Raw genomic sequence first — 54,503 nt, forward strand, 5'->3', positions numbered from 1 at the left:
GGCAGGGTCCACTTCTGGTTGGGGCCGGTGTGGCAGGTCCACAGGTGGACCGGCGTGCGGTCGTTCCACGTACCGCCCGAGGCGTCCAGGCACTTGCCCGACCGAGGATTACGGACCGTGCCGTCCGACTGCGCCGACCACACCTGCGCGGCAGTCCCGTTGCACGTCCACAACTGCACCCTCGTCCCGTCCGCACTCCCCCCACCGGACACGTCCAGACACTTCCCCAACGCCCGCAACGTCCCGTCACCCGGCACCGTCCACCGCTGCGCCGCCGACCCGTTGCAGGCGTAGATCTGCACCTGCGTCCCGTCCGCCGTCCCCGCGTCGTCCACGTCCAGACACTTGGCGTTCACGCCCCTCACCTCACCGGCACGGGTGTTGCCCGCCGTGGTGTCGAAGGAGAACTCGTCGATGTCGAACAGGGCTCCGGCGCCGCCCTTGAAGACGAGGTGAAGGGTGGTGGAGGCGGCGGGCTGGCCGCTCAGGCCGGTCGTGACGTCCTGGAAGACGTCCCAGCCTCCGGTGACCGGCACGGTGACCGTGCCGAGGAGGGTGCCGGTCGGGGAACCGGCGCGCACCTCGACCGTGCCGCCGCTGCCCGCCGAGGAGACGCGTGCGGTGAAGCGGGAGACGTTGTCGAGGCTGTACGGGGTGAAGGAGATCCAGTCGCCGTTGTGGATCTCGCCGACGGTCTTCCCGCCGTGCGCCGCCGGCTTGTCGATGATCTGCACGCCGGCGGAGTCGCCGTGGTGCTCGGCCTGCCGGTGGCTGGGCTGGGTGACGTGCTGGTCATGGGCGGTCAGCGAGGGCTGACCGTTCGCGCCCCTGTCGGTGTACTCGGCGTCGATGACGCCGAAGATGTTGGCGTTGGGGTCGTGTTCGCCGTCGGCCAGGGTCTGCAGTGTGCCGGTGCAGCCGGTGGCGGAGGTCTGCGGGTGGCCGTGGCTGTCGTGGCCGATGACGAAGGTGACCTTGACCCGGGTGCAGTCGACGGTGCCGTCCTCCGGGTCGGTGACGGTCACCTTGAAGGGGATGGCGGCACCGAAGTCGTAGATCCGGCCGTCGGCGGGGGTGTCGATGCGCACGGTCGGTGCGGTGTTGCCGACGGTGATCAGCACGGACGCCGTGGCGGACCTGCCGGACGGGTCGGTGACCTTCACGGTCGCGGTGTACTGGCCGTTCGCCGTGTAGGTGTGGGACGGGTGGGCGGCGGTGGAGGTGGCGCCGTCGCCGAAGGTCCAGGAGTAGGTGAGCGGGTCGCCGTCGGGGTCGGAGGTGCCGGCCGAGGAGAAGGTGACCGCGAGGGGTGCGGTGCCCGAGGTGGTGTTCGCGGCGGCCTGGGCGACCGGGGCGCGTCCGCCGGTGACGTGCTCGATGCGGTAGAGGGCGGAGTTGTGGTCGCCGTTGAAGTAGCCGGTGCCGTAGTCGAGGACGTAGAGGGCACCGTCCGGGCCGAAGGCCATGTCCATCACCTGGGTGCCGCTCCAGGGGAAGGGGTTGATCGACTGCACGGTGCCGTCACCGGTGGTCTCGACGCGTTTGATCCAGCGGCGTCCGAACTCACCGGCGAAGAAGTCGCCGTCGTACTCCTCGGGGAACTTCACGTCGGAGGTGGAGGCGGCGTCGTAACGGTAGACGGGTCCGCCCATGGGGGATTCCGAGCCGGTGCCGAACTCCGGGACGGAGCCGCCGTCGTAGGGAATCCAGGCGGGCTGGGCCGGGGGCAGGTCGGTCAGTCCGGTGTTGCGGGGCGAGGTGTTCTTCGGTGCGGCGCAGTCGAAGCGTGCGCCGGACGAGCCGGAGGCGAAGTCGTGGTCGACGTAGGCGTCGTTCCTGCCGGTGCAGTAGGGCCAGCCGTAGTTGCCCGCCTTGGTGATCCGGTTGAACTCGACCTGTCCGGCGGGACCCCGGGAGGGACTGGCGGTCCCGGCGTCCGGTCCGTAGTCGCCGACGTAGACCGTTCCGGTGGCCTTGTCGACGCTCATCCGGAACGGGTTGCGGAAGCCCATCGCGTAGATCTCGGGGCGGGTACGGGCGGTGCCGGGTGCGAAGAGATTTCCGGACGGGATGCCGTACGTGCCGTCGGCGTTGACTTTGATGCGCAGGATCTTGCCGCGCAGGTCGTTGGTGTTGCCGGACGAACGCTGGGCGTCGTAGGCGGGGTTGCGGGAGGCGCGCTCGTCGAGGGGGGTGTAGCCGTCGGAGGCGAAGGGGTTGGTGTCGTCGCCGGTCGACAGGTAGAGGTTGCCGGCCGCGTCGAAGTCGATGTCACCGCCGACGTGGCAGCACAGGCCACGGGAGGCGGGCACGTCGAGGATCGCCTTCTCGCTTCCCGTGTCCAGGGTGCCGTCGGGCCGCAGCACGAAGCGGGACAACCGGTTGACGCCGTCGAAGGGGGTGAAATCGGAGGACGATCCGTCGCTCGGGGCGTCCCCGTTCGGGGTGTTCAGCTTCGGGGCGTAGTACAGGTAGACGAACCGGTTGGTGGCGAAGCCGGGGTCGACCGCGACGCCCTGCAGGCCCTCCTCGTCGTGGCTGTAGACGTCGAGCCTGCCGGCCACGGTGGTGGTGCCGGCTGCGTCGGTGCGGCGCAGGGCGCCGTCGCGTGAGGTGTGCAGCACCGAGCGGTCGGGGAGCACGGCCAGGGTCATGGGCTCGCCGGTCTCGGCCACGCCTTTGGCGAGGGTGACCTGCTGGAAGTCCCCGGCCGCGGCGGCGCGGGCCGCGACGGGGGAGGCGGCCGGGGCGGTGCCCGGTCCGGCGGGGGCGGCGGGGGCGGAGGTGCCCGCGGCGGGCCCGATCGGCAGGGCCAGGGCCGTGGCACAGGCCAGGGCGGTCAGCAGCGTGCGGACACGTCTGTGTCCGAGCGGATTCGTGCGCACGGAGTTCTCCAGGCGGGTGGGGGGGTGGAGCGGCAGGCCCCGGGCAGGGGTCTGCCGTGAAGGAGCACAGGCGCGCGCCGTCGCGCCGCGGAGCGCCGGCCGGGTCGACCCACGGGCCTCATGTCCGGCCGGTTTCAAGGAAGTTAGCGGGCCGGACGCGAACGCGTAACCCCTTTCGCACACCGTCCCGCTTCTTCTTCCTCCGGTGGGACAAAGTGCCGGAGCCATGGATGCGCCGGGCATCCCGCCGTGTGCGGGGCGATGTCGCGTTGCGGGGGTCAGGGGGGTGTCCGAGACTGACCGGGGGGCGGTGGCCGTCCCGGAGAGGGCCGGAGCATGGGCGACTACGCGGACCTTGCTGGGGTCAGGACGTGGTACGAGACCGAGGGGTCCGGTGACCCGCTGGTCCTGCTGCACGGCGGCTTCTGCACCAACGACACCTGGGGCGCCCAGCGCGCCGACCTCGCCGCGGCGCACCGTCTGTACCTCCCCGAGCGGCGGGCGCACGGGCACACCCCCGACGTCGAGGGACCGCTGACCTACTCCGACATGGCGCACGACACGGTGGCGTTCCTGGAGGGCGTGGTGGGCGGGCCCGCGCATCTGGTGGGCTGGAGCGACGGCGGCGTCGTCGCCCTGCTCGTCGCCCTGGCCCGGCCCGACCTGGTGCGCCGCACGGTGGTGATCGGTGCCAACTTCCGCCCGGCGCCCGAGTCCTTCGTCGTGCCCGAGATGCTCGACGCGATGACGCCCGACGGCGTCGAACTCGCCTTCTTCCGCGAGCTGTACGAGGCCGTCAGCCCGGACGGTCCCGCCCACTGGCCGGCCGTGACGGCACGGGTGATCGACATGTGGCGGACCCAGCCGGCGATCGACCCCGAGGACCTGGCCGGGGTCCGCTCCCCCACGCTCGTCGTCTCCGGCGACGACGACCTGGTGACCCTGGAGCACACCGCGGCGCTGTACCGCGCCCTGCCCGACGCCCGGCTCGCGGTCGTCCCGGGCGCGTCGCACCTGGTGCCGCTGGAGAAGCCCGCCGAGGTCAACCGCATGATCCTGGAACACCTCGCCGGGGGCGAGGTCGAGACGATGATGCCGGTGCTGCGCGCACCGGCGCGCCGGCCGTCCGGCGGGGACACGGTCGCCTGACACCTGCCGCGCCACCTTTGGATGCCTCCGGTACGGATTCGGCGTAGTGTCCGGATATGGGTGATGTCCGGGCGGAGGCGGCCGACGGGCCGGTCCCGCCCCCGCCGGGGCGGGCGGGTGACTGATGGACACCGCGATGGCCGACGTGGTGCGGGAGACCCGGGCCTCCGGTGCGCTGCTCTACGCTCTCGCCCCCGACCACAAGGCCCTGTGGCTGATCCTGGTGTCGGGCGCCCCGCACGAGGTCGTGGCCCCCTGGAGCAGGGTGGCGGTGAGCGACCCGATGCCGGTGGCCGACGCGGTACGCGAAGAGCGCCTGGTGTGGGTGAACGGGCAGGAGGAGATGGCCCGCCGCTACCCCCGGCCGGCGGTGGTGCTTCCCTACGACTTCGCCCTGGCGGCCGCGCCGGTGCCGTCGGACACCGGGGTGCGGGGCGGGCTGGTGCTGCTGTGGCCCAGCGGCCACGCGCCGCAGCTCAGCCCCGCCGAGCACGAGGCCGTACGGGTGGGCTGCCGCCGGCTCGGTGACCGGCTGCGCCAGGCCGCCGAGCGGGGCGAGGAGCTGCTGCCCGCCGGGCGGCCGCGCATCCTGCCGTCGGAGCCGGGGCGCGCCCCGACACCCGCGGAGGCGTCGGCCGGCACGGCGCTCCTCGACCGCCTCCCCGGCGGGTACGTCGCCATGGACCTGAACGGCCGCATCACCCTCGTCACTCCGGCCGCCGCCGACCTCGTCGGTGCCGACCCGGACCGGCTGATGGGTTCCCTGCCCTGGGAGGCCCTGCCCTGGATGGACGTCCCCCATGTCGAGGACAGGTACCGCGCGGCCCTGATCAGCCGGCGGCCGCAGGCCTTCCGGGTGCTGCGCCCGCCCGGCACCTGGCTGTCCTTCGAGCTGTATCCGGACCGCTCCGGCATCAGCGTCCGTATCGACCGCGCCGACGAGGACGAGGACACCCGCACGCTCGCGGCGAACGCGCAGGGCCCCGGCCGCGCCACCGTGCTCTACCACCTGATGCACCTGGCGACCACGCTGACCGAGGCCGTCGGCGTGCAGGACGTGGCCGACCAGACCGCCGACCAGCTGCTGCCCGCCCTCGGTGCCCAGGGCATGGTGCTGATGACCGGGGAGGACGGCCGGCTCCGGATCCTGGGCCAGCGCGGGTACAGCAGCGAGCTGATGGAACGCTTCGACAGCGTGCCGCTGAGCCGGGACATCCCCGGAGCGGCGGTGCTGGCCACCGGGGAGCCGGGCTTCTTTCCCTCCTTCGCGCACATGCGGCGCGCCTACCCGGCCACGACGCACGAGGACGGGATGGCCGCGTGGGCGATCCTGCCGCTCATCGCGTCCGGCCGGCCCATCGCTTCCCTGCTGATCTCCTACGACCGGCCGCACGCCTTCCCGCCGGGCGAGCGCGCGATCCTCACCTCCCTGGCCGGGCTGGTCGGACAGGCGCTGGACCGGGCACGCCTCTACGACAGCAAGGACCACCTCGCCCACCGGCTGCAGTCCGCCCTGCTGCCCCACAGCCTGCCCCGCATCCCCGGTCTGCGGGTCGCCGCCCGCTATCTGCCGGCCGCCCGCGGTCTGGGCATCGGCGGCGACTTCTACGACCTCATCCGCCTGGACGAGCACACGGCGGCGGCCACCATCGGGGACGTCCAGGGGCACAACGTGGACGCCGCCGCCCTCATGGGGCAGGTCCGCACCGCCGTCCACGCCCACGCCACCGTCGGCGCGCCCCCGGACCACGTCCTGACCGGCACCAACCGCCTGCTCACCGACCTGGACCCCGGTCTGTTCAGCAGCTGCCTGTACGCGCACCTGGACCTGGGACGGGGACGGGCCTGCCTGGCCACCGCCGGGCATCCGCCGCCTTTGATGCGCCACGGCGACGGGCGCACCGAGCTGCTGGACATCCCGCCCGGCCTGCTCCTGGGGATCGACCCCACATCCCGTTACCCCTCGTTGGAGTGCGCCCTGCCGCCCGGCTGTGTGCTCGTGCTCTACACCGACGGACTCGTCGAGGCACCGGGTGTGGACCTCGACGACGCGACCGCCGCCCTGGCCGGCCTGGTGGAGCAGGGTGATCCGTGCGACCTGGACGCCATGGCCGACACGCTCGTCCAGCACGCCCCCTCCCCCGGCGACGACATCGCGCTGCTGCTGCTCAGTCCCGATCCGGAGGCGCGCTGACGGTCACCGGCGTCCGGGTCACCCGAGCGCGTTGACGACCGCGCCGAACAGGCGAGGCAGGCGCGCCGCCACCGGCACGATGCGCGGTCCGAGGGCGGGCTGCTGGCGTGCCCGGACCAGCAGTTCCGTCAGGAGCCGGTAGCGGCGGGTGGCCCGGTTCCAGTCGGCGTCGTAGCGTCCGGGCGTGCCCCGGCACAGGTTGGCGACCAGGGCGCGGGCCCCGGTGAGGGCCAGGCAGACGCCCTCGCCGGTGAGCGCGTCGACGTACCCGGCGGCGTCGCCGACGAACAGGACCCGGCCGTGCACGCGGGTGCGGGAGCGCTGGCGCAGCGGTCCGGCGCCGCGCACCGGGGTGACGGCCGCGTGCGGCGGGAGGCGGGCCGCCAGGTCGGGAAAGTCCGCCAACTGGGTGTCGTACGGGGCCCGCCGGGTGGTCAGCAGGGCCACGCCGACCAGTTGGGGGCCGAGCGGGGTGACGTAGGCCTCCGTGTCCGGGCCCCAGTGCACCTCGACGTGTGCCGACCAGGGCGGCACGGCGTAGTGGCGGCGCAGCCCGTAGCGGGGCGCCGTGCGGGTCCCGCTGCCCAGGCCGAGGGCGCGGCGCACGGGTGAGTGCAGGCCGTCGGCGGCGACCAGCCAGCGGGCGCGCAGTCCCGCGCCCGGCACGGTCACCCCGGTCGCGTCCTGCCGAACGTCGTCCACGCGCAGCGGCAGGACCGGCACGCCCGCGTCCAGCACCGCCCGGTGCAGTAGCTGGTGCAGGTCGGTGCGGCGGACGCCGAGGCCCTGTTCGTGCCGGAACTCCGCCTGGACCCTGCGGTGGCCCTGGACGTAGCGGATGCCGGTGAGGGGGTGACCGGGGACGTGCAGGCCGAGGGCGGTCAGGGCGCGGACCGCGCCGGGCATCAGGCCTTCTCCGCACGCCTTGTCGACGGGCGCGGGGCGCGGCTCCGCGACGACGGTGTCGAGCCCGGCGCGGGCGGCGTGCAGGGCGGTGGCGAGGCCCGCGGGCCCGCCCCCGACGACGAGGAGGTCGGGGTGGGTCACGCGGGCACCGCCCGGGTGAGCGCGGTGTTCTCGCAGCGGATGCGCACGGTCAGCAGCACCGCGTTGGCCAGGGTGAACAGGGTCGCCGTGATCCACGCCGAGTGCACCAGGGGCAGGGCGACGCCCTCGACGACGACGGCGACGTAGTTGGGGTGGCGGAGGAAGCGGTAGGGACCGCGGCCTACCAGGCGTGCGCCGGGGACGACGATGACGCGGGTGTTCCAGTAGGGGCCCAGGGAGGTGATGCACCACCACCGCAAGGCCTGGGCGAGGAGGGCGAGCACCAGCGCGGGCCAGCCGAGGGCGGGCAGGAACGGGCGCTCCGTGAGCAGGGGTTCGAGCAGGCAGCCCGCCAGCAGGCCGGTGTGCAGGACGACCATGACCGGGTAGTGGCCGCGGCCGTGCTCCACCCCGGCCCGGGCGCGGGTCCACGCCGCGTTGCGGCGTGCCACGACGAGTTCGGCGAGGCGTTCGACGGCCACGGCGAGGACGAGAAGCGTGTACCAGGGCACGGCGGACACCTCACCAGCGCAGCAGGACGAGTTCGGAACAGAAGCCGGGGCCCATCGCCATGAGCAGACCCCAGCTCCCGGGTTCGGGGCTCCGGGTCTCGGTGACGCCCTGGAGGATGTGCAGGACCGAGGCGGAGGACATGTTGCCCACCGCGGCGAGCGAGTGCCGCGCCGGATCGAGGGCGTCGTCGGGCAGGTGGAGCGCGTCGGTCACGGCGTCCAGCACCTTGGGGCCTCCGGGATGGCACACCCAGGTGCCGATGTCCCCGGTGGTCAGGCCGTGTTCGGCGAGGAAGCCGCGCACCTGGCCGCCCAGGTCGCGGCGGACCAGGGCGGGGACGGCGGGGTCGATCACGACGCGGAAGCCGCCGGCGCCGACGTCCCAGCCCAGGAGGTGCTCGGTGCCCGGGTACAGGTGGCTGCGGGTGGCGATCACCGCGGGACCGGCCGGCGCCGCACCGTTGTCGCCGTGGCCGTCGTCGGGGCGGGCGCCGCGGGCGACGAGCGCTGCCGCGCCGTCGCCGAACAGGGCGCCGGCGACCAGGTTGGCGCGGGAGTCGTCGCCCTTCTGGAGCGTCAGCGAGCACAGTTCGACGCAAAGCAGGACGGCGGTGCCGCCGGGATGGCCGCGCAGGTAGTCGTGGACCCGGGCGAGACCGGCGGCGCCGGCGACGCAGCCCAGGCCGAACACCGGCAGCCGCTTCACGTCGGGCCGCAGGCCGACGCGCCCGGCCAGCCGGGCGTCGAGCGACGGGGCGGCCACCCCGGTGATGGACGCGCACACCAGCAGGTCGACGTCGGCCGGGGCGAGGCCCGCCCGTGCCAGCGCGCCGGTGAGCGCACGCTCGGCCAGGCCGAGGCCGGTCGTGAGCCACGCCTCGTTGCTCTCGCGGAAGTCCCGGAGTGCGGCGTACCGCTCGATGGGCAGGGCGAGGTGGCGGGTGCGCACACCGGCCGACGCGTGCACCCGGCGGAGCACGGCGCGGTCGGCCGCCGGGACCAGGCACAGGTCGCCGATGGGCTCGGTGAGGTCTTCCTGGCGGTAGCGGTGGGGCGGCAGCGCGGTGTGCACGGCCGCGATCGTCGTCACCGCCGGGACGCCCGGGTGGGTCGTCCCGGCGGGCCGCGGGGAGGACGGTGGGTCGGCGATGAGAGGGACACGCATGTCGGTAATGACTTCCACACTGACGGCGCCCGGCTACCTTGCACCCGTGTCCCACCACCCGTCTGGGGTTCTCCCGCATACGACACCGCGCCGTGTCCCGGCGCTGCTGCGCTCCTGTCATCCCGAGCCGGCGCTGGCCGTCACGCTGTTCGTGACCGCGCTGGCGGTGACGGCGGGCCGGGGGGTCGCGGGATCGGCGGCGGTGGCGGCGGCGGTGCTGGCCGGTCAGCTGTCGGTGGGGTGGAGCAACGACGCGGTGGACGCGCGGCGCGACACGGCGTGCGGGCGCAGGGACAAGCCGGTGGCGGCGGGCCGGCTGCCGGCGCGGACGGTGGCCGTGGCGGCCTGGACGGCCCTGGGGCTGTGCGTGCCGTTGTCGCTGCTCAGCGGGGTGGCCGCGGGGCTGGCGCATCTGGCGGGCGTGGCCGCGGGCTGGAGCTACAACCTGCGGCTCAAGCACTCGGGGCTGTCGCCGCTGCCCTACGCGGTGGGCTTCGCGTCCCTGCCGGTGTTCGTCACCCTCGGTCTGCCGTCGCCCGCCTGGCCCGCCTGGTGGGCCGTGGCGGCGGGGGCGCTGCTGGGGGTGGGGGCGCATCTCGCGAACGTCCTCCCGGACATCGAGGACGATCTGGCGACGGGGGTGCGGGGGTTGCCGCAGCGGCTGGGCCGAACGGCCTGCCGGTGGCTGGCGCCGCTGGTGATGCTGACGGCCGTCTGGGTGGTCGTCGCGGGGCCGCCCGGGGCGGCCGGCCGCGGGGGGCTGCTCCTGGCCGTCGTGGCAGGGGCCGTGGCCGTGGCGGGTACGGCGCTGGCGGCGGGGCGGCACAGCCGGTGGCCGTTCCGGGCGGCGATGGTGGTGGCCGCCATGGCGGTGTCGCGACTGCTGCTGCACGGTACGGACCTGACGTGACCCTGAGCCCCCACGCCCCACGGCTCACTCCCCCGACGCCCCGGGTCCTACGCCCACGCCCCGGCTTCACGCCACCCCTGCGCAACGGGCTCAGCGGACGCGCCCCGCAACTCGCCGGCGCGGCCCCCATGAACGCGGCCCACGCTCTCCTCCGGCCACGCCTCGGCCCCCCAGAAGCGATCCGCGCGCATGAATCCCCGGGCGCGAGGCGCTGGGCTGCCGCGACCCGCGCCGTACGCCTCCCGCGCGACGGACCCTGGTCGGGTGACCCGCACCGCGACCCGACCCGCAGGCGTGACCGCGCTTCTCCCCGGCGCCCCACTCTCGGCAGACGCGCCCTGGCTCCCCGCGCGCGACGGGGGTGTAGGACGCCTCGGCCGGATCACCCGGTTCGTGCTCGGGACGCCGTAGGCGGCGGAGGGAGTTCCTCGTGCAGCGCACACCGCCCGTGGGCACCGTGGAGGTGCACTTCATCGGCAACGCCACCCTGCTGATCCGCTACGGCGGCCTCACCCTGCTGACCGACCCGAACTTCCTGCACCGCGGCCAGCGGGCGCACCTCGGCTACGGGCTCGTGTCGCGCCGGCTGACCGAACCCGCCGTCGACGTCGCCGACCTCCCGCACGCGGACCTGGACGCGGTGGTGCTGTCCCATCTGCACGGCGACCACTTCGACCGGGTGGCCCGGCGCCACCTGGACCGGGGGCTGCCCTTCGTGACCACCCCGCACGCCTCACGCGTCCTGCAGGGGCTGTTCGGCTTCCACCGCGCCGTGGGCCTGCGCACCTGGCAGAGCCACACCCTGCTGCGCGGTGACTCGCTGGTCCGCGTCACCGCGCTGCCCGGCCGCCACGCTCCGGGTCCGGCCCGCCGGCTGCTGCCGCCGGTGATGGGGAGTCTGCTGGAGTTCGGTGACCGCTCCGGAGAGATCCGCCTGATCCTCTACATCTCCGGCGACACCCTGATGTTCGACGGCCTGCGGGAGATCGCCCGCCGCCACCCCGACATCCATCTGGCGGTGCTGCACCTGGGCGGGACCACCCTGCCCGGCGGCATGGTCGTCACCATGGACGCCGAACAGGGAGCCGACCTGCTGGACATGATCCGTCCGCACCGGGCGCTCCCCGTCCACTACGACGACTACGGCGTCTTCCGCTCGCCGCTCTCCGACTTCCTCGCCGAGGCCGGGCGGCGCGGGCACGGCCGGCGAATCCTGCGCTGCGCCCCGGGCGAGCGGGTGACGGTCGGCGGGGACACCCGCCGCTGAGCCGGACGTCACCCGAACGGGCCGGACACGCCTCCGGAAGGGCGTACGGCGGGGCGTGGGACCGCCGTCGGCGGGGGCCGCCGGGCGGGGCGAAGTGGCGGGCCCGGTCGCGCACGCCGGATGATGGGCGCGGAGAGCGGAACAGATGCCGTGCGGCGCCCCGGTCCGCCCCCGGTACGGGGCCGAGACGGTCCGATCGCGCCGCGGGTGACGTCGCGGCGTGTGCCCGAGCAGGCGAAGGAGGGGCACCGTGAGGCGGTTCCTCGGCGTGCTCCGGAAGGTCTACAGGTGGCTCGGTGCCCACACCCTCGTGGCGCGGGGCCGTGAGCTGGAGCTGATGCACCGGGCCACCGGGTTCGCCACCATGGCGCTGGTGACCCTGGCGCCGCTGCTGATCGTGGTCGCCGCCGCGGACCCGCTGGCGAAGGGCGGTTTCGCGGCGTGGCTCGCGGACGGCATGGGGGTGACCGGGGAGTCCGCGCGGGTGCTGACGGAGATCATCAGTCCCCCGCGCAAGGTGGTCGGCACCACGAGCGTCTGGGGCGGACTGGCTCTCGCCGTGTTCGGCGTCGCCCTGGGCGGCAGCGTCCAGAACGGCTACGAGCGGGTGTGGCAGCTGCCTCCGGGCCCCTGGCACCGGGTGTGGCGCCAGGCGCTGTGGCTGGCCGTGCTGACCGCGTACCTCTACCAGGAGGTGCAGACGCGTACGACGCTGTACGGGCCCGAGCGGATCGCGCTGACGACGACGACCGGGGTGCTGTTCTTCTGGTGGGGTCAGCGCTTCCTCCTCGGCGCCCAGGTCAGATGGCGGGACCTGCTGCCGGGCGCCGTCGCCACCATGGTGGGGCTGGTCGGCCTGCGGATCTTCTCGTACTACGTCTTCACGCCGCTGATCGTGGAGAACGCGATCAGCTACGGCACGGTCGGCGTGGTCCTCGTGGTGGAGTCCTGGCTGATCGGCGTGGGATTCGTCGTGTACGGCGGCGCCCTGTTCGGGCACTGGCTGCTCAGTCACCACGGCCACTGGCACCCGGGGCATCTGCACCGGCACCGGATGCGCAATTCCGGCCGGGAGCAGGCCGACACCGAGTGAGGCCGCGCCGACGGCTGCTCATGCCCCGCGGGTGGACGGTCCGGCCGTCCGGTGTGCCAGGGCCGCCGCGCGTGCCAGGACGTCGGCCCGGAAGAGCGAGGACCCGGTCCCCGTCCGTTCCGCGGGGGGCTCGTTCGCGAGCCGGTGCAGGACGCGCAGGAGTGAGGGTCCGTCGGCGGTGGCATCGGAGAGGCCGAGGTCCGCCATCCGGCGCACACCGTCGGCGCCGTGACCGGGCAGCGGGCGGTGGCCGACCACGGGCAGCCCGGCCGCGAGGGCCTGCACGGCGGTCTGGCCGGCGGCGTTGTCCACGAGCGCGCGGACCGCGCGCAGCAGGCCGGGCATGTCGTCGACCCAGTCCAGCGCGAGCGCGCCCGGGACACGGGCCGTGCGGGTCCTGAGCGCCTGGTTGCGGCCGCACAGCACCACGGGCAGGTAGCCGGCCCCGGCCAGCAGCCGGGCGGTCTCGCCGAGCCCCGCCGCGGCGCCCCAGGCGCCCGCGGACAGCAGCACGGCCGGCCGGCCAGGGGCGAAACGTTCGAAGCGGTCCCGCCAGTCGGCGGCCCCGGGGGCGGGGGCGAAGAACTCGGGCGCCACCACCGGACCCGTCGTCTCGACATGCGCCGGGACGGAACGGCGGACGTCGTCCGCGGCCTGGTCGGTGAGGCAGAAGTAGGCGTCGTTGCCCGGGTGGAGCCACTGCCGGTGGACGGCGAAGTCGAGGACGAAGACGCCGCTCGGGACACTCAGCCGGCCCCGCGCCCTGAGGTGACCGGTCAGCTGGGCGGCCAGGTGGAAGACGGGGACGACGACGTCCGCGCCGGTGTGCGCCACGAGCCGGACCAGCCCGTCGCCCGCGAACCGGGCGAGCGGGACACCGCTCGGGCGGGCACCGTCGCCGGGGCGCAGGAACGCCCGGTAGAGGCCGTCGTACACCCAGGGCGCGTGCCGCACCGACGTCCGGTAGAAGGTGCGCAGCCCGGAGCCCATCCCGAACGGCAGGAGCCGCATCAGGTCGACGGTCTCCGCCTCGTGGCCCTGCTCGCGGGCGCGGCGGGCGAGTTCCCGGGCCACCGTGTCGTGGCCGGCGCCCATGCTGGCGCTGAGCAGCAGCAACCGGCGGGCGTCACCCGCCCGTGCGGTGCCTCGGTGCGGGACCGGTAGGGACGAAAGCACGTCTGGTGAGTCACCCTTTCCCGCGCCGCCGAAACGCCCGGCCCGCGGGCCGGTGAAACGCCCGGCGCGCGTTTCGGCGGTCCCTGACCTGGATACTCCGGGGCTCACGCCCTCCCGGACGACGGGAGTGGTCACAGTCGGCCGCTTCTGGTGTCCGCCCAGCAGCCGAGGTCAGCCCATGCCCCACGCACCCTCCCACGCCGGTACGGCCGGCGCCTCCGACACCCGGACACCGGCCGCCCTCCCCGACGACGCGCGGGCCCACCCCGGCGGCGCGCCGGCTCGACGCCCCGGGACGGCGCTGGTGACCGGGGCCTCCTCCGGCATCGGCGCCGCCGTGGCACGCCGGCTGTCCGCCGAGGGATGGCGTCTGGTGCTCAACGGCCGGGACGCCGGCCGCCTGGGCGAGGTCGCGGCGGGGGCCCCCGCGGCGGTCTTCCCCGGGGACCTCACCCGGCCGGCCGCCGAGCGGCGGCTGACCGGTTTCGCGCTGGAGCAGATGGGCCGGCTGGATCTGCTGGTCGCGTGCGCCGGGGTCGGCTGGGCCGGTGACTTCACCACCATGACCCGCCGCTCCTTCGACGAGGTGATCGACGTCAATCTGGTGACCACGCTGCGCCTGGTCCGGCAGGTGCTCCCCCACATGGTGGAGGCGGGTACCGGCCGGGTGGTGCTCGTCGGTTCCCTGGCGGGCTCCGTCGGGGTACGGGGCGAGGCCGTCTACTCGGCGTCCAAGGCGGCGGTCGCCGCGTTCGCCGACGCCCTGCGGTACGAACTGAGCGGCACCGGCGTGGGGGTGAGCCTGGTCGTGCCGGGGGTGGTCGACACGCCGTTCTTCGACCACAGGGGCACGCCGTATCCGCGGAACCGGCCCCGGCCGGTACCGCCCGAGCGGGTCGCGGACGCCGTGTGGCGCGCCGTCTCCCGCGGCCGGGACGAGATCTACGTCCCCGGGTGGCTGCGCCTGCCGGCCAGGGTGCGCGGCGCGGCGCCCGGCCTGTACCGGCGGCTGGCCGCCACGTTCGGCTGAGGGCATCCCCGGCGTGCTCACGGTCGTCCTGGCTCTCCTCGCGGCGCTGGCCAACGCCGCGGCCTCCGTGCTGCAGCGGCGGGCCGCGGCGGACGAGCCGGAGGGGGGCGCGGGGCTGCGGCAGGCCGTGCGCTGGCTGGTCCACGTGCTGCGGCGGCCGCACTGGGTGGTGGGCGCGGGGATGCTCGCCCTGTCCACGGTGCTGCAGGCGGCGGCTCTCGGCGTGGGCAGTCTGGCGCTGGTGCAGCCGCTGATGGCCGCCGAGCTGCTGTTCACCCTGGCGGTAGGGAGTCTGGTCTTCCACCGTCGCCCCGACCTGAGAACCTGGCTGGCGTTCGTCGCGCTGGCGTTGGGCCTGTCCCTGTTCCTGACCTCGGCGGCGCCCACGTCCGGCCGGTCCACGTCCGTACCGGGGCACTGGTGGCCCGTCGGGGCGGCCCTGCTGGCCGCGGTGGTGCTCCTGGTGGCGGTGTCCCGGAGCGTGCGGGGCGCGCCGCGCGCCGCGCTGCTGGGCCTGGCGTCCGCGGTGTCGTTCTCCGCGACCGCCGCGCTGCTCAAGGACGTCACCGGTCTGATCCCGGACGGGCCGGGCGCCGTCCTGACGACGTGGCCGCTATACGCCACCGCCGTGGTCGGGGTGATCGCGTTCCTGCTGTTGCAGGCCGCGTTCCGGGCGGGGACGCTGGCGGCGTCCCAGCCAGCCCTGACCCTCGGGGACGCGCTGACCAGCGTGGCGCTGGGCTGGGCCCTGTTCGGGGAGCAGATCACGCTCGGCGCGCGGGTGGCGCCTGAGGTGATCGGCATCGCGCTCATGGGCGCGGGCAGCGTCGGCCTGGCGCGCGCTCCCTCGGTCGGCGGCGGCTGGGACGGGGCGAGGGCACGGGACGGCCCTGACTCCGAGGCGCGAGATGCGTCCCACCCACCGTGAGCGGTGTGGAAGCCGCCGCACGACCAGGAGGCACTGCGATGTCCGGTCCTCTCCCCCCGTCCGCCGGGCGGCGGGCCGCGGCCGTGGGGCTTCCCCTGGCCGCCGTCGCCGCGGCGCACATCGGCCCGGCGGTCACCTGGCTGCCCGCCGTACGCTGGCGCCTGTTCCCCGGCCTGGCCGGGACCGGTCACCCCCGCCACGTCGCCCTGACCTTCGACGACGGGCCCGATCCCGTGTCCACGCCCCGCTTCCTCGACGCGCTGGACGCCCTCGGGGTGCGGGCGACCTTCTTCGTGCTGGGCGACGCGGTCGTACGCCATCCGGCGGTGGTGCGGGAGACCGTGCGCCGGGGGCACGAGGTGGCCGTGCACGGCTGGAGCCACGACCGTCCGTGGCTGCCCACCCCGGCGGGTGACGTCCTGGCGCTGCGCCGGGCGGCGGACGCCGTACGGGACGTCACGGGGAGCGATCCGCGGTGGTACCGGCCGCCGTACGGGATCCTGACCTCCGGCCGCTGGGCCGCCGCCCGTGCGGCGGAGCTGCGGCCGGTCCTGTGGAGCGCCTGGGGCCGGGACTGGACGGCGCGGGCCACCTCCGCCTCGGTGCGCCGGACGGTGGAGGCCGATGTTCGCGGCGGCGGCACCGTCCTGCTGCACGACACCGACCGGATGGCGGCGCCGGGCTGTTGGCGGGCCGCACTGGGCGCGCTGCCCGAGCTGGTGGCCGGCTGGCGCGCCGCCGGCCTGACCGTGGGAACGCTGACCGAGCACGGCACGGCGGCAGTGCGCGCCACGGTTCCCAGGGCGGCGAGCGCGGCGGCCGGCGCGCGCGAAGCTCTCCGGTAACCGGGTGTCCGGGACGGGAGCACTCGGGCAGTCGTCCGCCGCCGGGGGGCCGCACCGCCCCCGCCGGCCCGACGGGTCAGCTCTCCTTGACCTCCGTGACGACGGGGGTGCCGAGCTCGACGGTGCGGCTGACCGTGCACAGGCGGTCGTGGGACGTCTTCACGGCGCGAGGGAGGATCGCGCGGGCGCGGTCCGCGCCCTCCTCGTCCGGGAAGGCGACGCTGAAGGTGACCCGCAGGTTCGTCATGCGGTTGCCCTGGTCATCGCTGATCTTGTCGCCGGTCACCGCGACGGAGAACTCGGCGGGCTCGGCGTGCCGGCTCGTGGCGACGTCGACGTCGGCCGCCGAGCAGCCCCCGATGGCCGCGAGCAGCAGTTCGACCGGGGTGAACTCGGCGCCCCCGTCGGTGCTGAACGTGATCGTCCCACCCCGCGGGTTGGTGGCGACGTAGTGACCGCTGCTCGTCCGCTCGACGACGACGGAACGCTGGGAATCTTGGCTCATGCCTCGACAGTAGTGCGCCGGATGACGGGGCCGCCGACCGCTCAGGCGGTCACCGGGCCCGTCTCGGGGAGCCTGGCTCCCAGCAGGGCCAGGCAGTTCTGCCACAGCGCCTCGAGCGGGGCGGTGTTGTTGTAGAGCTTCGCGAACAGCACCTGCCCCTCCAGCTGTGCCACCACGGAGCGGGCGGCGGCGCGGGAGTCGGCCACCGCGGCGTCGCCACGCTCGCGTGCTTCGGAGATGACCTCCTCGACCATGTCGACCTGGGCGTCGAAGATCTGCTGCAGCCGCTCCCGGATCGCTTCGGTCTGGTTGCTCATCTCGAGGGTGAGGTTGCCGAACATGCAGCCGGAGACCGTCCCGCAGTCGGCCTGGCCCGCGCGCTGAGCCGCCTCGGTCCGCTCGAAGAGCGCGCGGAGCCGGAGCAGGGGCTCCTGGTCGCCCTCCAGGGCGCTCGCCCAGTCACGCCGCTGGGCGGACCAGTGTTCGTCCAGCACGGCCAGCGCGAGGGCCTCCTTGGACTCGAAGAAGTAGTAGAAACTCCCCTTAGGCACCCCTGCCGCCTTGCAGATCTCGGCCACGCCCAGAGCCGAATAGCCGCGCACTTCGATCAGAGACTGGGCAGCGGTGAGGATCTTGTTCCTGGCGTCGCTCGTTCGTCCCATGATGGAAGTATACGACCATTCGACTAGTGGACGTGGTGAGAAGGGCCACCGCCCCCAGGGGCGTCAGGCCGCGACGCCGAGATCCTCGGCCGCCTTCAGTCGACGGGCGATGCCGACGACGCGTTCCGCCTGGTGGCGTGCCGCGGCACGGGTCGTCTCACCGACGGGGCGGGTGCCCTGTCCGTCGACGTGGGAGGTGCCGTACGGATTGCCGTCCACGAACTTCACCGGGTCGGTGAAGCCGGGGGCGACGACGAGCCCTCCGAAGTGGTGGACAGAGGTGTAGAGCGCCTGCAGCGTCGTCTCCTGACCGGCGTGCTCGGTGGCGGAGGAGGTGAAGCCGCTGTAGACCTTGTCGGCCAGCTTGCCCTGCGCCCACAGGCCCCCGAGGGTGTCCATGAACTGCTTGAGCTGGGCGGACAGATTGCCGAACCGGGTCGCCGTGCCGAACAGCACGACGTCGGCCCACTCGATGTCGTCCACGGACGCCTCCGGTATGTCGGACGTGGCGGCATGGTGGGCGGCCCACGCCGGGTTCGACTGGATGGCCTCCCAGGGGGCGAGCTCCGGGGCCTTGGCGAGACGCACCTCGGCGCCGGCCTTGACGGCGGCGTCCCTCAACTCCTTGGCGATCTCGGCGACGGTGCCGGTGGAGGAGTAGTACACGATGGCGACGTTCACTGATGCGGACATGGGGGGTGATCTCCGTTTCGGGGATGGCGGCCGGTGCTGCGAGAACGCCGGCCGACCGGTCAACAGTCCCGAAAGTAGACGACCGGTCTACAACCGTCAATCCGGCAGCGTGTCGGCCACCTCACGACATCCCCGACCCCCGTCGATTGCCTCCACTAGACCGGTCGTCTACTGTGGTACGCAGCCGGTCCGCCGACCGTCACCCCTCTCTCGTCAAGGGACGACCACATGAGTACTCAGGGACAGAAGGTCGCCGTCATCACCGGCGCGTCGCAAGGCATCGGCGCCGAGTTGGTGGGCGCCTACCGCGCACTCGGTCACGCCGTCGTCGCCACGTCGCGCACGATCGGCGCATCGCGGGACCCCGGCGTGATCACCGTTCAGGGAGACATCGCCGAGCGCGCGACCGCCGAACGGGTCGTCGCCGCCGGCCTGGAGCGGTTCGGGCGGATCGACACGCTCGTCAACAACGCGGGGGTGTTCGTCTCCAAGCCGTTCACCGACTTCACCCAGGACGACTTCGACACGGTGATGGGCGTGAACGTCGCCGGCTTCTTCCACATGACCCGTCTCGCCGTCCCCCGGATGCTGGAGCAGGGCGGCGGCCACGTCGTCCAGATCACGACCAGCCTCGTGGACCACCCCCGCGCCGCGGTCCCCTCCGTCCTGGCGTCCCTGTCCAAGGGCGGGCTCCAGGCCGCCACCAAGGCCCTGGCCATCGAGTACGCCTCCCGAGGCATCCGTTCCAACGCGGTCTCCCTGGGCACCATCGCGACGCCGATGCACGCGGAGGACCAGCACGACGAACTCGCCGCCCTGCACCCCCTGGGGCGCATGGGTCAGGCCCGCGACATCGCCGACGCCGTCGTCTACCTGGAGAACGCGCCCTTCGTCACCGGCGCGGTACTCCATGTGGACGGCGGACAGGCCGCCGGTGGCTGAGCCGGCCCCGGACCTCCTCCCGGCCGCTCCGGCCCGTGCGGGCGTCCGCCCCGATGGCGGAGGGACGCGCGTGGCCGGGGCGGGAACACACCTCGAGCACCGGCGACATCGCGCCCGGCGCACACCCAAGGAGCACGGCCATGACCGACCCCATGCACGACGTCCTCGACCGCTGGAAGGCCGCCTTCGACTCCCACCGGCCGGACACGATGGCGGAGCTGTTCACCCCCGACGCCCTGTTCCAGGGGTTCGGCCCCGAGGTGGTCGCCGGCCGCGACGCGGTACGGGCGTACTACGAGGCGGTGGCCGAGGACCGGCGCGCCGACGTCACGGTCCTGCACACCTACACGATCGGTGAGCGGGTCGCCGGCGGCTTCGCGGACGTCACCTTCAGCGCGCCGTCGGGCTGGGAGGCGAAGGTCCACCTGTCGCTGGTCCTGCGGCATGACGACGGCTGGAGGATCCGCCAGTACCACGTCTCCCGGATCGCCGCCGGCGACTGAGACGGCAACGGGGACCCACATCGCACGGGCACCCGGACAGGTCCGGGGCCCTCGTCACAGGATCGGAGAACGACATGCGGGAGTTTCTCGTGGAGCTCACCACCACCGTCCCCGAGGGCACGGACCCGGCCGAGGTGGACCGGGTCCGTGCGCGGGAGGCGGTACGCGCCCGTGAGCTCACGGCCACCGGGAACCTGGCGCGGCTGTGGCGGCCCGTCGGGGAGAAGCGCAGCATCGGCCTGTGGCGTGCTGCCGACGAGGCGGCGCTGCGGGAGGAGGTGCTCGGCACGCTGCCCCTGTGGCCGTGGATGACCGCGGTCGTCACGGAGCTGGAGCCACATCCCAACGACCCCGGCGGTGCCGGCACCTCCGCCTGACCCGAGCCCGCGGCCTTGTGCCCCTCCGGCGGGCGCGGCTCAGATGCTGAACCGCTCCTTCGCCAGCAGGGGGCGGACGCGGGAGCGGAAGCCGCCCGTGCGGAACGGCCGTTGCAGCAGGCCGGGCCGCAACTGCTGGGCCAGGGCGGCTGCGACCATGCCCTGATCCAGGGCGAGGACGTAGTCGCTCACCCGGCCGGTCGCGGTGTCGACCGAGTCACGGAAGCCGTAGCGGTCGTCGTACGCGCCGAAGTCCCGGTCCAGGGCAGTGAGGTTGGCGACGGCCGCGGCCGGCTCGTAGGGCAGGGCGAGAAAGGAGGCGTGCGGGGTGACCACGCCCTTGGAGGTGTAGCCCTCCTCCTGCATGCCGAGGGCGTCGACGCCGTACTCGCTGTACCCGCCGGCGGGGATGTTGGCGGGCGAGAAGCCCCAGTAGCCGTAGCCGGCCTCCTTCAGGCCGTGGTCGATCTGGCCGCGGACGTAGCGGTGGTGCGAGGTGCCCCAGGAGTGCGGGGACCAGTCGGGCTCCGGGACGAACAGCGGCACCATCAGCGCCTCGAACATGGACCCGCCCCAGGTGGGGACGAGCTTCCGGCCGCGGTGGGTGTAGTGGCCCTGCCACAGGCGGACGCCGTCGATCGTGACCCAGGCGCCCTCGGGTTCCTGCTCCTGTCCCATGCCGGGCAGGAGGGTGCGGAAGACGTGCCAGTAGTGCTCCGGCGGGAGGGAGCCGTCGGCGATGCCGAGGTAACTCGCCATGCGCGGCTCGGTGTTGAGGGCACCGTAGTGGTGGCCGGTCGGTTCGCCCTTGCCGGGCTTGTCGGGCCAGTAGCCGCCACGGAGCTGGCCGGGTCCCGCGACCGGGTCGGCCGGGTCGTAGGGCGTGTAGAAGTACGACCAGTCGGCGTCCTCCAGCAGCCGGGCGACGCGGGGGCGCAGCGACGGGTCGGCGGCGGCGGCGATCATCAGGCCGGTGACCAGCCAGGCGTTGTCGACGCTGGACAGGAAGGGGCGCACCGGGTCGCCGGTCTCCGGCCAGGTCGTCAGCAGGGAACCGTCGTGCGCGTCGTACCAGTTGAGCCAGAAGCCGTGGGCGCGCTCCAGCCCTTCGAGGGCGGTGAGGGTGCGGGTCAGGCGGCGGTGCAGGGTGTCGGCGTCGATGACGCCGAGTCCGGCGGCGGCGACGGTGGTCCACAGGCCGCAGCCGATGTTGGTGGGCGAGGTCTGCGCGGACAGGACGGGGGTGCCCGTGCCGCTGATGTCCATCTTGTCGGCGGTGAGACCGAAGTCGGTGGTCATCGCGTCGAGGGAGCGGTGGGTGGCCTCGAACCAGGTGCCGAGCGGGGCACGCCCGGTGCCGGTGCCGCCGGCTGCCGCGGCGGGGTGGGCGGGGGCGGTCGCGGAGGCCGCGGCGGCGAGGGTGGCGGTGGTGAGGAACGTGGCCGCAAGTCCGGGTCGCCTTGCTGCCTTCTCGCTCTGTCGACGTCGACGCCCGCCGCGGGGAGCGTGGCTACGGATGCCGGGCGTCCTCACGTCCGCTCTCCGGCGTGTCGGCGGATCCGGTGTCCTCGAACGAGGAGAGGAGGCGCAGCTTCTCGTCGCTGTCGCTGTTCCTGTCGGGGTAGTAGACGACGAGGATGACGTCCTCCAGCGGCAGTTTGTCGCGATGGAGGCGCAGGTCGCCGACGACGGGGTGATGGACGATCGTGGCGCCTCCGTCGAGCGGACGGACGTCGTGGCGGGCCCAGAGGGTGCGGAACCGTTCGCTGGTGAGGGCGAGTTCGCCGACGAGTTCGACGAAGCGGGGGTGGTCGGTGTCGTCTCCGATGGTGGTGCGGAGGGTGGCGACGGCGATCGCGGTCGCCTGGGGCCAGTCCTGGTGGAAGGCGCGCTCCTCGGGATCGAGGAGGAGATCGCGCAGCCTGTTCCGGCCGGGGCGCAGACGCGGTGAGAGCGCGACGGCCATGGGATTGGACGCCAGGACGTCGAAGGCGCGTCCCTCCACGAAGGCGGGGATCTGGAGGTGCGCGAGCAGCTGGTGGGCGCGCGCGGGGACGTGCTCGGGCCGCTTACGGCGGGGCGCCCTGGGGCGGGCGGAGGCGAGGCCGAGGAGATAGGTGCGTTCGACCTCGTCGAGCTGCAGGACGCGGGCGAGGGACATGAGGACCTGCGGTGAGGGGTTCTTGTCGCGGCCCCGCTCCAGGCGCAGGTAGTAGTCGGGGCTGATGCCGGCGAGCAGGGCGACTTCCTCACGGCGCAGACCGGGCACGCGCCGGTTGCCGCCGGGCGGGAGGCCCGCCTGCTTCGGGGTGACCAGCTCTCGCCGGGCACGAAGGTAACTGCCGAGCCGGTTGCCGGAAGCGTCGTCCTTCATGGGCCCACCGTAGTGCGGTGGGCGCGGCGCAGAGGGGGCCCTGTCAGGACCAGGGACAACGAGGGCTCTGCCGCGCGCACGGGACGCGATGGAGGCTCGTGGTCGAGAACGTGGAAGCACGTCGTTTACGAAGGGACGATCTCGTGAAACTCTCCGACCACACCGTTTTCATCGCCGGTGGGACCTCGGGCATCGGGCAGGAGCTGGCGCGTCGGTTCGCCGCGGCCGGCAGCACCGTGGTCGTCGGCTTGCCGCAGCGAGGACGCCCTCGCACGGCTGGAGAAGGAAGGCTTCGGGACGGTGCGCATCGACGTCACCGACGGCTCCTCCGTCGCGTCGGCGCGGGACGCCGTGCTCGCCCGGTACCCCGGACTGGACACCGTGGTGACGATGGCGGGCGTCATGCTGATGGAGGACCTGCGCGACCCCGCGCACTTCGAGGCGACGGCGACGACGATCGACACCAACCTGCTGGGCACGATCCGGGTCGTCGACGCGTTCACCCCGCAGCTGATCGGGCGGGGTGCCGGCGCCTTCATCACCGTCACCTCCGGCATCGCGTTCCTGCCGTTCCCGCCGATGCCGGGCTACGCCGCCTCGAAGGCCGGGGTGCACGCCTACTCGGAGGCGCTGCGCGCGCAGCTCGCCGGGACGGGGGTCGACGTCGTCGAGCTGGTGCCGCCGGCCGTCGCGACGGGCGGACAGGAGAAGGTGAACCCGCACGCGCTGCCGCTGGACGACTTCGCCACGGAGGTCATGGATCTCCTCGCGCAGGAGCCGACGCCCCGCGAGATCCTCGTCGAGGGCGTCCGGGAGCACCGCTGGGCCGAGCGGGACGGCACCTACGACGAGCTGGTCGCCCAGCGCTCCAAGGCCCTGGCCGGCCTGCCGGGGCGCCGGGGCTGAGCGCGGTCTCGGCGGTTCTCGGCGGTTCTCGGCCGGGGGGCTCGGCGGGGGAAGCGAGTGGCGGTGGCCGGCGTAGTGCCGGCCACCGCCGCTTCCGTACCGGACGGCAGCGCGCCCGGTCACGAGGCGCTGCTCGGTTGTGCCCCCGGACACGGCTCCCGCGACGCCGGGCGGAATGCGAGCGGGCCGTCAGGGCACACGGACCGGGCGGAACCAACTGATGACCCCTCACACCGGAGGACACGCGGATGACTTCGACACAAGGACACCACGGGGCGGGGCCTCAGCAGGCGGTCGGCGCGGGTGAGCGTCGCAACGGATTCGGTATCGCGGCGCTGGTGCTGGGCATCGTGGGTGCCCTGCTGTTCTGGACCGCGATCGGCGGCATCGCGCTGGGTGTGCTGGCCCTGATCTTCGGTGTGCTGGGCTTCCGGCGCAGCAGACGAGGTGTGGCCACGAACGGGACCATGTCCGTCATCGGCGCGGTGCTCGGCGGGCTGACCCTGGTGGTGTCGTCGGTGCTTCTGGCCATGGGTGTGGCCGTGATCAACAGCGACGAGTTCAAGGACTACCAGGACTGCATCGAGCACGCGAACAGCCAGAGCGACCGGCAGGACTGCGCGCGGGACTTCGACCGGGAGGTCGACAACCGGTAGCAGTGACGAGGCTGGGGGTGGGGCGTGGCGAGGATGCCGCGCCCCACCTCTGTCCATGTCCGCCGTACGGCGACATGTTCGCGGCAGGTCACGCACTTCTGGAACTCACGCGTCTGGACAGACGGCTTCCGTCCACGTCGCCCGTAGGTCGCGGCAGACGATGGTGAGGGTTCCGTCCCAGCAGGCGATCTCGTGGGCGCAGCCGTCCTCGTGCGGGAGGATCTCGTCGAGCATCACAGCGCCGAGTTCCGTCCCCGGGGCTTGATCCGCCGCGGCGGAATCGATGAGAAAGCTCGACACCCCCGCGTAGCGGATGACCAAGTCCTCGTCGTGCTTCCAGCAGTTGTGCCGGAACTCGACCTCCAGCTCCTCGGTGCCCGCTCCCCGGACGGCACGAATGGTCAGGTCCTTCACACAACGCCGGCTGCGGAAGTCGTAGTGATCCGGGTCGGTGGCGAAGGCGCGGGCCCCTGGGGGCAAATCACCAACGATCGAAGGCAGGGAGCTCAGGTAGCGGGCCGGGTCCAGGAAGCCGGACAACTCACCTGTCCGCCCCTCGAGTTCGACGTGCTCCATCACCCTGTCCTCGTCCGTAGCTCCGCCATGCCGAGGAATCGTCGCACGGCGGAGCCGGACGACATGAACGAAGGGCGGTGGTCCACACAGGTCAACACCGCCCCCACTCACCGTGGTTGGCGCCTCCTGAGGCGGCCCGTCAGCAACTGGAGCGCCCCGTACATGCATGCCGTCATACCGAGGACGACCCAGCCGCCCGTGTTGTCGCCGGCGATCAGGAAGAGCGACAGGAGCGCTCCGGCAACGGCGAACACGTTGACGAACAGCACCCGTCCCTTCAGCGCCGCGCGTTGTTCGAGCGACCATCCCACGTAGGGCATGTGCGACCCCTTCGTCATCGGCCGACTCCGGGCGCGGCCCTGCCGTGCGCGTACCCGCCGCCTTGCGGGTGACGCCCTGTCGTGGATCGGCCGTTGGGGGGTAGAGGGGGTCCACCGGACACCGGAGTGGGACCACGTGGGACCACATGTCCCCACAGGAGGAAACGACGATGACCGACGACGCCTATCTCGTGCTGTTCGACGACCCCGCCGTGTCGCTGGGGGTGCCGCTCGCCGCCGTGCAGGACGCCGCCTTCCTGGACACGCCGGCCGTGCGGGCGTGGCTGGAGGCTCAGGGCGTCGCCGTGACCACGCCCGGACTGCGGCTGCTGCCGCCGGAGGAGACCTCAGCCGTCCCGGAGGGTGCCGAGCGGCTGCCCGTGCCCCTCGGCGACCAGGAGCTGAGCCGTGTACGGCAGCTCAACGCGCCGCACGACGTCGCCCGGATGGAGGAGGAGCTCCTTGCCTACCGCTCGTGCGCGGAGGGCCGCGAGGCGCTGCTCGCCCGTGCCGTGGCGGCCGGAGTGCCGGCGCACCGGATCGCGGAGCTGACCGGCGAGGACCTCACGACCGTCAAGGGGCTCGTCCACTGAGCCCCCGGCCCACGCCCGGTCACGGCTGGGCGACCGGGGTCTGGGGCATGGCCAGGTGGGCCAGGTCCCTGGGGGGCGGGGTGGTCACGGGCCACAGGGGCGCGGGCGTGCCGTCGGCCACCGCGGCGGGCGCGTCGGTGAGGTTCATGCGTTCACGCAGCCGGCCGTAGAAGTCCATCGGGCCGAGGCGTACCGCGCGCAGCCTACGGGGAGCCGCGTACACGCCGATCCAGTCGCCGGGGCCGATGACGCCGCGGACCTGGCCGTCGACGCTGACGGCGGCGCGCCCGGAGCGTTCGAGCACCCGCAGCCCGATCGGCTCGTCCGGCGCGGCGACCACCGAGCGGTTGAACGTCATGTGCGGCGCGACCGGCGTGAACACCAGCACCTCCGCGCGCGGGGAGACGACCGACCCCCCGGCGGCGAAGCTGTACGCCGTCGAGCCGGTCGGGGTCGCCACGAGCAGCGCGTCCGCGGAGTACGAGGCGAGCAGCCTGCCCGAGATGTAGACACCGACCGAGATCTGGCGGTCCCGGGCGAGCTTCTCCAGGACGACGTCGTTGAGGGCGGCCACGTCCAGCGGGACGCCCCACTCCCCGCTCGTCTCGCAGTCGGGCCGCACGCTGGTCGGCGGCAGCAGCGGGCCGCGGCCGTACCGCATGAGCGCCTCGATGTCCGCGGGGACCTCCAGGCGCCGGGAGGCACGCATGGTCAGCAGCAGGCGCTGCTCGATCTCCAGCCGGCCCTCGTGCACGGCGTCCAGCGCGGTGCGCACCTCGGTCGTGGGCACCTCCGTCAGGAAGCCCACCCTGCCCAGGTCGACGCCGAGGACCAGGGTGTCCGCGGCGGCGGCCAGACGGGCGCCGCGCAGGAAGGTGCCGTCGCCGCCGAGGGTGACCACCAGGTCCGGGTCGCCCGCGGCCGCCACCTCCTCGCGGGCGCTGTGCCGTCCGCCGTCGTCCCAGACGTCGATGTCCTTGCAGGCGATGCCGTGCTCCAGGCACCACGCCCGGACGGTGCCGGCCGCCTCCACCGCCTCGGGGCGTCCGCCGTGCACGACCATGCCGACCCGGTTCACCGTCATCTCCGCCTCCAGGCTGCCGTTCCGCCCCGGCGGGCGGCAGCGCCTGCCGGGTCGCCCTCGCCCGAGGCCGGTGGTCCCGGTCGCCGTCGGCGCTCCCCGGGCGGTGCGCGACGTCCCTCCATCCTGGCCGTGCGGCGGGAGTGCCGCACCGGGAGGCCCCCGCCGTGCGGCGGGAGGGCCTCACCCAGGCCTCACCCACGCGGGACGGCCCGGCACCGCGCAGTGCGGTGCCGGGCCGTCCGGACGTCGTGGTGCCTGCGGCTCGTCAGCCCTGGCGGGCCTTGAAGCGCGGGTCCTTCTTGTTGATCACGAAGGTCACGCCCCGGCGGCGCACCACCTGGGCGCCGGGCTTGGCCTTCAACGAGCGCAGGGACTTGCGTACCTTCATCACGAACTCCTGGTGAGACACCCCGGACAGGGCCGGGAACCGGTCAGCGGCGGGCTGAAGCGGTGCCGTAGCGCCGCTCGAAGCGCTCCATGCGTCCCGCGGTGTCGAGGACGCGTGCCGTGCCGGTGTGGAACGGGTGGCTCGCCGACGAGATCTCCACGTCGACGACCGGGTACGTCGTGCCGTCCTCCCACTCGACCGTCCTGTCCGAGTCGAGGGTGGAGCGGCTCAGGAACTGGAACCCTGCCGCGCGGTCCCGGAAGACGACCGGGCGGGAGACGGGGTGGATGCCGTGCCTCATGGGGTGTCCTTTCTCGCGGCCTCCGCCGCCGGGGGCGGCGGAGACAGGGTGGGTCAGCGTTCCTCGCGGAAGAGGACGTGCTCGCCGGCGACCGCGTCGTACTTGCGCAGGACCAGACGGTCGGGGTCGTTCAGACGGTTCTTCCGCGTCACGTAGGTGACGCCCGTGCCGGCCGTGGACTTCAGCTTGACGATCGGGCGTGCCGTGCTGCGTGCCATGAGGTGCTCCTTCCGCCGTCATCGCCCGAGTCGAGTGACTCGCGCATGTCAGGCAGCAGGTGTAACAGCGCCCCCCGGTCCCCTATTCCACGACCCGCGCCGGTGTCGTACGGCGCGTCCCGGTGACCTTCGAGGCGGGCAGGCGGCCGGCGCGGGAGGTGCCCTCCAGGGTGTCGCCTTCGACGTGGACGGTGAAGGCGAGGTTCAGCCGGAGGGGCTTGGTGACGGACTGCTTCCAGGTGACCTGGGCGCCGTCGACCGCGATGCCCCGGAGCGGTACGTCCTCACCGGCCCCGGACGCGACACCGACCAGGGCGTCGTCCTCCCTCCGGAACGTGACGGCGGCCTTGATCCGGCCGATCGGGGTGGCGATGGTCAGGTCCCAGACACCTTCGACGGTGGTGGTCCGGGCGGGGTCGGCGGTCATGCGCGGGGGGCTCCTGACAGGCAGACGGGCGGACGGGCGGGAGGGATGACGGATGAGGCGGGGCCGTACGTCACAGCGCGGCCGGGGCGGGGCCCGTGGCGCGCCAGACGGTGCCGCGGCGCTCGTGGGCGAAGAGCGTCTCGACGGCGTGCGCGATGCGCGGGCCCAGTTCCCGTTCGAGCAGGTAGAGACCCAGGTCGAGGCCCGAGGTGACGCCGGCGCCGCTGACCAGGCCGCCGTCGTCGACGATCCGGGCCCGCACCGTGTGGACGCCGGTCGCGTCGAGCATGTCGAGGCCGAGGTGGTGGGTGGTGGCGTGGCGGCCCTCCAGCAGGCCGGCCATGGCCGGGACGAGCGAGCCGCCGCACACCGTGGCGATGGTCACGGCCGGGTCGTCCAGCGCCTCCTTGAGCAGCGCCGGCAGGGTGGTGGTGAGGGCGCGGCCCAGCAGGACGGGGATGAACTCGTCCTGCCGCCACTCCCCCTCCCCCGCCTCGACGTCGGGCACCTCGCCGGGCTCACCGACCCGGCCCGAGGCGCCCGGGACCACGATCAGGTCGGCGGTGCGGGGGTCGAGCGTGCCGGTGGCCCGCAGGGTGAGAGCGCCGGTGCCGCCGACCACCTCGCGCGGGCCTTCGGCGGTGACCAGCTCGACCGTGAGCGCGCCGTCGGACGCGGTGCCGCCCGCGTACAGGACCTCGTAGGGTGCGACGACGTCGAGCGGGTCGAAGCCGTCGAACAGGACGATCTGCGCGTGCATACGGTGTCTTCCTTCGGTGGGGATGTCCGTACTCGGCGGACGTCACCGAAGCTAACGAGCCGTCGGGCGGGCTCCCATGGGGGCACGTGCCAGTCTCCGACGGGTTCCCGCCAACGCCGACGCCCCCGGCCGCTCCCCTCGCCCGCCGTGCGTGCGGGCGCACGTCCGCCCGCCGCGCCTGACCGGGCCGCGGTGTCGTGACCGCGAGGCGTAAATCACTACCGCCCTCGCCCGCATCGGCGAAGACTCGTGCTCATGAGTGACATGAACGCGTTCCGGGACGCGACGACCGCGTGGGCGGCCGGCGGGCCCGGTGACCCGGTGCGCGAGTTCGCCGGGCGGCTGTCCGTCCGTACCGTCGTCCTGCTGGAGGGGCTCAGTGACGAAGCCGCGGTCGGCGCGCTGGCCGCGCGTCACGGCCGGGACCTGGCGGCGGAGGGCGTCTGCGTGCTGCCGATGGGCGGCGCGATGAACGTCGGGCGGTTCTCCGCGCTGCTGGGCCCGCGCGGACTGGGCCTGCGCCTGACGGGGCTCTGCGACGAGCGGGAACTCGGCTACTACACGCGGGGCTGGGAGCGGGCCGACGCCGGAAGCGACGGCGTCTTCGTCTGCGCGGCGGACCTGGAGGACGAGCTGATCCGTGCCCTCGGTGCCGAGCGGGTGACCGAGCTGGTGCGGGAGCAGGGCGAGTTCCGCGCCCTGCGGACCTTCCTGAGCCAGCCCGCCCAGCGTGGCCGGCCGCCCGAGCAGCAGCTCCGCCGCTTCCTCGGCACCAAGAAGGGCCGCAAGATCCGCTACGGCCGAGTGCTGGTCGAGGCACTGGGCGGGGAGCGCATGCCGGAGCCCCTGGACAGGCTGCTCGCCGGGCTCTGACGGGCGGGAAGGGGACACGCGTGAGGGGCGGGCGCCGCGCGGTGCCCGCCCCTCACGCGTGTGCCGGTCCGGCCGTTCAGAACTTGGGTGTCGGCGCCTGCGCCTGCACGATCTCCGCGGCCTCCGCCTCGCTCTGCACCGACGGGGGCGACCCCTCCAGCGGCTGCTGGGCCGTCTCCTTCATGCAGGCCACCGCGATCACACCGACCAGGGCGGCCGCCATCGCGTAGTACGCGGGCATCATCTGGGAGCCGGTCACGCCGATCAGCGCGGTGATGACCAGCGGGGTGGTACCGCCGAACAGCGACGCCGACAGGTTGTAGCCGACCGACAAGGAGCCGTAGCGCACGGACGTCGGGAACATGGCGGGCAGCGCGGCCGACATGGTGCCCAGCAGGCAGACCAGGGACAGGCCGAGCATCAGCATGCCGGCCGAGACCGCGAGCAGACTGCCCTGCTGCACCAGCAGGAACGCCGGCGCGGAGAGCAGGAGGAAGCCCAGCATGCCGGTCATCAGCAGCGGCTTGCGCCCGTAGCGGTCGTTGAGCCGGCCGACCTGGTTGATGATCAGCATCAGCACCACCATGGTGCCGACCAGGATCAGCAGCCCGTGCGACTCCTTGTAGTGCAGCTCGTCGGACAGGTACGTCGGCATGTACGACAGCAGCATGTAGTCGGTGATGTTGTACGCGCCGACCAGGGCGATGCACAGCACCAGGGGCCGCCAGTGCCGCTGGAAAATCTTGGCCAGGTCGCCCCGGGCCGTGGTCTCGACCTGGTCCGCCGCCTCGGAGGCGCGGACGTTTCCCTCCCCCAGCTTCAGGTAGGCGGGGGTGTCGTCCAGCTTCAGCCGCAGGTAGATGCCGACGATGCCCAGCGGTCCGGCGACCAGGAACGGGATGCGCCAGCCCCACGCGTCCATGGTGTCGGAACCGAGCCAGGCGGTGAGCGCCACGACCAGGGTGGCCGCGCCGGTGTAGCCGGCCAGCGTGCCCAGTTCCAGGAAGCTGCCGAAGTAGCCGCGCCGCCGGTCGGGGGCGTACTCCGCGATGAAGGTGGAGGCACCGCCGTACTCGCCGCCGGTGGAGAAGCCCTGGAGCAACCGGAAGAGGATCAGCAGCAGCGGTGCCCAGAAGCCGACCGCCGCGTACGTCGGGAGCATGCCGATCGCCGCGGTGCCGATGGCCATGAGGATCATCGTCAGCGCGAGGACCTTCTTGCGGCCGACCTTGTCCCCCATCGGTCCGAAGACCATGCCGCCCAGCGGCCGCACCAGGAAGGCGACGGCGAAGGTGGCGAAGGACGACAGCAACTGCGCCGTCTCGCTCCCGGAGGGGAAGAAGACCCGGCCGATGGTGCCGGCCAGGTAGGCGTAGATGCCGAAGTCGAACCATTCCATGGCGTTGCCGAGCGAGGCGGCCTTGACCGCGCGCTTGACCACACGTTCGTCCGTCACCGTGATGTCCGACCGGCGCAGCGGCGGATTGCGCCGGCGGCGGACGGCACGGAACAGGGTCGGATGGCGCCTGGCCGCCTCGGTGGACGGCGTCGGGCCGTTGTCGGTGGAGGACGTGGCTACGTTCCTTTCCAGGACAAAACGTTGCTTCGGGAACTTATCAGCGTTCATGACCGAACGCCGTGGGTGGGCGCCCGTCGGGGTGATCGCCGCCCTGGTCGGGGCGCCGCCGGCGGGGGCCACGGGCCCGTCTTCCCTGTGCCGTCACCTGTATGCCTCCGCTGCGCTGGTCACCCGGGCGGAGCGGTGGTGCGGTGGGAGGCCGGGGGGAAAGCGTGCCCGGTGCCCCTGCGGCGCCGGGCGTCCGTCCCGTTCCTCAGGAGGCACTCGTGACCACCCCTCGCCCGCTCGCCCGGCCGGCGCGCGTCCTGGCCGCCGCCCTGGCCGTCGGCACGCTGCTCGCGACGGCGGCCTGTTCCGGCTCGGACAGCAGCGCGTCGTCCGAGGCGGACACCTCGTCGACGATCGCCGAGCGGGGCCTCGCCGCGCAGACCACCTCACCGGCGGCCTCGTCACCCGCCACCTCCTCGCCCGCGTCGGACCTCAGCGAGGCGGGCGCCCGGAACGCGCTGATCACCCCGGCGGACATCGAGGACGACTGGACGCAGGTGCGAAACCCGCAGGAGTGGCGGGACTCACTGCTCGTGGGCAGCGTCGATGTGGCCGCGTTCGTCGACGGCAAGGGCGACACGGCCGACTGCCAGCGCCTGGTCGACGCGCTGTTCGACGAGACGCTGCTCGGCCGCCCGTCCGGTGCGTCGGCGCTCACCGGGTTCGAGCAGGGCGACTCGCGGCTGCTGTACCAGGTCGCCGCGTACGACAGGGCCGACCTGGACGACTCCATGCAGTGGCTGAGCTCGCTCCCGGACACCTGTGACCAGTTCACGCTGACCGGCGGCGACGCCGGCGAGCGCACCGTGCAGATCATCGAGACGTCGATGCCCAAGGTCGGCGACAAGCGGCAGGGACTGACGGTGACCGTGAAAGGCGAGAGCGGCGGCAACCCCGTCACCTTGAGCCTGGACGTCGCCGCCGTGCAGATCGGCGCGGACGCGATCACGGTCACCAACGGCGGTCTCGACGGCGCCGACCACGACACCACCTCGGCCGCCGTGGAGCAGGGCACCGAGCGGCTCCAGGAAGTGCTCGCGGGCCGCACCCCGTCGCCCACGCCCAGCGGCATCAACTGACCGGGGCGTCCGGTGACGGATCCGGCGGGGCCCCCGGACGGCGCGGCCGGCGGGGGCGCGGGCCGGTACGGGCGGGAGCTGTTCACGCCGGAGGACCCACGGGAGTCGGAGCGCATCGACGACGCCGCGCTGGTGTACGACCCGGTCACCACGCGCCTGCTGCGGGAGCTGGGCGCGGGTCCGGGCCTGCGGTGCCTGGAGGTGGGGGCGGGCACGGGGACCGTCGCACGGTGGCTGCTGGAGCGGGCCGGGGTCGCGGAGGTCGTCGCCCTGGACCGGGACACCCGGTCGCTGGCCGCCCTCGGTCTGCCGGGGCTGCGGGTGCTCACCGCGGACGTCACCGACGAGGACGTGGACCCCGGCACCTTCGACCTCGTCCACGCGCGGTTCGTGCTGATGCATCTGCCCGGGCGGCGCCGGCTCGTCTCCCGGCTGGCCGGTCTGCTCAACCCGGGCGGGGTGCTGGTGCTCGGCGACGCGGTGGAGCTGCCGGACACCCTTGATGGGTCCTCCGCCTACCGGCGCACCATGGACGCCATGTGGGCGGCGCTGCGCACGACGATCGGCACCGACCTCACCGAGGTGCCGGCGTATCCCCGTTATCTGCGCGAGGAGGGGCTGCGCGAGGTCGGCGCGGAGGTGTTCTGCCCGCCGCTGGTCCCGGGCGGGCCGGCGGCCCGGTTCTGGTCCGGGACCTGGCGCCGGATGCGGGCGGAGCTGGAGGCGTCCGGCCTCGTCGACGCCCGGGCGGTGGAGGAGGCGCTGGCGTACCTGGAGTCGCCCGACCTGGCCGAGCTGGGCCCGGGGATGGCGACGGTCTGGGGGCGCCGCCCGTGATCAGTGGCCTTCGGCGTCGGGCGCGTCGGCGAGGGCGGTGAGCAGGCGGTCGACGGGGAGGGCGGGCACGGTACGGCCGCCGTGGCCGGTGATGGTCGTGGCGGCGAGCAAGGAGTTGAGCACGGCCTCTTCGACCGCGTCGAGGACCGCTTCGAACAGCGGGCTCAGGGTGTCGTCGGCAACCGGGGGCGCCGCGCCGGGGCGGGTGGTGAAGGCGATCGCGTAGTCGCCGCTGCCGTGGCTGTATGCGGCGCCGGTCCGGCCGAGGGCGAACACCGCGCGCCGCGCGACACGGGTGAGCTGCCGGGCGTCGAGCGGGGCGTCCGTCGCCACGACGATCATGCAGGAGCCGGTCTCGGAAGCCGGTCCTGAGCCGTCGAGGGTGCGCCCGAGGACACGCAGGGTGCCGCCGAAGTTCGCCTGGACGAGGGCGCCGACGGTGAAGCGGCGGTCGACCACTTCCGGCGTACGTGAGGACGTCCCGATGCCGGCCTTGAACCCCAGGGCGACCGTACCGGTCCCGGCCCCGACACACCCCTCGGCCACGGGGCCCGCGGACGCTCCGTCGAGCGCGGCCCGCACATGCTCCTCGCGCACGGGCCGGCTCCGGATGTCGGACAGATGACCGTCGTTGCACTCCCCCACGACGGGATTGAGACTCAACACCCCCTCGCAGCCCGGCTGTTCCAGCATCCAGCCGACCAGGGCGTCGGCCACCCGGAACGCGGACAGGGTGGAGGTGAGCAGCACAGGGGTCTCCAGCTCGCCGAGTTCGGCGAGCTGGGTGGAGCCGATGAGCTTTCCGTACCCGTTCCCCACGAACACACCGGCAGGAACCGGCGCCCCCGGCCGCACACCGTCCGGCACGACGGCGGTCACCCCGCTGTGCACGTCGGGGCGCGGCCGGACGGTGGCGTGCCCGACGCGGACTCCCGGTACGTCGGTGAGGGCGTTGAGGGGGCCGGTGGGGGTGGGCCCGACGACGATGCCGAGGTCACGGGCGCGGGGGCGGGGGGTCGCGGACGGGTTCATGGGGCGAGACCGTACACAGGGTTCGCGCGCGGCGCGGTGCGGCGCTCCTGGCTTGTCGGACGAGGGCTCACGATGTGGTGCGCAGGGCGTACATGTGGAGTTCGCTGCGAGCTCCCTCCGTGTCCACACGTACCCAGGAGCCGTCGCGGAAGCGGATCAGCATGATCCGGGTCTCGAACTCGCCGCCGAAGGGGTCCTCCAGCGTGGCCTCCTCGGGGGACAGCCGCGCGACGGCCTGGGCGCGCTTGTCGCGTCCCACGCCGACCCGCTTGGGCGGGGCTGCGAACACGATGCCGTCCGGGCCGGCGAACAGCAGCCGCTCATGATGGGCCGAGTGGCTGTACCAGCGTAGGAGGAACTGGCCGGCGGCACGGTGCCAGTCGCCGTCGAAGACGTTGTCCAGGCCGCGCTGTTCCACAGCCGCGTCCCTGCGCTTCTCGTCTTCCTTCTTGACCCGGTGCCGCTCCCTCTCCTCCTTCGAGTCGAGGGCACGCTCCACCGCCTCCTCCGCCCGGGCCAGCAGCATCAGCAGCCAGAGGATCGGGAGGAACGGCGCGCCGAGAACGGTTCCCGCCATGGCCAGTGGGGACCGCCGGGCCGGCCGCGTCGGCGGATTGCCCGCGGCTTCGAGGATGTCTGCCGGAGGCCGCGGGATCTCCCCGATCCAGCACCACTCACCCGCCTCGGCTCGGACGCCGAGCCGGTTCGCCGTCTCGCTCCGCTTCGATCTGCGCGTCATGTCAGGGCTCCTGCCGTCGCGGCGTGGGCATCTCTCTCACCTTCGCGCCCTGGGCCGCGGCGGCCAGGGCCGCGACTCGTTCGGGTACGGACGGGTGACGACGTCCGTGAAGCGTTCGAAGCTCGCCGTGCGTCGCGCGGCGCGCCTCGCCGTCCGGGTCAGGACGGCGGCACCGCTGACCGGCCTCGGCGTCGCCGGTGATGATAACGAACGGTGGTCACACGGCCGGTCTCAGGGCGCGGGCGTCCCCGCGTCCGCCGCCGTGCCCTCCCCCGACTGCTCCTTGTCCTCACTCGTCAGCGCCTGCGCCAAGGGCAGGCGCGACAGCGCCAGCACGCCCGCGGCGATCAGGGCGGCGCCGAGGATCTGCGGCACCAGCCACCAGCCGGTGCGGACGGACTCGGCGAAGACGGTGATGCCGAGCGCGAGGCTCACGCCGGCGTCGCCGAGGGTGAGGGCCGGCTGTGAGGCGACGAGGGGGCCGGACTGCATCGCGTTCTCGAGGAGGAACAGCGCGCACACACCGAACAGGGCGAACCCGTACGTCTGCCAGGCGGTGAAGAAAGCGCTCGCGCCCCCTTCGTCGAGGGTGTGCACCGAGGCCTTCATCAGCGCGGCCGTCATGGCGTATCCGATCGCGGCGGCCAGCCCGAAGCAGGCGGCGCGACCGCGGCCCTCGGGGCGGCGAAGCGCGGCGAGCACGAGCGCGGCCATGGCGGCGGCGCTCACAGCCAGGGCGGGAACCCAGTGGGTCATCGGCACCTGGGTGCGGTTTCCCTCGGGCGAGGCCGCGAACAGCAGGACCGCGAGGCCCGCCACGACCGTGCAGACGGCCGCCCAGCCGGTCCGGGACAGGCTTCCGCGCAGCACCACGGTGGCGATGACGAGAGCGAGCGGCAGTTCCAGGACGAAGAGAGGCTGGACGACCGTGATCGGTCCGGTGCCGAGTGCGACGGCCTGGCAGACGCCTGCGATGACGACGGCGACGATGCCGAGAAGCCACACGGGGCGGCGCAGCAGGTCGAGGATCAGTCCGACCCGGAGCGTGTCGGACCGCGGCACGGTCAGGGCGGCCTTCCGCTGGAGCACGGTCGCGAAGGCGTTGCTGAGCGCGGCGCCCAGGGCGAACAGGACCGGCACCAACATGTCCACCCTCCGCGACGACGAGACGGTCACTGCCATGGTGACCGCCCGGCCGACGGCACGCGAACGCGGACGTGGCGCGGAGGGGCCGTGCGCCCCGGGTGAGGGGCGCTCGTTCCGGTGGTCTCAGCCGGCGGGGGCCGGGCCGCTCCGGCGGAGGTCCGTCCAGCTGGCGTAGGCCTCGCGGGCGTCGGGGACGAACCTCTCGTCCCGCACCAGCTTGGCGGGCCGGGGCTCCGTCAGCCAGTCGTACCAGGCGATCTCCCGGGGGTCGGGGGTGACGGAACCGGTCACCACGACCTCGTGCAGCCCGAGCCGGTACGGGCTGATCGCGCCCGCGCACCGGAACGTGAGAACGAGGGCCGGGCGCGCCCGCACGCCGAGTTCCTACGCCAGTTCCCGGGCCGCGGCCTCCTCGTAGGTCTCGCCGGGCTCCGCCGCGCCCCCGAGCATCCAGTTGAGGCCGCCCCGGAACCGCGCCATGCCGTCCGGCCTGCGGTGGACGAGGATCCGCCCCCGCGTGTCCCGGCAGACGACCGTCGCCACGCGGTGCAGCCACCGCCGGCGTATCGCCTCGCTTCTGCTGACGAGGCCGGCGACCCGATCGTCCTCGTCCACCCGTTCCACCATCTCCGTCATGGCCCCATCGTGCCGGAGGCGTCCGGCACCGGGACCGTCACCGGACCGGTCGCCCGGGTGGGTCGACGGCGCCCGTCATTCGTAGTGCCAGGCGTCCGGGCCGCCGCCGCGCCATTCGACATGCGGGGACTGCCGCATGAAGGCGTCGTCGACGTCCTCCATCCCCGCCAGGCGCAGGAACTCCACGACGTCCAGGAGCCCGTAGGCCATGCCCAGGAAGTGCGGGCCCGCGCGGACACGGCGGCCACCGTCGTCAGCGGGCGGGTAGATCACGATGGGCAGGTCGCTCGCCATGGATCCAGCGTGCCCGGGGCGGCAGGGGCGCGCATGCGGCACGGCCGGCCGGCCGGGACGGGGTCAGCCGCTCGCCAGGCTCGGCCGGGGGACGGGCTGACCTGGGAAGGAACCGTCTCCGAAAAGGATTCGGCGCGCTGCGGCCCGGCCCGGGGGTGTGCGCAACAGGGTGAACGCCGCGGTGGTGGCGGCCGGAGTCCGTATGTGGGCGAGCCCGGTGCGCAGCGCCAGCCGTCCGCGGAAACGGGAGCGCAGCGCGGCTCCGCTGTAGTGGGTCAGCGCGTGCGGGGTCCCGGTGCGCAGGGCGTCGTCGAGGACCTCGGCGGCCAGCTCCGACAGCCGCAGGCAGGGGTCGAGGCCGCCGGCGGTGAGCGGTGAGACCGCGCCCGCCGCGTCCCCCACGAGCAGGCCGTCCGCGCAGCCGATGCGGCGCAGCACACCGCCGACAGGGATCGGTCCGCCGCGCCGCTCGACGGTCCCGGTCCGCCGCACGCCGTCCAGTCCGGGCGCGCGGGCGACGAAGCGCCGCATGGCCCGGCGCATCCCGTCGGGGAAGCGGTCGGCGTAGCCGGCGACGCCGACGTGGGCGTGCTGCCCGTCGTTGACCACCCACGCCAGGTATCCGGGGGCGAACCGGGGGTCGAGCACGCAGTGGAACGCGGGCGGTTCGCCGTTCGGGGACACCGGGAAGACCTCCTCGGCCCCGATCAGCAAGTGGCGGTTGCGGTCGAGGCCGAGGTCGCGGGCGACGCTGGACCGGGCGCCGTCGGCGCCGACGACGTGGCGCGCGCGGACCTGGAGCGGCCCCTCCCGGCCGCTCAGGTGGCAGACGCCGTCCCGCCGTCCGCCGTAGCGGGTGCCCAGCGCGAGGCGCACGCCGGCGCGGACGGCGGCCTCGGCGGAGGCCTGGTAGAGCCCGGCCATGTCGCCCACCCGGAACTCGTCCCGGTCGCTGACCAGGTCGACGGGGCGGCGCATGCCGGGCGGGTAGAGCAGCATGCGCCGGATCGGCGGTCCGAGGTGCTCCTCGGGCAGCGGGAAGTCCTCGAGGGTCTTGCGCACGAAGATCCCGGTGGTGCGGATCGCGCCGGCCAGGGTGGTGCGCCGGTCCACCAGGAGCACCTCGTGGCCCCGCCGGGCGAGCAGCGTGGCGAGGTGCAGCCCGGCCAGCCCGGCGCCGACGATCAGGACGTCGGTACGGGCCGTGCCGGTGAGGGACGGGCGGGAGGCGGGGACGGCTGAGGGCATCGGAACACTCCAGGGACGGCAACTGCACGTCGATCGAATGACGATGGGAAGCTATCGAATTTCGATAGGTGCGGCAAGTGGCGGTCCCGTGGCGTGAGGGGCCATCATGGTGGTGGCAGGCCGTGTCGGGCGGCCGTTCCGGGCGGCGCCGGCCCTCCCTGGACCGAGCGGCGCCTTCCCGATGGAGAAGGAGTACGGCATGCCCACGGACTCGGTCGAGCGTTTCCTCACGGCCCTGGACCCGGAGCACCGGGAGGCCATCGGTACGAAACCGCGCGAGGACCAGCAGCGGCTCGCGGACGCCTGGGAACGGGAGTTGGCGGACGACACCGAACTCGACACGCTGGACGAGCTCTCCCCGCCGGCCGCCGAGGCCGAGGCGGCCCGCCGCGTCCTGCGTCTGGAGGCGGGGTAGGGGCCGCCCTGTCGTACGCCTGGGGGTGGGGTGGGAGCCGCCGTGTCGTACGCCTGGGGGCGGGGTGGGAGCCGCCGTCCGGCCCGGCCGGTGGCTTGCCGCTCGACCCTCACCTCCGGCACGTTCACCGGCACCTCATGTCCGGTCTGGGGGCGGGGCATTGAACGGGTGCCGGTCGTCCGCGGGTGAAGTCCAGGTCCGGCGCGGGCAGCGCCTCCGCGAGCCGGTCCGAGCCGTATGCCCTCCGGAGGACCAGGAGCACGCCGCCCGCAGCATGGTGGCCGGCCTGCGTGCGGCCGCCGGACGCCGGGCGGGTGACCCCGCGGTCGCCGGACTCGTCGAGCGGCTGCGGGCCGCCGGCGCGGACTTCCGGGCGCTCTGGGCGGAGCACGAGGTCGCGGTCCGGCGCGCGGACCGCAAGACCCTGCCGCGTCCCCGCGTGGGCCCACTGCAGTCCCGCAGTCCCGCAGTCCCGCAGTCCCGCAACCAGCGGCCCGGCGGACAGGTGCCGGTCAACGCCCCCGCCCGCAAATCCGGTTGAGCGTGGTGGCGGACGGCGGACAGGATGCCGTCCATGTTCTCCCGTTTCTCGCGAAGCGACCGCCGCCCCTCCTCCCCCGACCTCGCCGAAGCCTGGGAGTGCCTCGACTCCGGCGACGTGCCGGGCGCGCTCCGCCGGCTCCGGCAGGCCGGCACGGCACCCCTCGCGGAGGTCGCCCGCGTCGTCGGACGCGCCGCCCGGGCGGCCGGGTTCGACGACCTGCGGACGGCCGCCTCCACGCTGGCCGCGCACCCGGACCGGCCCCAGGCCCTCTACGACTACGGGTACGCGTGCGTCGAGCGCGGGGTGCCCTACCTGGCGGTCCCCGCCCTCCGCGAGGCGCTGCGCCTGACACGGGGGTCTACCGCGGTGCTGCACGAACTGGTGTCGGCGTACGAGGACGAGAGCCGGCACCGGGAGGCCGCCGACGCGCTGCTCGCGCACGAGGAGGGCCTCGCCGACTGGCCGGACCGCTATCTGCTGGTGCACAACGCCCTCCTGGCCGGTGACGTGGCACAGGCGCGGCGTCAGCACGCGCTGCTGCCCGCGCCGGACGACGACCTCTGGCTGGGGGCGCACGACCGGCAGAACCGCATGCTCGCGCGCGCCGCCGGCGCGGAGAAGGCGGGCCCCTTGGACGGCACGGACCTGCGCGGCTGGCAGTACGTGATGGGCGGCACGGTGCTCGGCACGCTGTCCCCGTACGGGTTCGACGCGGGGATGGCCGGCCGGTACGCCTGGACCCAGGACACCCACGGGCAGTGCCTGCTCGGTCTGTCGCGCCTGCGGGCGGTGCTCGACGCGGCCGGGGTGCGGGCCCGCTCGGTGTCGCTGCTGCCGGACCGCGACAGCCGGATCCTGGGACTGGCCGCCGCGGAGCTGCTGGACCTGCCCGCGGAGCCCTTCGACGCGGCACGGCGGGACACCGTCGTCGTGGCTCACGACCTCCGCGCGACCGCCGGCCACCCGCAGGGTCCGGCCGTGCTGGAGCAGTTGGCGCACCGGGCGCCGGGGCAGGTGCTGCACGAGCACGCGAGCTGCTGGACCGACCCGCCGCCGGTCGCCGCGGACAGCGTGACGTTCCTGCACCAGTCGGTCGTGGCGCCGTGGGCCGCGGGTCTGCGGCAGAGCGCGGACGGCGGCGTGGAGGAGGGTGAGCCGGACGGGCGCCCGGAGGAGGAGATCGCCGCGGACGTCGTGGGTGCCGGTCCCGAGCCCGACGAGGGTGACGGGGCGACCCCCGCGGACCCGGTCGAACGGCTCGCCGGCTTCGTCTCGGCTGTGCGGGACACGTGGCTGCGGGGTGACCGGGACGGGGTACGGTCGAGCGGTCCGGTGCGGAGTTCGCGGTTCATGTGACGGACGGGCGAGCCGGCCGTCGGACTCCCGGTCGGCGGCGCCCGACGCCGCCGCCTCGCCGGGAGGTGCACGCAGGCCGCCCGTCACGCCGTCGACCGCTCGCGGTCCGTGCGGTGGCGGAGGCACGAGGTGACGACCACGAAGGGCCAGAGCGACTGAACGGCGGTCACCACGCGTTCGGCGACGCCCGCCATGCCGTGCCGCTGCATCTCGATCAGGAACCACGCCGCGCCGACGACCATCAGCGCCGTCACCGCGAGGCAGGGGGTGGGGCGCAGCGCCCATGGGGCGGTGCCGCGGCCGTCGGCGGCCAGGACCGGCCACAGGGCCAGCAGCACGAAGCCCGCGACGGCCACGGATCCGTGGCCCATCGAACCCCCGCTGCTCGGCGCGGGCACCAGAGCGACGGCCAGCGCGGCCACTCCCCCGCCGGCCAGCGCCACCCGCCCCGCCGCGGCGGCCGCGCGCAGCCCCCACGCGGTCAGCAGATGACACACGCCCAGGGCGATGAACGCCCCCGTCATCACCCAGGAACCCGAGGCGCCGTAAGCGGCCAGGACGCTGATCGTCTGGGTCTCGGGGTCGTAGGCGGATCCCTCGAGCGCCGCCGCGATCACCCAGCCCGCGATCAGCAGCAACGGCGCGAACCCCGACGAGAGCAGAACCCACCTCGGAACAAGCAGCATTGGACCAGAATAGGGAACAAAACGTCACCCAACGACCGCTAGTTCTCATACCGGAAATGCTCCGAGATGAGCGGTTCGCGACTTCGGCGTAAGGTGATTGCCGTGCATTCGGCCGCGGCCCCCAGGCCCCGGATGCAGTCCCTCCGGTCGCCGGAATCCGCCCCGCGTGCCTGCCGTACGTCGGGATTCCGCACGATCCGGCCACCTCAGCACCATCACGCGGAGGAACACCCATGGGCACGGTGACGACATCTGACGGGACGACCATCTTCCACAAGGACTGGGGCCCACGCGACGGCCGGCCCATCGTCTTCCACCACGGCTGGCCGCTCAGTGCCGACGACTGGGACGCCCAGATGCTGTTCTTCCTGGCGCGGGGCTACCGGGTGATCGCGCACGACCGGCGCGGCCACGGCCGCTCCGAGCAGACGGCGGACGGCCACGAGATGGACACCTACGCCGCCGACGTCGCGGCGCTGGCCGACGCCCTGGACCTGCGGGACGCCGTGCACATCGGGCACTCCACCGGCGGTGGCGAGGTCGCGCGGTACGTGGCGCGTGCCGAGCCGGGCCGGGTGGGCCGGGCCGTGCTCGTGAGCGCGGTGCCGCCGGTCATGGTCAAGTCGGACAGCAACCCGGGCGGCACGCCGATCGACGTCTTCGACGGGTTCCGCTCCTCCCTCGCGGCCAACCGCTCCCAGTTCTACATCGAGGTGGCGTCGGGCCCGTTCTACGGCTTCAACCGGCCGGGCGCCAAGGTCACCCAGGGGCTGATCGACAACTGGTGGCGGCAGGGTATGACGGGGGCGGCCAACGCGCACTACGAGTGCATCAAGGCCTTCTCGGAGACCGACTTCACCGAGGATCTGAAGAAGATCGACGTCCCGGTGCTCGTCATGCACGGCACCGACGACCAGGTCGTCCCCTACGACGACGCGGGGCCCCTGTCGGTGAAGCTGCTGAAGAACGGGATCCTCAAGAGGTACGAGGGCTACCCCCACGGCATGCTGTCGGTGTACCCCGACGAGCTGAACCGGGACATCCTGGAATGGCTCACGTCGTAGACGGCGGGAGCGACCCCTCGGCGGCGGACGTGGAACTGTCCGCCGCCGACTACACGGAGCGGACGCACGCCGTCCTCGCGGCGATGGCGGCCGGCGGCGGGAGCGGCCGCCGGCCCGCCGACGCCGCCGCGGCGCGTGCCGACCGGACCGTGCCCGCACTGGCGGGGCCGGCGCCGGACACGGTCACGGTGACCCCCGCGACCGTCCCCGGCCCGGCCGGCCCGCTCGCCCTGCGCGTCTACCGGCCCCGTCCCGCCCGTACGCCGGGCGCCGGTCTCGTGTACCTGCACGGCGGCGGGTTCGTGGTTGGCGGACCGGACAGCCACCACGGCGCGCTGTGCGCCCTGGCCGACGCGACGGGGCACGTGGTCGTCGCCGTGGACTACCGGCTGGCGCCGGAGCACCCGTTCCCGGCCGCCGTGGAGGACGCCGAGGCGGCGACGCGTCATGTCGCCGCGCACGCGGGGGACTTCGGGATCGACGAGGGGCACCTGTCGGTGGCCGGTGACAGCGCGGGGGCCACGCTGGCCGCGGTGGTGGCCCAGTCGTCGCGCACGCGCGGCGCGCCGTATCTCGCGCACCAGGTGCTCATCACCCCGCTCACCGCGTTCCCGCCGTACGTCGACACCGCCAGCAGGCGCGACCTGGCGCAGGGGTACTACCTCACCGGCGAGCTGCTGGACTGGTACACCGAGTGCTATGTGCCCGACGCCGCCGACCGGGGCGACCCCCGGGCGGCGCCGGGGCTGGCGACGGACCTGCGCGGGCTGCCGCCCGCCACCGTGATCACCGGAGGTCTCGACCCCCTGCACGACGAGGGCGAGCGGTACGCCCGCGACATGGCCGCCGCCGGGGTGGACGTACGGGTGCGGCGGCTACGGGGAGCCTTCCACCTGCTGTGGCTGGCGACGGCGCTCGCTCCCGCCGCTCAGGCGGAGGTGTTCTCCCTGGTCGACGAGCGCCTGGGCGCCGTGAGTTGAGGTCCGTCGGGCCGTGCCGCCCGGCGGCCGTCAGCAGAGCGTGGCGGTGGCGGTACGGCACAGGAACCGCTCCGCGCGCTCCCACGACCAGCCGTTCTCGACGACCAGGGTGCGCCAGCCGGACGGGCCGAACCAGAACCACAGCAGGTCCGCCGTCTCCTCCGCGGGCGTCGGCGGGCGCGGCGTGAGGGTGTTCAGGTGGCGGGCCACGGCACCCAGCGCGCGGCGGTACTCCCCGGTGGCGCGTTCCCACAGTTCCTCGGCCTGCTCGTGCGCCGGGAGCGCCTTGCGGATGGCCTCGTGGACGACGAACTGCCCCTCGTTCCCCAGTCGGGTGGCCGCCGCGAGCTCCCGCAGCAGGTCCCGGGGATCGGAGAGCCCGAGCAGGCGGCCCACGGCCTCCTCGTGGCCGGACGCCGTCACGCCCTGGTCGACGATCCGGTCCAGGATGTCGCTCTTGCTGCCGACGCTCGCGAAGACGGTCTTCGGGGAGACGCCTGCCGCCTCGGCGATGTCCGCCACGGTGACCCGCCCGTAGCCGCGGCCGGCGAACAGGCCGGCCGCGCACCGCAGGATCTGCTCCCGGGTCCGGGCCGCCGCCTGCTGACGCAGCGGAGAGGCATAGGCGCGCTTGGTTGCCATGGCGTCACTCTAGCCTGCGACGTCACCTTCAGGGAGCGCTTAGGGTATTGATTAGGTTCGTTGTAACCTCAAAATCCTCGCATCTCAGGGAAGGCACGACTCATGGGCATGGACCCCGGAGACCTGGCACGCGGACTCTTCCGAGTCCTGGAGACCGGTGACGCCGCACTCGCCGCGGACGTCGTCCACGACCGGTTCGGCAACCGCGAGGCGGACGTCGCCCCGGCGGCGTGCTCGCTCAGCGGGCGCGCCGGCGTCCTCGCCTCGTCGGCGTGGCTGCGCGGCGCCTTCGACGGGCTGCGCTTCGCGATCGAGGACATCGGCCACGACGGCGACCGGGTGTGGGTGCGGCTGCGGATGCAGGGGCGTCACACCGGTCCGTTCGTCCGGTTCCGCGACGGCGCGCTCGACCAGGCGGTGCCGCCCACCGGCCGGGACGTCGACTTCGAACAGATCCATGTGCTCGACCTGCGCGACGGTCTGGTCCTGCGGCACGAGGCGGTGCGCGACGACGTGACGATGCTGCAGCAACTGGGCGTCTTCCCGCCCACCCCCGGGGTGGCGCTGCGTCTGGCCGGCTGGAAGGTGACGGGGCGTGCCGCGCGGGCGGCCGAGGAGGTCTCACGGCGTGCCGCGGAGGCGGCCGCGTCGGCGTGACCGGACGGCGCACCCCGGCGGGAGGACAATGCGGGTGAGAAGGCCGCCGCGGGAGCGGCGGCCGTGAGCGGGTGGAGTGAGGCGGATGGAGCGGCGGGAGCACCGCGTCGGCATTCTGGTCTTCGACGGAATGAAGATGCTGGACCTGTCCGGTCCCGCGGAGGTCTTCAGCGAGGCGAACCGCTTCGGTGCCGGCTACCGGCTGAGTCTCGTCTCTGTCGGCGGGAAGCCCGTGCGCTCCTCGATCGGTGTCCAGGTGCCCGTCGACGCGGACGCCCTGGACGCCCCCGCCTTCGACACCCTGCTGGTGGTCGGCGGTGACGCGCTGCCCACCTTCCCCGTCGACCCCGGTCTCGGCGCGGCCGCGGCGGACCTGGCCCCGCGGGCGGGCCGGGTCGCCTCGATCTGCACCGGCGCGTTCGTGCTCGGAGCGGCCGGTCTGCTCGACGGCAGACGGGCCACCACGCACTGGCAGCACACCGCGCTGCTCGCACGGCGCCACCCGGAGGCCCGTGTGGAACCCGACGCGATCTTCGTCAGGGACGGCACCACGTACACCTCGGCCGGGGTCACCGCGGGCATCGACCTGGCGCTGGCCCTGGTGGAGGACGACCACGGGCCCGACCTGACGCGCGACGTCGCCCGGTCACTGGTGGTGTACATGCAGCGGGCGGGCGGACAGTCGCAGTTCTCCGCCTCGCTCCAGGGTCCGGCACCGCAGACCCCGGTGCTCCGGCTCGTGCAGGACGCGGTGCAGGCGGATCCGACGGCCGACCACAGCCTGGAGGCGCTCGCGGCGCGCGTCCGGGTGAGTCCCCGGCATCTGACCCGGATGTTCCGGGCGGAACTGGACACCACCCCGATGAAGTACGTGGAACTGATCCGCTTCGACCTGGCGAAGGCCCTGCTGGACGCGGGCCGCAACGCCACGGAGGCGGCGGCCCTGTCGGGATTTCCCAGCTACGAGAGCCTGCGCCGCGCCTTCGCACGCCATCTCGGCCTGTCCCCGACCCGGTACCGGCAGCGCTTCTCGACCACCGGGGCGGACGGGCCGCGCGGCCCCCGTACGTGACGGCCCAGGCCTTCCGGGTGTCCGTTTCCGAGGGGTTGTCGGCCGTCCCCGAGCGGACGCGGAGGCCCAAGGGCCGCAGGGTGGAGGTGCAGAGGTCACCACCAGCCCCAGGAGGCAGTCATGAGTGAGACGATCGCCGGAATCACGGTCCCCGACAGCAAGCTGGCGCAGGCCGCCACCGATCTGATCCGCGACACCACGCCGCCGCTGATCTTCCACCACTCCCGCCGGGTGTTCCTCTTCGGCAGTCTGCAGGCGGCGGCGCGCGGACTGCGGCCCGACCCGGAACTGCTCTACGTGGCGGCCATGTTCCATGACACCGGTCTGGTGGCGCCGTACCGCAGCGACGACCAGCGGTTCGAGATGGACGGCGCGGACCAGGCCCGCGCGTTCCTGCTGAGCCACGGGCTGTCCGAGGGGGACGCCGAGAAGGTCTGGACGGCCGTCGCGCTGCACACCACCCCGGAGGTGCCCTACAAGCTGGCACCGGAGATCGCGGCCACGACGGCGGGGGTGGAGACGGACGTGCTGGGCCTGCACCTGGACAACGTCACGGCTGCCCAGATCGACGAGGTCACCGCGGCCCACCCGCGCCCGGACTTCAAGCGCCAGATCCTCCAGGCGTTCACCGACGGCTTCAAGCACCGTCCGGACTCCACCTTCGGCACGGTGAACGCGGACGTGCTGGAGCACTTCGTTCCGGGCTTCCGCCGCACCGACTTCGTGGAGGTCATCCAGAACTCGGCCTGGCCGGAGTAGGCGCCCTCACTGCCGTGCGTAGGTGAGGCAGTCGACCTGCTCCTGCTCGTACCCGACGGAGATGGCCGGTGCGTGGCATTCCAGCCCCGAGTTGTGGCGGCAGTCGGCCATCTTGCAGGCGCCGACCCGGCCGGTGGTCGACGGTTCGCCGCCGTCCAGGTCGGCGCCCATGAAGGTCTCGCAGACGGGGCTGTCGAGGTCCCCCACGGTGATCGCCGCGGCGCGGCAGGCGTGGTCGTGGTTGTAGGCGCAGCTCTCGGCGGCGCATTCGCTGATGACGGGCAGTTGCATGACGGGTGCTGCCATGATCGATCGCCCTTTCCGTGATGTCGTACGGATCGGTCGCCGTGGTGGTGGCCGGCTCGGGGCGCGGTACGCCACCGTCACGGTCGGCGGGGTTGGGGCGGCGGGGTCCGTCCGAGCCGGCGGCTCGCGCAACGCTCCCTTCCTGTCTTCCACTGTCCGCGACGGCAGGTGCCGGCGCACGTCGGCGGGGCGGGCGCGCTTCGAGCAGCGCGGGGAGCGGGGGAAGCGGCGCGGCGAGGGATCGGCGCCGCTCCGTCACACGACCATCTCGCGCACGCCGCCGCCGCGAGAGATCCGACCGGTCCCCCTGCCCCGGGACGACCGTCCCCTGCGCCGGGCCGAACGGTCCTCGGGACGGGTGAGCGGGACGCTCACCCGTCGTCGTCCGGCAGGCCGGGTGACCGGGCGATCTCCTGGCCGGCGGCCTCGATGACGGCCAGCACGGCGGCCGCCGCCGCGTCGGGGTCGCGGGCCTCGACGGCCTCCACGACGGCGCGGTGGCCCGGCAGCGAGCCCTCCACCGCGCCCGGTGTCTGGGTGCTGATCACGAAGCTGTGCTCCAGCGCGATCTCCACGGCGCGGCCCAGCGAGCCGAGCAGACGGTTGCCGCCGGCGTCGAGCAGGGCCCGGTGGAAGGCGATGTCCGCCTCGACGTAGCCGTCGCGGCCGGGGGACGCCGCCGCTTTCTCCATGGCCGCCAGCGCGTCGTACAGGACACGCACGTCCTCGGGGCCTCCCCGCTCGGCGGCGAGCCGGGCCGCCTCGGGCTCGAGGATCCTGCGCAGTTCCCCCGTGTCACGCAGCAGGGCCGCCGCGTCCTCGGCCTGCTTCCAGCGCAGGACGTCGGGGTCCAGGTGGTTCCAGTGCTCCGGGGGCAGCACGCGCGTGCCGGTGCGCGGCCGTACGTGCAGCATCCCCTTGGCCACCAGCGACTTGACCGCCTCCCGCAGCACCCCCCGGCTCACGCCGATCCCGGCCGCGAGCGCGTCCTCCACCGGCAGCGGGTCGCCCGGCGCCCACGCGCCGCCCACGATGCGCCGGCCGAGCTCGTCCATCACGCGCTGATGCATGGTCGGGAACTTCGTCATGATCTCCGCTCGCCCCCTGGACGCCATTCATCGAATCATTTAATGATTGAGCACCAGGGTAGCGGGGCCCCACCCGGCAACGCCCCCTCGCACAGCGGACGACCGACGACGCCGGAGCCACGGGAGTGAATACATGACCGACGACCGGAGCACGGACCGCCGCAGTCAGGCGTGGTTCGGCGCCAGGGGACGCAGCGGAATGCTGTACCGCTCCTGGATGCGCAACCAGGGCTTCGGACACGAGGTGTTCGACGGGCGTCCCGTCATCGGCATCGCGACCAGCGCCTCCGAACTCGCCCCGTGCAACGCCCATCTGACCCGCGTCGCCGAGGCCGTCAAGCGCGGGGTGTGGCAGGCGGGCGGCTTCCCGCTGCAGTTCCCCACCATGGCCACCGGCGAGACACTGATGCGCCCCACCGCCATGCTGTACCGCAACCTCATGGCCATGGAGGTCGAGGAGCTGATCCGGGCCAATCCGCTCGACGGTGTCGTCCTGCTGTCCGGCTGCGACAAGACGACCCCCGCCATGCTCATGGGCGCCGCGAGCGTCGACCTGCCCGCGGTCATGGTCACCGGCGGGCCGATGCTGAACGGCAAGTACCGGGGTCAGGACGTGGGTTCGGGCACGCATGTGTGGAAGTTCGAGGAGGACCTGAAGACCGGGCGGATGACCGAGGAGGAGTGCTTCTTCGCCGAGGGCTGCATGGCGCGCTCCAACGGGCACTGCATGACGATGGGCACCGCCTCGACGATGGCCTGTGTGGCCGAGGCGCTCGGCATGCAGCTGCCGGGCTCGGCGGCCTGGCCGGCCGTCGACTCGCGCCGGATGGAGACCGCGCAGGCGGCCGGCCGGCGCGTCGTGGCCATGGTGGAGGAGGGGCTGCGGCCCTCGCGGATCCTGACCCGGGAGGCCTTCGAGAACGCCGTCCGCGTGAACGCGGCCATCGGCGGCTCCACCAACGCCGTCATCCACCTCACCGCCCTCGCCGGGCGCGTCGGTGTGAAGCTGGACCTGGGGGACTTCGACGAGCTGGTCCGCGCGGTACCGACCCTGGTCAACCTGATGCCGAGCGGCAAGTACCTCATGGAGGACTTCTGCTACGCGGGCGGGCTGCCCGCCGTCATGGCCGAACTCCTCGGCGGCGGGCTGCTGCACGGGGAGCCGGTCACCGTCACCGGACGCACGGTCGCCGAGAACACCGACGGCGCCGAGCGCGTCGACTCCGACGTCATCACCCCCCTCGACGCCCCCTTCCAGCCGGCCGGCACCGGCATCGCCGTCCTGCGCGGCAACCTGTGCCCCGACGGGGCCGTGATCAAGCAGTCGGCCGCGTCACCGCATCTGCTCACCCACCGCGGCCCCGCCCGTGTCTTCGACTCCCCCGAGGCGTACCACGCGGTCGCCGACGACCCGGACCTCGACGTCGACGAGAACACCGTCGTCGTCATCCGCAACGCCGGGCCCAAGGGCTACCCCGGCATGCCCGAGGTCTCCAACGTGCCGCTGCCCGCCAAGCTGTTGAAGGCCGGCGTCACCGACATGGTGCGCGTCTGCGACGGCCGGATGAGCGGCACCGGCTACGGGACGGTGGTCCTGCACGTGGCGCCGGAGGCCGCCGTCGGCGGACCGCTCGCCCTGGTGCGCGACGGGGACCCCGTCGTCCTCGACGTCCCCCGCCGCAGCCTGCGCCTGGACGTCGACGACACCGAGCTCGCCCGCCGTCGGCAGGAGTGGACGCCGCCCGTCGAGCGGTACGCCGGCGGCTACACCTGGCTGTACACCCAGCACGTCGAACAGGCCGACCGGGGCGCCGACTTCGGCTTCCTGCGCGGCAGCCGCGGACACGAGGTCCCCCGCGACTCGCACTGAGCCGGGTCCTCCGCGACTCCCACCGAGCCGGCCCCCTCGCCCTTCAGGAGTGCATCGACCGTGGAATCCACCCCCGCGCGCCCCCGCCCGCACCTCACCGCCGGCTCCGTCCTCCCCAAGGACGCCGGCCGGGCCGCGCTCGTCGCACGCGTCCACGACCCGGACGGGGACGGGCCGTGCGTGGCCGCGGTGCGCGGCGAGCACGTCGTCGACCTGACGTCCCTCGCCCCCACCGTCTCCGACCTCATGGAGCGCGAGGACGCGGCGCGGGTCGTCCGTGAGGCCGACGGGGGACGCGTCTGGCGTCTGGACGACCTGCTCGGCGCGCCGCCGGGCCGCCGGGACGTGCCGCATCTGCTCGCTCCCGTCGACCTCCAGGTGATCAAGGCGGCGGGTGTCACCTTCGCCCGGAGCCTGCTGGAGCGGGTCATCGAGGAGCGGACGGGAGGGGATCCGGCGCAGGCCGCGCGGGTGCGGGCGCACCTCGGGCAGGTGGTGGGCGGCAGGCTGGACGGCATCCGTCCCGGGTCACCGGAAGCGGTCAAGGTCAAGGAGCTGCTCGTCGCCGAGGGGCTCTGGTCGCAGTACCTGGAGGTCGGGATCGGTCCGGACCCGGAGGTGTTCACCAAGGCCCCCGTGCTGTCCGCGGTCGGTACCGGCGCCGACATCGGTGTGCTCCGGGCCTCCGTGTGGAACAACCCCGAACCGGAGGCGGTCCTCGTCGTGGACGCGCGCGGCCGGGTGCGCGGCGTGACGCTGGGCAACGACGTCAACCTCCGCGACATCGAGGGGCGCAGCGCCCTGCTGCTGTCCCGCGCGAAGGACAACAACGCCTCCTGCGCGATCGGCCCGTTCGTCCGGGTGCTGGACGAGGACTTCGGCCTCGACGCCGTCCGCGGGCTCGGCATCGACCTGCGGGTCGAGGGTACGGACGGTTACGTCCTGCGGGGCAGCAGTTCCCTGCGCGAGATCAGCCGTGACGTGCTGGACCTGGTCGCCGCCACGCACGGCGCGCACCATCAGTACCCGGACGGTTTCGTGTTGTTCACCGGCACGCTGTTCGCGCCGACCGAGGACCGGCACGCGGCCGGCGCGGGCTTCACCCACGCGTACGGCGACGTCGTGCGGATCTCCAGCCCGCGGCTCGGCGCCCTGGTCAACACCGTCGTCCCGAGTGAGGAGGCCGCGCCGTGGACGTTCGGCGTGGGCGCGCTGATGCGCAGCCTCGCCCGGCGCGGCCTGCTGCGGGACTCTCCCGGCGGGCCGGGGTGCGCGGGCCCCTGACGTGCGCCGCGCGCCCCGGGGTCAGCCGGCGAGCGGCTCCTGGACGATCGTGGCGTGGAGCCGCCGCGTGTGGTCCACCTGGCGCTCCGCCCCGGTCAGCGTGACCCGGGCGGTCAGGCGCGGGTCGGCGCTGGACGCGGCCAGCCGTAGTTCCAGTTCGCCCGGTTCGACGACGCGCCGGCCGTCGCGCCCGGTGAAGGAGGCGAGGTCGGCCGGGACCGTGACGCCCAGACGCCGGGCCTCCCCCGGCTCCAGCGCGACCCGGGTGTAGCCGATGAGGCGCTGCACGGGCTGGACGACGGAGGCGACCGGGTCGTGCAGATACAGCTGCACGACCTCGGTCCCGGACCGCCCGCCGGTGTTCCGGACGGTGAACGAGAGGGCGAACTCGCCCTCGGTGGTGGCTTCCCGCACCTCCACGGTCAGGTCGGTCCAGTCGAACCGCGTGTAGGACAGTCCGTGGCCGAAGGCGAACGCGGGGGTCGGGTCCATGCTGGACACCGCGCTGGCGTGCGCGAGCCGCGCCCCGAGGTAGGTGCCCGGCTGGGTGCCCGGGCCCCGTGGTACGCCGACCGGGAGACGTCCGGAGGGGTTGACCCGGCCGCTGATCACCCCGGCGATCGCGCGGGTGCCCTCCTCGCCCGGGAAGAAGGACTGCACGATCGCCGCGGACTCCCGGGCCGCGCGGCCGAGGGCGTACGGGCGTCCGGCCAGCAGCACGGTCACCACGGGCGTGTCCAGGTCGAGCAGGGTGTCGAGCAGGTGCTGCTGCGCGCCGGGCAGCGCCAGCGTCTCGACGTCGCAGCCCTCGCCGCTGGTGCCCCGCCCGAAGAGTCCCGCGCGGTCGCCGAGCACCACCAGGGCGATGTCGGCCTCGCGGGCCACCCGCGCCGCCTCGTCGAAACCGGACAGGTCCCCGTCGTCGACGCCGGTGCCGCGGGCGTGGGTGATCTCGGCGCCCGGGAACTCGGCGGCGAGCGTGTCGCGCAGGGTGGGCAGCTCGATGCCGAGGGGGGTACCGGGGTGGCGGACGCCGATGTGCTGGGGGAAGGAGTAGCAGCCGAGGACGGCGGCGGCCTCGTCGGCGTTGGGGCCGATCAGGGCGATGCGGCGGGGCCGTTGAAGCGGCAGGGTGCCGTCGTTGCCGAGCAGGACGACCGCTTCCTCGGCGAGCGTGCGGGCCAGCGCGCGGTTTGCCGGGCCGTCCAGGTCGATCCGGCCGCGCAGGGCCTCCGGGTCGCCCTGGTCGATCTCGCCGAGGGCGGCGGGGACGGGGTTCCAGTCCGGGTCGAGCAGCCCGAGGGCGATCTTCTGGGTGAGCACCCGGCGTACGGCGCGGTCGACCAGCTTCTCCGGGACGCGGCCGTCGGCGACGGCCTCGGTCAGGGGCGCCCCGTAGGTCTTGACGTTGGGCAGTTCGACATCGATGCCCGCGTGCAGCGCCGTTCCGGCGGCCTCCGCCCAGTCGCCGGCGATGCCGTGCAGGGTCCTGAGGAAGGCGATGGCGAAGTAGTCGGCCACCACCGTGCCGTCGAAGCCCCAGGTGTCGCGCAGCAGGCCGGTGAGCAGGTCCTCGTCGGCGGCGGACGGCATGCCGTCGGTGTCGGTGTAGGCGTTCATCACCGACCGGGCGCCGCCCTCGCCGATCGCCATCTCGAAGGGCGGCAGCAGCACGTCGGCGCGTTCGCGCGGGCCCAGGGACGAGGGGGCGAGGTTGCGGCCGGCGCGGGAGGCGGAGTAGCCGGCGAAGTGCTTGAGGGTGGCGACGATCCCGGCGGACTCCAGGCCCTGGACGTAGGCCGTCCCGATGGTGGCGACGAGGTAGGGGTCCTCGCCGATGGTCTCCTCCACCCGTCCCCAGCGGGCGTCGCGGACGACGTCCAGCACGGGCGCGAGGCCCTGGTGGACACCGACGGCGCGCATGTCGCGGCCGATGGCGGCGGCCATGCGCCGCACCGTGTCCGGGTCGAAGGCGGCTCCCCAGGACAGCGGGACGGGGTAGGCGGTGGCGCCCCAGGCGGCGAAGCCGGCCAGGCACTCGTCGTGCGCGAGTGCCGGGATGCCGAAGCGGTTGGAGGCGGCGATGCGGGCCTGTGTGCGGGCCAGGGAGAGGGCGCCCAGGGCGGGGTCGACGGGGACCGTGCCGAAGGGGCGGGTGAGCTGGCCCAGTCCGGTGGGCAGGAGCGCCTCGAGATCGACGGGCTCCTCCATCTCGTGCTGGTGCGGGGCGACCTCGCCGCCCTCGTCGGAGGCGCCCACCCACACTCCGTGGAGCTGGGCGGTCTTCTCCTCCAGGGTCATCGCGTCGACCAGCGCGTCGACGCGGGCGGTGACGGAGGCGGTGGGGTCGTTCCAGAGCGGGAGTGCGGAGGTGTTCTCCGCGGCCACGTCGGCGTTCACTTTCCTCCTCCGCCCGTCCGCCCCGTGACAGGGGCGGTACGGGCGAGCCGGTGGACGGGTGGGTGGGTGCCTGCGCCGGTCACCGGCCGAACCCCGCGGTCAGCCCGCTCAGCAGCTGGCGGCGGCCGAAGGCGTACAGCACCAGGACGGGCAGCGTGGTGAGGACGACGGCGGCGAGCACGGCGGGGACGTTGACCCCGTACTGGCCCTGGAAGGTCCACAGGGCCAGCGGCAGGGTCCGGCGGTCGGGGCTCTGGGTGAGGACCAGCGGCAGCAGGAATCCGTTCCAGATGGTCAGGGCGTTGAAGATGCTCACGGTGAGGATGGCAGGCCGGGTGAGGGGCGCCGCCAGCCGCCACAGGGTCGTCCATTCGGTGGCGCCGTCGACCCGCATGGAGTCGAACAGTTCCTTGGGCACGTCACGGATGAAGTTGGCGAGCACCAGCACGGACAGCGGGATGGCGAAGGCGATCGACGGGAGGATCAGGGCCGCGAGGCTGTCGTACAGGTGCAGCTTGATGATGATCAGGTAGACGGGGATCACCGTCGCCTGCAGCGGGATGGCGAGTCCCATGAGGAACAGCCCGTTCATGGCGCGCAGGACCCGCATGCGCCAGCCGCGGACGATCGCGTAGGCAGCCATGAAGGACACGACGACCGCGGGCACCACGGCGCCGACGGTCACCACGACGCTGTTCACGAAGTACTGCAGGAAGTCGGACTCGATGACCAGCCGGTAGTTCTCCAGTGTCGGGTCGCCCGTCGGCACCAGCGGGTTGCTCGCGTAGTAGCGGCTGCGGTCCTTCAGACTGGTGATGAGGGTCCAGTACAGGGGTACGGCGACGACGGCGAGCCACAGCCATCCGGCAAGCCCCCCGGCCCAGTTGCGCCGGGCGGCCGCCGGCCGGGAGCGGCGTGGCTGCGGGCGCGGGGTGGTCTTCTCGGGCCGTCGCGTCTTGGTCGGCGTGGTGGTCACGTCAGGAGGCCCCCTCGAGTTGGCTCGCACCGGCGTCCCGGCCTCCGAGGCGGCGCAGCAGCAGGGCGAGGGCGAGGCCCAGGAGGACCAGGATGACCGCGATGGCGCTGGCCGGTCCCATCAGGCTGGCCTGGAATCCCCGCTTGTACATGTCCAGTGCGAGGACCCGGGTGGCGTCGCCGGGGCCGCCCTCGGTCAGGACGAAGATGAGGTCGAAGAAGGTCAGCGACCCGACGACCATCAGTGTGGACGAGGTGATGACGGTGTACTTCAGCTGGGGCAGCGTGATGCTGAAGAACTGCCGGATCCGTCCGGCACCGTCCAACTGTGCCGCCTCGTAGAGGGACTTCGGGATCTGCTGGACGCCGCCCTGGTAGATCAGGGAGTGGAACGGGACGAACTGCCAG

Annotated in this window: 57 protein-coding genes and 2 pseudogenes (1 of these 59 running past the window's edge); 27 read left to right on the forward strand and 32 right to left on the reverse strand. The window is 73.6% G+C overall.

The genetic code is table 11. The annotated features are described in order from the left end of the window. The coding region (locus B100_RS0127880) for a lectin (RefSeq protein ID WP_024887693.1) at positions 1-2,885 on the reverse strand (2,885 nt) is incomplete at its 3' end. 336 nt (positions 2,886-3,221) lie between these two features. Here B100_RS0127880 and B100_RS0127885 point away from each other — a divergent pair. Both B100_RS0127885 and B100_RS0127890 read left to right on the forward strand, forming a co-directional pair. Next, positions 3,222-4,034 carry an alpha/beta fold hydrolase gene (locus B100_RS0127885; RefSeq protein WP_024887694.1) on the forward strand — a complete coding sequence of 271 codons (813 nt, stop codon included), beginning with the start codon at positions 3,222-3,224 and terminating at the stop codon, positions 4,032-4,034. 124 nt (positions 4,035-4,158) lie between these two features. Further along, positions 4,159-6,228 (forward strand): SpoIIE family protein phosphatase, encoded by a 2,070-nt coding sequence (locus B100_RS0127890; RefSeq protein WP_024887695.1) that lies wholly within the window; start codon positions 4,159-4,161, stop codon positions 6,226-6,228. Between the two features lie 18 nt (positions 6,229-6,246). Here B100_RS0127890 and B100_RS0127895 read toward each other — a convergent pair whose 3' ends face one another. From B100_RS0127895 to B100_RS0127905, 3 genes are read right to left on the reverse strand one after another with little or no spacing between them, the layout of a single operon-like run. Continuing rightward, positions 6,247-7,275 (reverse strand): NAD(P)/FAD-dependent oxidoreductase, encoded by a 1,029-nt coding sequence (locus B100_RS0127895; protein ID WP_024887696.1) that lies wholly within the window; start codon positions 7,273-7,275, stop codon positions 6,247-6,249. Further along, complete coding sequence (locus tag B100_RS0127900) at positions 7,272-7,787, reverse strand: isoprenylcysteine carboxylmethyltransferase family protein (protein ID WP_024887697.1); 516 nt, start codon at positions 7,785-7,787, stop codon at positions 7,272-7,274. The genes B100_RS0127895 and B100_RS0127900 overlap by 4 nt, the downstream gene beginning before the upstream one ends. Before the next feature lie 10 nt (positions 7,788-7,797). Continuing rightward, positions 7,798-8,877, reverse strand: coding sequence for a 3-oxoacyl-[acyl-carrier-protein] synthase III C-terminal domain-containing protein (locus B100_RS0127905; protein WP_024887698.1), 1,080 nt, complete (start codon positions 8,875-8,877; stop codon positions 7,798-7,800). A 121-nt stretch (positions 8,878-8,998) separates the two neighbouring features. Here B100_RS0127905 and B100_RS0127910 point away from each other — a divergent pair, with 121 nt between their 5' ends. From B100_RS0127910 to B100_RS0127920, 3 genes are all read left to right on the forward strand, one after another. Beyond that, positions 8,999-9,862, forward strand: a complete 864-nt coding sequence (locus B100_RS0127910) for a UbiA family prenyltransferase (RefSeq protein ID WP_486585711.1) — start codon at positions 8,999-9,001, stop codon at positions 9,860-9,862. 430 nt (positions 9,863-10,292) lie between these two features. Then, positions 10,293-11,129, forward strand: a complete 837-nt coding sequence (locus tag B100_RS0127915) for an MBL fold metallo-hydrolase (protein ID WP_024887700.1) — start codon at positions 10,293-10,295, stop codon at positions 11,127-11,129. A gap of 250 nt (positions 11,130-11,379) precedes the next feature. Continuing rightward, entirely contained in the window at positions 11,380-12,222 is an 843-nt protein-coding gene (locus tag B100_RS0127920) for a YihY/virulence factor BrkB family protein (RefSeq protein WP_024887701.1), read from the forward strand. Between the two features lie 18 nt (positions 12,223-12,240). On the opposite strand, the gene B100_RS0127925 is transcribed toward B100_RS0127920, so the two are convergent. After that, positions 12,241-13,398: an MGDG synthase family glycosyltransferase gene (locus tag B100_RS0127925; protein WP_486585712.1), complete on the reverse strand. Its 1,158-nt coding sequence runs from the start codon at positions 13,396-13,398 to the stop codon at positions 12,241-12,243. Positions 13,399-13,576: 178 nt separating this feature from the next. Between B100_RS0127925 and B100_RS0127930 the strand changes: the two genes are divergently transcribed. The 3 genes from B100_RS0127930 to B100_RS0127940 are packed head-to-tail and all read left to right on the forward strand — an operon-like array spanning position 13,577 to position 16,201. Further along, positions 13,577-14,428: an SDR family NAD(P)-dependent oxidoreductase gene (locus B100_RS0127930; RefSeq protein ID WP_024887703.1), complete on the forward strand. Its 852-nt coding sequence runs from the start codon at positions 13,577-13,579 to the stop codon at positions 14,426-14,428. Between the two features lie 13 nt (positions 14,429-14,441). Further along, positions 14,442-15,356, forward strand: coding sequence for a DMT family transporter (locus tag B100_RS0127935; protein WP_024887704.1), 915 nt, complete (start codon positions 14,442-14,444; stop codon positions 15,354-15,356). 38 nt (positions 15,357-15,394) lie between these two features. Beyond that, complete coding sequence (locus B100_RS0127940; RefSeq protein ID WP_024887705.1) at positions 15,395-16,201, forward strand: polysaccharide deacetylase family protein; 807 nt, start codon at positions 15,395-15,397, stop codon at positions 16,199-16,201. A 76-nt stretch (positions 16,202-16,277) separates the two neighbouring features. Here the strand turns inward: B100_RS0127940 and B100_RS0127945 are convergent, their stop codons facing one another. From B100_RS0127945 to wrbA, 3 genes are all read right to left on the reverse strand, one after another. Beyond that, positions 16,278-16,706 carry an OsmC family protein gene (locus B100_RS0127945; RefSeq protein WP_024887706.1) on the reverse strand — a complete coding sequence of 143 codons (429 nt, stop codon included), beginning with the start codon at positions 16,704-16,706 and terminating at the stop codon, positions 16,278-16,280. A 41-nt stretch (positions 16,707-16,747) separates the two neighbouring features. Next, positions 16,748-17,368, reverse strand: a complete 621-nt coding sequence (locus B100_RS0127950) for a TetR/AcrR family transcriptional regulator (protein WP_024887707.1) — start codon at positions 17,366-17,368, stop codon at positions 16,748-16,750. Between the two features lie 63 nt (positions 17,369-17,431). Further along, on the reverse strand, positions 17,432-18,061 hold the full coding sequence (wrbA, locus tag B100_RS0127955) for an NAD(P)H:quinone oxidoreductase (protein WP_024887708.1): 630 nt from the start codon (positions 18,059-18,061) through the stop codon (positions 17,432-17,434). Positions 18,062-18,289: 228 nt separating this feature from the next. Between wrbA and B100_RS0127960 the strand changes: the two genes are divergently transcribed. The 3 genes from B100_RS0127960 to B100_RS0127970 all read left to right on the forward strand — a co-directional run bounded on the left by B100_RS0127960 (position 18,290) and on the right by B100_RS0127970 (position 19,883). After that, positions 18,290-19,003: an SDR family oxidoreductase gene (locus tag B100_RS0127960; protein ID WP_024887709.1), complete on the forward strand. Its 714-nt coding sequence runs from the start codon at positions 18,290-18,292 to the stop codon at positions 19,001-19,003. A gap of 140 nt (positions 19,004-19,143) precedes the next feature. After that, on the forward strand, positions 19,144-19,506 hold the full coding sequence (locus B100_RS0127965; RefSeq protein ID WP_024887710.1) for an SgcJ/EcaC family oxidoreductase: 363 nt from the start codon (positions 19,144-19,146) through the stop codon (positions 19,504-19,506). Between the two features lie 74 nt (positions 19,507-19,580). Beyond that, positions 19,581-19,883, forward strand: a complete 303-nt coding sequence (locus B100_RS0127970; protein ID WP_024887711.1) for a muconolactone Delta-isomerase family protein — start codon at positions 19,581-19,583, stop codon at positions 19,881-19,883. Positions 19,884-19,922: 39 nt separating this feature from the next. Here the strand turns inward: B100_RS0127970 and B100_RS0127975 are convergent, their stop codons facing one another. Together B100_RS0127975 and B100_RS0127980 are read right to left on the reverse strand one after the other, a co-directional pair. Further along, entirely contained in the window at positions 19,923-21,416 is a 1,494-nt protein-coding gene (locus B100_RS0127975; RefSeq protein ID WP_024887712.1) for a glucoamylase family protein, read from the reverse strand. Next, the gene (locus B100_RS0127980; protein WP_024887713.1) at positions 21,394-22,257 is read right to left on the reverse strand and encodes an MmyB family transcriptional regulator; all 864 of its coding nucleotides are present in this window, start codon (positions 22,255-22,257) and stop codon (positions 21,394-21,396) included. The genes B100_RS0127975 and B100_RS0127980 overlap by 23 nt, the downstream gene beginning before the upstream one ends. 143 nt (positions 22,258-22,400) lie before the next feature. Here B100_RS0127980 and B100_RS34350 point away from each other — a divergent pair. Both B100_RS34350 and B100_RS0127990 read left to right on the forward strand, forming a co-directional pair. Next, positions 22,401-23,163 (forward strand): annotated as a pseudogene (locus tag B100_RS34350) (SDR family oxidoreductase). A 248-nt stretch (positions 23,164-23,411) separates the two neighbouring features. Next, on the forward strand, positions 23,412-23,819 hold the full coding sequence (locus tag B100_RS0127990; protein WP_024887714.1) for a DUF4190 domain-containing protein: 408 nt from the start codon (positions 23,412-23,414) through the stop codon (positions 23,817-23,819). 105 nt (positions 23,820-23,924) lie between these two features. On the opposite strand, the gene B100_RS0127995 is transcribed toward B100_RS0127990, so the two are convergent. Next, positions 23,925-24,395, reverse strand: a complete 471-nt coding sequence (locus tag B100_RS0127995; RefSeq protein WP_024887715.1) for a hypothetical protein — start codon at positions 24,393-24,395, stop codon at positions 23,925-23,927. 107 nt (positions 24,396-24,502) lie between these two features. Further along, positions 24,503-24,715: a hypothetical protein gene (locus tag B100_RS0128000; RefSeq protein WP_024887716.1), complete on the reverse strand. Its 213-nt coding sequence runs from the start codon at positions 24,713-24,715 to the stop codon at positions 24,503-24,505. Positions 24,716-24,885: 170 nt separating this feature from the next. Between B100_RS0128000 and B100_RS0128005 the strand changes: the two genes are divergently transcribed. Next, positions 24,886-25,308 (forward strand): DUF6003 family protein, encoded by a 423-nt coding sequence (locus B100_RS0128005; RefSeq protein ID WP_024887717.1) that lies wholly within the window; start codon positions 24,886-24,888, stop codon positions 25,306-25,308. Between the two features lie 19 nt (positions 25,309-25,327). Here B100_RS0128005 and B100_RS0128010 read toward each other — a convergent pair whose 3' ends face one another. From B100_RS0128010 to B100_RS0128035, 6 genes are all read right to left on the reverse strand, one after another. Beyond that, positions 25,328-26,392 (reverse strand): NAD(+)/NADH kinase, encoded by a 1,065-nt coding sequence (locus tag B100_RS0128010; protein ID WP_024887718.1) that lies wholly within the window; start codon positions 26,390-26,392, stop codon positions 25,328-25,330. Positions 26,393-26,657: 265 nt separating this feature from the next. Continuing rightward, positions 26,658-26,780, reverse strand: coding sequence for a type B 50S ribosomal protein L36 (gene ykgO, locus B100_RS0128015; RefSeq protein ID WP_006130958.1), 123 nt, complete (start codon positions 26,778-26,780; stop codon positions 26,658-26,660). Between the two features lie 43 nt (positions 26,781-26,823). Then, positions 26,824-27,081 carry a type B 50S ribosomal protein L31 gene (locus B100_RS0128020; protein WP_024887719.1) on the reverse strand — a complete coding sequence of 86 codons (258 nt, stop codon included), beginning with the start codon at positions 27,079-27,081 and terminating at the stop codon, positions 26,824-26,826. 53 nt (positions 27,082-27,134) lie between these two features. Beyond that, entirely contained in the window at positions 27,135-27,299 is a 165-nt protein-coding gene (gene rpmG / locus B100_RS0128025; protein WP_024887720.1) for a 50S ribosomal protein L33, read from the reverse strand. Positions 27,300-27,381: 82 nt separating this feature from the next. Beyond that, complete coding sequence (locus B100_RS0128030) at positions 27,382-27,726, reverse strand: hypothetical protein (RefSeq protein ID WP_024887721.1); 345 nt, start codon at positions 27,724-27,726, stop codon at positions 27,382-27,384. A gap of 70 nt (positions 27,727-27,796) precedes the next feature. Then, complete coding sequence (locus tag B100_RS0128035; RefSeq protein ID WP_024887722.1) at positions 27,797-28,486, reverse strand: DJ-1/PfpI family protein; 690 nt, start codon at positions 28,484-28,486, stop codon at positions 27,797-27,799. 255 nt (positions 28,487-28,741) lie between these two features. On the opposite strand from B100_RS0128035, the gene B100_RS0128040 reads away from it, so the two are divergent. Further along, positions 28,742-29,359, forward strand: a complete 618-nt coding sequence (locus tag B100_RS0128040) for a TOPRIM nucleotidyl transferase/hydrolase domain-containing protein (protein ID WP_024887723.1) — start codon at positions 28,742-28,744, stop codon at positions 29,357-29,359. Positions 29,360-29,435: 76 nt separating this feature from the next. On the opposite strand, the gene B100_RS0128045 is transcribed toward B100_RS0128040, so the two are convergent. Then, a complete protein-coding gene (locus tag B100_RS0128045) occupies positions 29,436-30,950 on the reverse strand; it encodes an MFS transporter (protein ID WP_024887724.1) in 1,515 nt (504 codons plus the stop codon). A 254-nt stretch (positions 30,951-31,204) separates the two neighbouring features. Between B100_RS0128045 and B100_RS0128050 the strand changes: the two genes are divergently transcribed. Both B100_RS0128050 and B100_RS0128055 read left to right on the forward strand, forming a co-directional pair. Beyond that, positions 31,205-32,065 (forward strand): hypothetical protein, encoded by an 861-nt coding sequence (locus B100_RS0128050; protein ID WP_024887725.1) that lies wholly within the window; start codon positions 31,205-31,207, stop codon positions 32,063-32,065. 12 nt (positions 32,066-32,077) lie between these two features. Beyond that, the gene (locus B100_RS0128055) at positions 32,078-32,902 is read left to right on the forward strand and encodes a class I SAM-dependent methyltransferase (RefSeq protein ID WP_024887726.1); all 825 of its coding nucleotides are present in this window, start codon (positions 32,078-32,080) and stop codon (positions 32,900-32,902) included. Here B100_RS0128055 and B100_RS0128060 read toward each other — a convergent pair whose 3' ends face one another. From B100_RS0128060 to B100_RS0128085, 6 genes and pseudogenes are all read right to left on the reverse strand, one after another. Beyond that, the gene (locus B100_RS0128060) at positions 32,903-33,934 is read right to left on the reverse strand and encodes a P1 family peptidase (RefSeq protein WP_024887727.1); all 1,032 of its coding nucleotides are present in this window, start codon (positions 33,932-33,934) and stop codon (positions 32,903-32,905) included. Between the two features lie 67 nt (positions 33,935-34,001). Beyond that, positions 34,002-34,673, reverse strand: a complete 672-nt coding sequence (locus tag B100_RS0128065; RefSeq protein WP_024887728.1) for a hypothetical protein — start codon at positions 34,671-34,673, stop codon at positions 34,002-34,004. Between the two features lie 231 nt (positions 34,674-34,904). Further along, positions 34,905-35,819 (reverse strand): DMT family transporter, encoded by a 915-nt coding sequence (locus B100_RS0128070; RefSeq protein WP_037723648.1) that lies wholly within the window; start codon positions 35,817-35,819, stop codon positions 34,905-34,907. A gap of 123 nt (positions 35,820-35,942) precedes the next feature. Continuing rightward, positions 35,943-36,455: pseudogene (locus tag B100_RS34355) on the reverse strand (NUDIX domain-containing protein). Between the two features lie 75 nt (positions 36,456-36,530). Beyond that, on the reverse strand, positions 36,531-36,749 hold the full coding sequence (locus B100_RS0128080) for a hypothetical protein (protein ID WP_024887730.1): 219 nt from the start codon (positions 36,747-36,749) through the stop codon (positions 36,531-36,533). Between the two features lie 63 nt (positions 36,750-36,812). Then, positions 36,813-37,997 (reverse strand): NAD(P)/FAD-dependent oxidoreductase, encoded by a 1,185-nt coding sequence (locus tag B100_RS0128085; RefSeq protein ID WP_024887731.1) that lies wholly within the window; start codon positions 37,995-37,997, stop codon positions 36,813-36,815. A 199-nt stretch (positions 37,998-38,196) separates the two neighbouring features. Between B100_RS0128085 and B100_RS0128090 the strand changes: the two genes are divergently transcribed. From B100_RS0128090 to B100_RS0128100, 3 genes are all read left to right on the forward strand, one after another. Then, positions 38,197-38,412: a hypothetical protein gene (locus tag B100_RS0128090; RefSeq protein ID WP_024887732.1), complete on the forward strand. Its 216-nt coding sequence runs from the start codon at positions 38,197-38,199 to the stop codon at positions 38,410-38,412. A 274-nt stretch (positions 38,413-38,686) separates the two neighbouring features. After that, a complete protein-coding gene (locus B100_RS35920) occupies positions 38,687-38,953 on the forward strand; it encodes an MmyB family transcriptional regulator (protein ID WP_024887733.1) in 267 nt (88 codons plus the stop codon). A gap of 33 nt (positions 38,954-38,986) precedes the next feature. Continuing rightward, positions 38,987-40,312 (forward strand): hypothetical protein, encoded by a 1,326-nt coding sequence (locus tag B100_RS0128100; RefSeq protein ID WP_024887734.1) that lies wholly within the window; start codon positions 38,987-38,989, stop codon positions 40,310-40,312. A gap of 83 nt (positions 40,313-40,395) precedes the next feature. On the opposite strand, the gene B100_RS0128105 is transcribed toward B100_RS0128100, so the two are convergent. Beyond that, on the reverse strand, positions 40,396-40,998 hold the full coding sequence (locus B100_RS0128105; RefSeq protein WP_024887735.1) for a DUF998 domain-containing protein: 603 nt from the start codon (positions 40,996-40,998) through the stop codon (positions 40,396-40,398). A 233-nt stretch (positions 40,999-41,231) separates the two neighbouring features. Between B100_RS0128105 and B100_RS0128110 the strand changes: the two genes are divergently transcribed. Both B100_RS0128110 and B100_RS34360 read left to right on the forward strand, forming a co-directional pair. Then, positions 41,232-42,062, forward strand: coding sequence for an alpha/beta fold hydrolase (locus tag B100_RS0128110; protein WP_024887736.1), 831 nt, complete (start codon positions 41,232-41,234; stop codon positions 42,060-42,062). Further along, positions 42,047-43,042, forward strand: coding sequence for an alpha/beta hydrolase (locus B100_RS34360; protein ID WP_024887737.1), 996 nt, complete (start codon positions 42,047-42,049; stop codon positions 43,040-43,042). The genes B100_RS0128110 and B100_RS34360 overlap by 16 nt, the downstream gene beginning before the upstream one ends. A gap of 30 nt (positions 43,043-43,072) precedes the next feature. On the opposite strand, the gene B100_RS0128120 is transcribed toward B100_RS34360, so the two are convergent. Further along, the gene (locus B100_RS0128120) at positions 43,073-43,684 is read right to left on the reverse strand and encodes a TetR/AcrR family transcriptional regulator (protein ID WP_024887738.1); all 612 of its coding nucleotides are present in this window, start codon (positions 43,682-43,684) and stop codon (positions 43,073-43,075) included. A gap of 102 nt (positions 43,685-43,786) precedes the next feature. Between B100_RS0128120 and B100_RS0128125 the strand changes: the two genes are divergently transcribed. The 3 genes from B100_RS0128125 to B100_RS0128135 all read left to right on the forward strand — a co-directional run bounded on the left by B100_RS0128125 (position 43,787) and on the right by B100_RS0128135 (position 46,172). Next, on the forward strand, positions 43,787-44,341 hold the full coding sequence (locus B100_RS0128125) for an ester cyclase (protein ID WP_024887739.1): 555 nt from the start codon (positions 43,787-43,789) through the stop codon (positions 44,339-44,341). Between the two features lie 85 nt (positions 44,342-44,426). Further along, complete coding sequence (locus tag B100_RS0128130; RefSeq protein WP_037723652.1) at positions 44,427-45,413, forward strand: GlxA family transcriptional regulator; 987 nt, start codon at positions 44,427-44,429, stop codon at positions 45,411-45,413. Positions 45,414-45,533: 120 nt separating this feature from the next. After that, the gene (locus B100_RS0128135; RefSeq protein WP_024887741.1) at positions 45,534-46,172 is read left to right on the forward strand and encodes an HD domain-containing protein; all 639 of its coding nucleotides are present in this window, start codon (positions 45,534-45,536) and stop codon (positions 46,170-46,172) included. Positions 46,173-46,178: 6 nt separating this feature from the next. Here the strand turns inward: B100_RS0128135 and B100_RS0128140 are convergent, their stop codons facing one another. Beyond that, positions 46,179-46,463 carry a DUF1540 domain-containing protein gene (locus B100_RS0128140; RefSeq protein ID WP_024887742.1) on the reverse strand — a complete coding sequence of 95 codons (285 nt, stop codon included), beginning with the start codon at positions 46,461-46,463 and terminating at the stop codon, positions 46,179-46,181. A gap of 386 nt (positions 46,464-46,849) precedes the next feature. Continuing rightward, the gene (locus B100_RS0128145) at positions 46,850-47,593 is read right to left on the reverse strand and encodes a FadR/GntR family transcriptional regulator (RefSeq protein WP_024887743.1); all 744 of its coding nucleotides are present in this window, start codon (positions 47,591-47,593) and stop codon (positions 46,850-46,852) included. Between the two features lie 106 nt (positions 47,594-47,699). On the opposite strand from B100_RS0128145, the gene B100_RS0128150 reads away from it, so the two are divergent. Together B100_RS0128150 and B100_RS0128155 are read left to right on the forward strand one after the other, a co-directional pair. After that, positions 47,700-49,436, forward strand: coding sequence for an IlvD/Edd family dehydratase (locus tag B100_RS0128150; protein WP_024887744.1), 1,737 nt, complete (start codon positions 47,700-47,702; stop codon positions 49,434-49,436). 60 nt (positions 49,437-49,496) lie between these two features. Continuing rightward, positions 49,497-50,720: a fumarylacetoacetate hydrolase family protein gene (locus B100_RS0128155; RefSeq protein WP_024887745.1), complete on the forward strand. Its 1,224-nt coding sequence runs from the start codon at positions 49,497-49,499 to the stop codon at positions 50,718-50,720. Positions 50,721-50,741: 21 nt separating this feature from the next. Here the strand turns inward: B100_RS0128155 and B100_RS0128160 are convergent, their stop codons facing one another. From B100_RS0128160 to B100_RS0128170, 3 genes are all read right to left on the reverse strand, one after another. Next, entirely contained in the window at positions 50,742-53,120 is a 2,379-nt protein-coding gene (locus tag B100_RS0128160; RefSeq protein WP_024887746.1) for a beta-xylosidase/alpha-l-arabinosidase, read from the reverse strand. A gap of 79 nt (positions 53,121-53,199) precedes the next feature. Continuing rightward, positions 53,200-54,096, reverse strand: a complete 897-nt coding sequence (locus B100_RS0128165; RefSeq protein WP_024887747.1) for a carbohydrate ABC transporter permease — start codon at positions 54,094-54,096, stop codon at positions 53,200-53,202. Position 54,097: 1 nt separating this feature from the next. After that, positions 54,098-54,503, reverse strand: partial view of a carbohydrate ABC transporter permease gene (locus B100_RS0128170; RefSeq protein WP_024887748.1) — the 3' end only. It continues 500 nt past the right edge of the window; only the last 406 of its 906 coding nucleotides appear in the window; its start codon lies beyond the right edge, outside the window — the gene reads right to left on this strand; its stop codon occupies positions 54,098-54,100.

This window comes from Streptomyces sp. CNH189, from assembly GCF_000527195.1.

Bases quoted from the DNA above. Each gene is read 5' to 3' on its own strand.
- B100_RS0127885 (WP_024887694.1), top strand. From the start codon at position 3,222: ATGGGCGACTACGCGGACCTTGCTGGGGTCAGGACGTGGTACGAGACC.
- B100_RS0127890 (WP_024887695.1), top strand. From the start codon at position 4,159: ATGGACACCGCGATGGCCGACGTGGTGCGGGAGACCCGGGCCTCCGGT.
- B100_RS0127930 (WP_024887703.1), top strand. From the start codon at position 13,577: ATGCCCCACGCACCCTCCCACGCCGGTACGGCCGGCGCCTCCGACACC.
- B100_RS0127940 (WP_024887705.1), top strand. From the start codon at position 15,395: ATGTCCGGTCCTCTCCCCCCGTCCGCCGGGCGGCGGGCCGCGGCCGTG.
- B100_RS0127945 (WP_024887706.1), bottom strand. From the start codon at position 16,706: ATGAGCCAAGATTCCCAGCGTTCCGTCGTCGTCGAGCGGACGAGCAGC.
- B100_RS0127950 (WP_024887707.1), bottom strand. From the start codon at position 17,368: ATGGGACGAACGAGCGACGCCAGGAACAAGATCCTCACCGCTGCCCAG.
- wrbA (WP_024887708.1), bottom strand. From the start codon at position 18,061: ATGTCCGCATCAGTGAACGTCGCCATCGTGTACTACTCCTCCACCGGC.
- B100_RS0127960 (WP_024887709.1), top strand. From the start codon at position 18,290: ATGAGTACTCAGGGACAGAAGGTCGCCGTCATCACCGGCGCGTCGCAA.
- B100_RS0127965 (WP_024887710.1), top strand. From the start codon at position 19,144: ATGACCGACCCCATGCACGACGTCCTCGACCGCTGGAAGGCCGCCTTC.
- B100_RS0127970 (WP_024887711.1), top strand. From the start codon at position 19,581: ATGCGGGAGTTTCTCGTGGAGCTCACCACCACCGTCCCCGAGGGCACG.
- B100_RS0127980 (WP_024887713.1), bottom strand. From the start codon at position 22,257: ATGAAGGACGACGCTTCCGGCAACCGGCTCGGCAGTTACCTTCGTGCC.
- B100_RS0127990 (WP_024887714.1), top strand. From the start codon at position 23,412: ATGACTTCGACACAAGGACACCACGGGGCGGGGCCTCAGCAGGCGGTC.
- B100_RS0127995 (WP_024887715.1), bottom strand. From the start codon at position 24,395: ATGGAGCACGTCGAACTCGAGGGGCGGACAGGTGAGTTGTCCGGCTTC.
- B100_RS0128000 (WP_024887716.1), bottom strand. From the start codon at position 24,715: ATGCCCTACGTGGGATGGTCGCTCGAACAACGCGCGGCGCTGAAGGGA.
- B100_RS0128005 (WP_024887717.1), top strand. From the start codon at position 24,886: ATGACCGACGACGCCTATCTCGTGCTGTTCGACGACCCCGCCGTGTCG.
- B100_RS0128010 (WP_024887718.1), bottom strand. From the start codon at position 26,392: ATGACGGTGAACCGGGTCGGCATGGTCGTGCACGGCGGACGCCCCGAG.
- ykgO (WP_006130958.1), bottom strand. From the start codon at position 26,780: ATGAAGGTACGCAAGTCCCTGCGCTCGTTGAAGGCCAAGCCCGGCGCC.
- B100_RS0128020 (WP_024887719.1), bottom strand. From the start codon at position 27,081: ATGAGGCACGGCATCCACCCCGTCTCCCGCCCGGTCGTCTTCCGGGAC.
- rpmG (WP_024887720.1), bottom strand. From the start codon at position 27,299: ATGGCACGCAGCACGGCACGCCCGATCGTCAAGCTGAAGTCCACGGCC.
- B100_RS0128030 (WP_024887721.1), bottom strand. From the start codon at position 27,726: ATGACCGCCGACCCCGCCCGGACCACCACCGTCGAAGGTGTCTGGGAC.
- B100_RS0128035 (WP_024887722.1), bottom strand. From the start codon at position 28,486: ATGCACGCGCAGATCGTCCTGTTCGACGGCTTCGACCCGCTCGACGTC.
- B100_RS0128040 (WP_024887723.1), top strand. From the start codon at position 28,742: ATGAGTGACATGAACGCGTTCCGGGACGCGACGACCGCGTGGGCGGCC.
- B100_RS0128060 (WP_024887727.1), bottom strand. From the start codon at position 33,934: ATGAACCCGTCCGCGACCCCCCGCCCCCGCGCCCGTGACCTCGGCATC.
- B100_RS0128065 (WP_024887728.1), bottom strand. From the start codon at position 34,673: ATGACGCGCAGATCGAAGCGGAGCGAGACGGCGAACCGGCTCGGCGTC.
- B100_RS0128070 (WP_037723648.1), bottom strand. From the start codon at position 35,819: ATGTTGGTGCCGGTCCTGTTCGCCCTGGGCGCCGCGCTCAGCAACGCC.
- B100_RS0128080 (WP_024887730.1), bottom strand. From the start codon at position 36,749: ATGGCGAGCGACCTGCCCATCGTGATCTACCCGCCCGCTGACGACGGT.
- B100_RS0128085 (WP_024887731.1), bottom strand. From the start codon at position 37,997: ATGCCCTCAGCCGTCCCCGCCTCCCGCCCGTCCCTCACCGGCACGGCC.
- B100_RS0128090 (WP_024887732.1), top strand. From the start codon at position 38,197: ATGCCCACGGACTCGGTCGAGCGTTTCCTCACGGCCCTGGACCCGGAG.
- B100_RS35920 (WP_024887733.1), top strand. From the start codon at position 38,687: ATGGTGGCCGGCCTGCGTGCGGCCGCCGGACGCCGGGCGGGTGACCCC.
- B100_RS0128100 (WP_024887734.1), top strand. From the start codon at position 38,987: ATGTTCTCCCGTTTCTCGCGAAGCGACCGCCGCCCCTCCTCCCCCGAC.
- B100_RS0128105 (WP_024887735.1), bottom strand. From the start codon at position 40,998: ATGCTGCTTGTTCCGAGGTGGGTTCTGCTCTCGTCGGGGTTCGCGCCG.
- B100_RS0128110 (WP_024887736.1), top strand. From the start codon at position 41,232: ATGGGCACGGTGACGACATCTGACGGGACGACCATCTTCCACAAGGAC.
- B100_RS34360 (WP_024887737.1), top strand. From the start codon at position 42,047: ATGGCTCACGTCGTAGACGGCGGGAGCGACCCCTCGGCGGCGGACGTG.
- B100_RS0128120 (WP_024887738.1), bottom strand. From the start codon at position 43,684: ATGGCAACCAAGCGCGCCTATGCCTCTCCGCTGCGTCAGCAGGCGGCG.
- B100_RS0128125 (WP_024887739.1), top strand. From the start codon at position 43,787: ATGGGCATGGACCCCGGAGACCTGGCACGCGGACTCTTCCGAGTCCTG.
- B100_RS0128130 (WP_037723652.1), top strand. From the start codon at position 44,427: ATGGAGCGGCGGGAGCACCGCGTCGGCATTCTGGTCTTCGACGGAATG.
- B100_RS0128135 (WP_024887741.1), top strand. From the start codon at position 45,534: ATGAGTGAGACGATCGCCGGAATCACGGTCCCCGACAGCAAGCTGGCG.
- B100_RS0128140 (WP_024887742.1), bottom strand. From the start codon at position 46,463: ATGCAACTGCCCGTCATCAGCGAATGCGCCGCCGAGAGCTGCGCCTAC.
- B100_RS0128145 (WP_024887743.1), bottom strand. From the start codon at position 47,593: ATGGCGTCCAGGGGGCGAGCGGAGATCATGACGAAGTTCCCGACCATG.
- B100_RS0128150 (WP_024887744.1), top strand. From the start codon at position 47,700: ATGACCGACGACCGGAGCACGGACCGCCGCAGTCAGGCGTGGTTCGGC.